This window comes from Mesorhizobium sp. M0159 (assembly GCF_040322295.1).
GTDB lineage: Bacteria > Pseudomonadota > Alphaproteobacteria > Rhizobiales > Rhizobiaceae > Mesorhizobium.
The window spans coordinates 1-54639 of record NZ_JAMYTF010000002.1 but is presented as its reverse complement, the minus strand read 5'-3'; the positions used below and the strand labels follow the sequence as shown (position 1 = coordinate 54639).

Genomic DNA, 54639 nt, shown 5'->3' with positions numbered 1-54639 from the left:
TCGGCCAAGGTGTCGATTCCTCGGGCATCTGGCGATCGGGTGTGCTGGAAGCCAGCTGGCGGATCGGTGGCAGCAGCAGCGCCGAGCTGGCAGCAATGGAGGCCATGACGCGTGACCCCGACGTGCAGATTGTGCATGTCTCCGCGGTCAAGCAGTTCGGCAACACCGCGCAGCTGCCGCTGAATGCAGAAATCCACTTCGACGGAGAGGACCCCGAGGAGGGCCAAATCACGCGTTACACCGTCGTCACCCGGGCGATCCGAGGGCCGATCGGGAAGCCGGCCGATCGTCATTTTAGGTCGAAGTGAAACACGCCTTTGGCAGGGAACATCCGCGAATGGCCCGAGTTTGTTTCAGGCAGCCAGCCAGTCAGAAACCGGAGGAAAAAATGATCGAGATGATTTCCGCTCCCCAGAACGTAGCCGCCTTTCGTGTCACCGGCACCGTGACGGCGGACGACTACGACAGAGTCATCCCGGCAATCGAAGCGAAACTGAGCGACCACAAGGACATCGGCGTCCTGACCGATCTTGCCGATTTCGAGGACATGACGGCTGGCGCCTTGCGGCGCGACCTGCAGTATGGGCTGAGCAAACTTGGCGAGCTCCACCGCTTCAAACGTGCCGCGGTGATTTCCGACAAGCAGTAGATCAAGGCCGCCACGGAAATGACGGACGCGCTGTTTCCGCAAATCGAGGCGCGGGTGTTCCCGGAGGACGAAAAGGCCCAGGCCCTGAAATGGGTGGCGGGCGTGCAATAGCGGCGTTGCCTGCAGGAGTGGTTACGGAAATGGCCATGCCAACCGTTTACGACAAACGACAGGATCCGGAAGGCCTCTGGGAGGTCTATGACAGCGAGAGCGACGAAGCCGTCGTGGTCGATGGATTGCCGCTTTCCGGTCTCGACAAAAGCGAAGCCGATGAAGCGATTGAAAAGCTCAATCGGGGCGATCTGACGTCGGACAACATCCCCGAGACGGTTCGGTCAGGGTGGCCTCCGACCAAGGACGGTTTGTGATGACAGCCTGACGGACGTCACCGAGGCGATCGGTCGCGGATCTACGACGAGGCCTTGACCCCGAGCTTGCGGGCCTTGTCCTCGAAGTCGTCACGAATGTCCTCGATCGTCGGCAGATGCAGTCGGCGCAGCTGGGCGTGCAACTTTTTGGCAGCGTCGGAATTCAGGTCGCGCTTGAAATTGGTCGCGACCTCCTCGGCCGAGCCGTAACGGCGATAGCGCTCAATCTCGGTCTTCGTGGCCTGCTGGACATGTTCGAGCGTCTTGCGCTCGGCATCGGATTTTCCGTCCGGTTTGGCCCGCATGACCGGGTTGAAGGCTTTGCTGATAACGAATTCGACCAGTTCCTGCTGGGCGTGAGCCATGATTGTTCTCCCTCGAAGGAGGCCTGTCCGGGCCTAGAACGGTTCGTCGTTTCCCGGAAACGCTGAACCGCTCTATTTTTTCGTTTTGACGCAATTCCGAACGGAAAACCGTTCCACACTTTTACTGGAATTGCTCTAACCGCGGCGACAATTGAAGGTTCCTTGGCGGATTTCGTTACCGCTGCAGGTCAAGCGCAGTTCCTCGAAGTCACAGCCGAGCCTTGGTGGTGCGTGGCGTTGCCAGGAGCAGGCTTGTTTCGCTGCCGGTAATTCCGGGGATCAGGCGGATACGTCTCAGCACCGCATCGAACTCGCTCAGGGTCTGGGTTCCGAGTTCTATCACCAGATCCCAGCGGCCATTGGTGGTGTGGATGGTCGAGACCTCGGAGAAGCCGCCCAGCGCCCGAATGACGCGATCGGCGGCGTGGCCTTCGATCTCGATCATCATGATGCCACGCACGCGCTGATCGACCGCGTCGGCGCGCAGAATGACGGTGTAGCCGACGATGACGCCGTCCCTTTCAAGTCGCTCGATCCGGGACCTTACCGTTGCCCGGGAGACACCCAGGCTGACGGCAAGATCGGAAATGCTGCGCCGGGCGTCGTGCCGCAAAGAGGTGATGATCTGCTCGTCGAGCTGGTCCATGATTGCTCACAACGGAAGTAGATGATGCCACAATGGTAAGGCACTTCGACAAATTTGCCAATTTGACATGTTCATTCTGCCAGCGATGCCCGCTTCAATAAAGGCATCGTAATTCGGTGGGGTATGACAAATGCATTGCACAATCGTTGGGGCACCGATCCAGGCCGGCTCGGGTAGGATGGGCTGCGAGATGGGGCCGAGTGCGCTGCGCACGGCCGGCCTGGCCGGCGCGCTGACCGAGCTTGGCCATACGCTGACCGACCTCGGAACGATTGTCCCTGCCGATATGCGCCCTGTCGTACACGGCAATGCGGCGGTGAAGGCGCTGCCGGAAATCGCCGCCTGGACGGCGGCAATCAGCGAAACCGCCTATGCCGCGAGCGCCGATGCGATGCCGATCTTTCTCGGCGGCGACCACAGCATTTCGGCCGGCACGCTCGCCGGCATTGCCCGCCGGGCGGCGAATGCCGGCCGGCCGCTCTTCGTGCTGTGGCTCGATGCGCACCCCGATTTTCATACGCTCGACACGACGACCAGCGGCAATTTGCATGGTGTGCCGCTGGCTTATGCCAGCGGGCAGCCCGGCTTCGAGGGCTATTTCCCCCGCCTTGCAGCGCAGGTGGAGCCGGCTCGCATATGCGCGCTGGGGATCCGCAGCGTGGACCTGGCGGAAAGGGATGCATTGCGCAGAGCCGGCGTGACGGTCCACGACATGCGTTCGATCGACGAGCACGGCATCGCGCAACTGCTTCGCGCCTTTCTCGAACGGGTGAGCGCCGCCAACGGCATGCTCCACGTCAGCCTCGACGTCGATTTTCTCGACCCGTCGATCGCCCCGGCGGTCGGCACCACCGTCCCAGGCGGCGCCACCTTCCGCGAGGCGCATCTGGCGATGGAAATGCTGCATGACAGCGGCCTCGTCACCAGTCTCGATCTGGTCGAGCTCAACCCTTTTCTCGACGAACGCGGCCGCACCGCCACGCTTTTGGTCGACCTGACCGCAAGCTTGATGGGCCGGCGGATCATGGATCGCCCAACGAGGGGGTTCTGAGCCATGACGGTCAATTTGAACATCGTTCCCTTCGTCAGCGTCGACCGCATGATGAAGCTGGTGCTTGCCATCGGCATCGAGCGCTTTCTGGTCGAGCTTGCCGCCTATATCGAAGAGGATTTCACGCGTTGGGAGCTGTTCGACAAGACGCCGCGCGTCGCCTCGCACAGCATTGACGGCGTCATCGAGCTGATGCCGACCAGCGACGGGCAGCTTTACGGCTTCAAATACGTCAACGGGCATCCGAAGAACACGCGTGACGGCCGCCAGACCGTGACCGCTTTCGGCGTGCTTGCCGATGTCGGCAACGGCTATCCGATGCTGCTTTCGGAAATGACCATCCTGACGGCGCTCAGAACCGCCGCAAGCTCGGCCGTCGCGGCGAAATACCTCGCTCCCGAGGCCGCCCGGTGCATGGCGATCATCGGCAATGGCGCGCAATCGGAATTCCAGGCGATTGCGTTCAAGGCGCTGCTTGGCGTCGACAGGCTGCGCCTCTACGATATCGACCCGGCGGCCTCGACCAAATGCATGAAGAACCTTGCCGGCATGGGTTTCGACATCAAGCTCTGCGCGTCGGCGCAGGAGGCCGTCGAAGGTGCAGAGATCATCACCACGGTGACCGCCGACAAGCGGTCGGCAACAATCCTGACCGACAACATGGTCGGGTCCGGCGTGCACATCAACGCGGTCGGCGGCGACTGCCCGGGCAAGACCGAGCTGCATCGCGACATTCTGCTGCGCTCGAATATTTTCGTCGAGTATCCGCCGCAGACGCGCATCGAAGGCGAGAGCCAGCAGCTCGATGCGGACCATCCGATCACCGAATTGTGGCAGGTGATGACAGGAAAGGCAGCAGGCCGGACGGACGCCGGACAGATCACGCTGTTTGATTCCGTCGGCTTTGCGATCGAGGATTTTTCCGCGCTGCGCTACGTCCGCGATCAGCTTCAGCGGACCGGCCTTTACGAGGAACTAGACCTTCTGGCCGATCCCGATGAACCGCGTGACCTGTTCGGCATGCTGCTGCGCGCCGAAAAAGTGGCCGGGCTGGCGGTTGCCGGCAGCTGAGCTGCGATCCTGTCGGTCAGTCCTTCTTTTCCTGGTACAGGCGCTCGGTGGCGCGGTCGCTTTCCCTGCGCTCCGCCGGGCCGCGACGGCGCTGCGTGAGCAGGGCGTAGGCGATCAGGATTGCCAGCAGCAGTGGACCGCCTGCAACAACGAGCAACCACAAACTAGTCTCAAACATCGAACCGTCTCCTTTCCTTCACAACCGGGAAGGACCAGAACCGTTCCTCCGTCTTATCGGAGGTCGCCCGCACGGCGTGGCGCGATTCAGGATTTAATGCTTCGAGCGGGGCGTTCCACGCCTTGTCTGCACTCAGGATGCCCTTATCTAGAGTCTTATCATTCGGTCACAGGCACTCTCTGCAAAGTGAAGGGAACCACAAGGGCTTTCCGACATTTGGTTGTTCAAGAGACAAACGTGCAGCCACACCGGCTCCGGGGCTAGGAATACCATGCGTGAGAATCAATCCGACGTCTTCGATCTGTTTTCCGAGGTTTACAAGAATGCGGCGCAGGAGGAGATAAGCCTCCAGCAATATCTGCTTGCCTGCCGCGAGGACAAGTCGATGTACGCCTCGGCGCCCGAGCGGATGGTCGAGGCGATTGGCGAGCCGACCTTTGTCGATACCAGCAAGGACGAGCGGCTTGGCCGTATTTTTTCGAACCGGACGATCAAGATCTATCCGACCTTCGCCGACTTTTACGGCATGGAGGATACGATCGAGCGTATCGCCGGTTATTTCCGCTATGCCTCGCAAGGGCTCGAGGAACGCAAGCAGATACTCTATCTCCTCGGCCCGGTCGGCGGCGGCAAGTCCTCGCTTGCGGAGCAGCTGAAAAGGCTGATGGAGCAGCGTCCGATCTATACGCTGAAGGTCGGCGGCCAGGTCAGCCCGGTGTTCGAATCGCCGCTCGGGCTGTTCGACCCCGACCGCATGGGCGACCTTTTGGAGGACAAATACGGCATCGCCCGGCGGCGGCTGAACGGCCTGATCTCGCCCTGGGCGGCCAAGCGCCTCGACGAATTGTCCGGCGACATCTCCAAATTCAGCGTCGTCAAGCTGATGCCGTCCAGGCTTCGCCAGATCGGCATCGCCAAGACCGAGCCGGGCGATGAGAACAACCAGGACGTTTCGGCCCTGGTCGGCAAGGTCGACATCAGGCAGCTGGAAAACTTCAGCCAGTCGGATCCGGATGCCTATTCCTATAGCGGCGGCCTGAACCGGACCACGCAAGGACTGCTCGAATTCGTCGAGATGTTCAAGGCGCCGATCAAGGTGCTGCATCCGCTGCTGACCGCGACCCAGGAAGGCAGCTACAACGGCACCGAGAATTTCGGCGCTTTCCCCTATCAGGGCATCATCGTTGCCCATTCCAACGAATCGGAATGGCTGCAGTTCAAGAACAACAAGAACAACGAGGCGTTCCTCGACCGTATCCTGGTGGTCAAGGTGCCGTATTGCCTGCGGGTCACCGAAGAGCGGCAGATCTACGAGAAGCTGTTGCGCGAAAGCGAATTGGCCTCCAGCCCCTGCGCTCCGGAAGTGCTCGATATCCTCAGCCGGTTCACCGTTTCGACCCGCCTGGCCGAACACGATAATTCGCCGCTCTACACCAAGATGCGCGTCTATGACGGCGAGAACCTCAAGGAAACCGATCCCAAGGCGAAGTCGGTCCAGGAGTACCGAAACGCGGCCGGTGTCGATGAAGGCATGACCGGCGTCAGCACCCGCTTCGCCTTCAAGATCCTGTCGCAGACCTTCAACTACGACACCGAAGAGGTGGCCGCCGATCCGGTGCATCTGATGTACATCCTGGAAGAGGCGATCAAGCGCGAGCAGTTCCCGAAGGAAACAGAGGCGGACTATCTCGATTTCATAAAGTCGGAGCTGGCGACCCGTTATGCCGAGTTCATCGGCCACGAGATCCAGAAGGCTTATCTGGAATCCTATAGCGAATACGGCCAGAACCTGTTCGACCGCTACATCGCCTATGCCGATGCCTGGATCGAGGATCAGGACTACAAGGATACCGATACCGGCCAGATCCTCAATCGCGAGGTTCTGGACAACGAACTGTCGCAGGTCGAAAAGCCGGCCGGCATCGCCAATCCCAAGGACTTCCGCAACGAAGTGGTGAAGTTCACGCTGCGCGCGCGGGCCAGAAACCATGGCCGCAACCCATCATGGACAAGCTACGAAAAGCTGCGCGAAGTCATCGAGAAGCGGATGTTCGGGCAGGTCGAAGATCTGCTGCCGGTGATCAGCTTCGGCTCCAAGCAGGACAGCGTGACGGAGAAGCGGCATACCGAATTCGTGCAGCGGATGATCCAGCGCGGCTACACCGAGCGCCAGGTCCGCCGGCTGGTGGACTGGTACATGCGGGTGAACAAGGCGGGTTGAAGCCAGCCCGGGGTAACATATGCCGATCTTCATCGATCGCCGACTGAACCCGAAGGACAAAAGCCTCGGCAACCGGCAGCGTTTCCTGCGGCGGGCGCGCGAAGAGTTGAAGCGCACCATCCGCGATCAGATCCGCACCGGCAAGATCGCCGACGTGGACGCCGAGCATGCCGTTTCGATGCCGGCGCGAGGCACCGGCGAGCCGAGCTTCAAGGATGCCCGGAACAGCGGCAGCCGCCAGCACGTCCTGCCCGGCAACAAGCATTTTGCCCGAGGCGACCGGCTGCCTAAACCCGGCCAGGGCGGCGGCATGGGATCCGCCCCGGGGAGAACCGAATCGGAGGACGATTTCCGTTTCGTGCTGTCGCGCGAGGAGGTGCTCGACCTCTTTTTCGAAGACCTCGAACTGCCTGATATGGTCAAGCTCAACCTCAAGGAGATCCTCGCCTTCAAGCCGCGCCGGGCCGGCTTCGCCGCGACCGGCTCGCCGACCAACATCAATGTCGGGCGCACGATGCGCAACAGCCATGGCCGCCGCATAGCGCTCAGGCGCCCCAAGCAGGAGGCGGTCGACGCTGTCGCGCAGGAGATCGCGACGCTGGAGACGAAGCCGCAAAACGCCGAGATGCGGCAGCGCATCGTGGCGCTGCAGGAAGAGCTTGAGCGGCTGGAGCGCCGCCGCAAGCGGATCGCCTTTGTCGATCCGGTCGATATCCGCTTCAACCGCTTCGACGCCCAGCCGGTGCCGAACGCCAATGCGGTGATGTTCTGCCTGATGGACGTGTCCGGTTCGATGGGCGAACGCGAGAAAGATCTGGCCAAGCGCTTCTTCGTGCTGCTGCACCTGTTCCTGAAACGGCGCTATGACCGCACCGAGGTCGTCTTCATTCGCCACACGCACGAGGCGCAGGAGGTGGACGAGGAAACCTTCTTCTACAACACTCAGAGCGGCGGCACGGTGGTTTCCACGGCGCTCGAGGAGATGCACCGCATCGTCGAGCAACGCTATCCCAGCCGCGAATGGAACATCTATGTCGCCCAGGCCTCGGACGGCGACAATTTCGTCACCGATTCCGAGCGCTGCATCGCCTTGCTCGACGAACAGATCATGCGGCTTTGCCAGTATTTCGCCTATGTCGAGATCCTCGACGAGCGTGAGAGCCACATCTTCGGCGCCACCGACAACGGCACGTCGCTGTGGCGTGCCTACAGTGCGGTCAAGCTGAGGTGGTCGAACTTCCAGATGAGCCGCATCGCCACGGCGGCCGACATCTACCCGGTTTTCCGCCAGCTCTTCGCCAGACAGCCGGGTTATCAAAAGAGCGCTGAAAGAGGGGGCTGATGGCGAGCAAATCCGGGTTGCTGTTTTCCGGTTCCGACTGGGATTTCAGGACGCTGTCGCGTGCCTACGAGACCATCGAGGCGGTCGCCACGGAAGAGCTCCACCTCGACGTCTATCCGGTGCAGATGGAGATCATCTCCTCAGAACAGATGCTCGACGCCTATTCCTCTGTCGGCATGCCGCTGATGTACCGCCACTGGTCGTTCGGCAAGCACTACCTCTACCAGGAATTGCTCTACCGCAAAGGCGGACGGGGGCTCGCCTATGAACTCGTCATCAATTCCAATCCCTGCATCGTCTATCTGATGGAAGAAAACACCATGGCCCTGCAGGCCCTGGTGACGGCGCACGCGGCACTCGGCCATAACCATTTCTTCAAGAATAATTATCTGTTCCAGCAGTGGACTGACGCCAGCGCCATCCTCAGTTATCTGGACTTCGCCAAGGGCTACATTGCCCGCTGTGAGGAGCGGCATGGCGTCGATGCGGTGGAAGAGATCCTCGATGCCGCACATGCGCTGATGGAACAGGGCGTGTTCAGATATCACCGGCCGCCGAAACTGTCGTCGGAAAAGCAGCGCGAGGGCGTTCGCGAGCGCCTGGAATACGAGGAGCGTTCCTACAATGACCTATGGCGCACGCTGCCGCCTTCGAAGGACGGCACCAAGCCCCGCGAGACGGATACAATGGCGGAGCGCAGGAAATCGCTCAAGCTGCCCGAGGAAAACCTGCTTTATTTCCTGGAGAAGAACAGCCTGATCCTGGAACCCTGGCAGCGTGAGGTCATCCGGATTGTCCGCGTCATCGCGCAGTATTTCTATCCGCAGCGCCAAACGCAGGTGATGAACGAGGGCTGCGCCACCTTCGTGCATTACACGCTGATGAACCTTTTGTTCGACCGCGGCCTGATCGGCGAAGGCGCCATGCTGGAAGTGCTGCGCAACCATTCGAACGTGATCTTCCAGCCGGGCTTCGACGATCCGCGCTTTTCCGGCATCAACCCTTACGCGCTGGGCCTCGACATGATGCAGGACATCCAGCGCATCTCGACCGCGCCGACCGCCGAGGACCGCGACTGGTTTCCCGATATCGCCGGCAATGGCGACTGGCGCCAGACCCTGCTGGACGCCTGGGCCAACCATCGCGACGAGTCCTTCATCCGCCAGTATCTGAGCCCTACCCTGATCCGGAAATGGCGGTTCTTTGTGCTTGCCGATGCGGCCAACGATCCGCACTACGAAGTCGCCTCGATACACAATGAGCGCGGCTACGAGAGCATCCGCGCCGCACTCGCCCACAGCTACGACATCGGCGCCAGCCGGCCGGACATCCAGGTGGTGGACGTGGACCTGCTCGGCGATCGGCATCTGCGCCTGCAGCATAAGGTCAAGGACGGCATAGTGCTGGAAGGCGGCAGCCGCGACGCCACGCTGCGCCATATCCGCAAGCTCTGGGGCTACGAGGTCAGCATGGCTGCGGTCGACGCACAGACCGGCGCCACAGTCCACGAACGGTCGACCAGCCAGATCGGGGAATGACCGAACCGGACTTGCCGGCGAAGTCGGGTGTCGTTGCCTTTACCGGATCACCAACCACCCTAAGTACGCGCGCGCCACGAGGGCATCATTCAGGGAGCAGGAACATGCGCGCATTGATGATCGCCACCGTCCTTCTGGTCGCTGTCACGATGGCGCTCTCACTTGCGCACGCACTGGAATTGCCCGGCAAGTTGCGCCTCAAGGAGGCCACCTACAGATCAGTGCAGGCGATCTATTATCCCGGCTTCACGATCGGCGGCTTTGCCGAGATCGGCGGCATCATTGCCCTCGCCATCATGCTCTACCTGACGCCTTATCCAAGCGCTCGATTCTGGTGGACCTTGGCGGCGCTCGCCTTCCTGCTGGCGGAACATGCGACCTATTGGTTGATCACGCATCCCGTCAATAATTTCTGGGTGCAAGACGTTGCCATGCCGCAATCAGCCGCGACCTTTTTTTCAATGTTCTCTCGAAAGCAGACCGGCGACTGGAGAGACTTGCACAACGTCTGGGAGGCTTCGCATGTCGCCAGGGCAGGCCTGGCGATGCTGAGCCTCGTCTCAATTGCTGTCGCCGCGACATTTTTTGCTGAATAGCGCCAGGGATCAAGACGGCCCTCGTCCGCCAACTTGCCGCCACGAACGCTGCATCCGTCAGATCAGGGAACGGAACCGGCGTACTATCTTAACGTCAAGCGATCCTGCCGTTTCAGCGGTCGGTGCGATGCTTGTTGTGGGCGCTTTCCTGGTGCTCGCCGCGGATGATGTTGCGGTCGTCGGGATCGGCAATGTCCTTCGGGTCCGATCTGAGCTCGGCACCGCGCCGGAACGCCTCGCGCTCTTGCCTGGTCTTTTTCAAATCCGCTTCCGCGTCGAAATCCTTGCCGGCGTTTTTCGTGTTCTCGCGCTCTTCGATGACGCGCAATTGCTGCTCATGAGTCTTTTTTCCGGCCATCGGTGACCTCCTTCTTTTGATTTTCCACTTTCCCAGGGTCCAAATTCGCTACAGCCCGAAAGGATAGGTCTCGGGAAGGCCTGTCCCCGCATGTTCCGGCCCAAGCGGCGTCACGGCACTGGTTTCATCGAACCAGACGAAAGCATCGAACTGGCGGGCGAGCGAGGCGTCCGCATAATGGCTGTGGAGCTCGGTTTCGGGCCGGTAGATGACGCCGATAAAGCGTTCCAGCCGGCGCTCCAGAAGCCGTTCGCGCAGCGTGTCGTCGCGATCGAAATCGAGCAGGAAAGGCGAGACGCCGCTGTCGTGGCAAAGCCGCTCATAGCTGTCGTTGTGGGAAGGCCGAACCGGTTTCACTTCCATGTCGCCGTCCCAGTCGGTGGCGGCGGCCACCGTCCCGGAATGCGTACTGAGCCCGATCAAGGCAACCTCGTCGCCAAAACGCTGGCGGCAGAGCTGGCCGATATTCAGTTCGTCCCTGACGATCCCCATTTCGGTATAGCGGGCATCGCCGATATGGGAATTATGTGCCCACACCACCGCCTTGGCGTTCGGGCCGCGGGCCTGCAGCAGGTGCTCCAGCGTTTCGAACATATGGGTGTCGCGCAGGTTCCAGGATTGCGCGCCGCCGTAATACATGGTGCGGTAATAGCGCTCGGCGGAGGCGACCAGACGGGCATTCTGGCTCGCGTCGAGGAAATCGATGCCGTCCTGCTGCGCGTAGTCGAGCTCTCTGGAAAGCAGTTCCCGGCATTGCTCGAGCACGGCCTTCTCGCATTTCTGGTAACCGGAGGTGAGTGCGACACGGCCATAGGTGGCCGGGTCGTTCTGCCACGGCGTCAGGCAGCCATAGCGTTCGCGCGCGATCCTCGCCGCCTGCGGATCGACCCGGTCGAGATATTGCAGGACCGCCGCAATCGATCCACCCATATTGTAGATGTCGAGGCCATAGAACCCGGCCCGCCGGGAGGATAGCCTGATCCGCTCATTATGCTGTCGCATCCAGTCGACGAACTCGGCGACGTCGGTGTTGCGCCACATCCAGGTGGGAAAGCGCTGGAACGGCGGATCTGCGCCAGGCCGCGGCGGCCGATGGCGGACGTAGCGGTCGATCGCCGCGGCATCGGGCCAGTCGGCCTCGACCGCGACGATGGTGAAGCCATGCTTCTCGATCAGCCTGCGAGTGATCGCGGCGCGCGCACGGTAGAACTCCGACGTGCCGTGGCTGGCTTCGCCGAGCAAGACGACGCGGCGGTCGGCAAACCGGTCGAACAGCGCACCGAAGGCCGGATCGTCGAAATCCGGAAGCGGTTCGGCGGCGGCCGCGATCATCTGCGGCAGGCTGCTCCTGCGCTGATGCCGGTGCGGAAGATCGGCCGCTATCTGGCTGTCGCTGCCTGGCTCGCCCCAGCCTTGCTCGCCGATCAGCGGAACAAACCGCACGCCGCCGAAATCCTCCTCAGTGTAGGTTGCGGCGCCGGTACGGGTGACCTTGAGCAGGCGCTGCGAGTCGAATTCATCGCCGACCGGGATGACAAGCCGGCCAGCGACGTCGAGCTGTTCCTGCAGAGCGAGCGGTGCGCCGGGTCCGGCGGCCGCAACCAGGATCGCATCGAAGGGTGCCGCCTCGGGCCAGCCTTTGGTGCCGTCGCCGGTGCGGACTTCGATATTGTCGTAGCCAAGCTTTTTGAACCGCTGCCTTGCCGTTTCAGCCAACGCGGCGTGGCGCTCGATCGTGTAGACGCGTTCGACGATCCGGCTCATTACGGCAGCCGCATAGCCCGAGCCGGTGCCAACCTCGAGGACGTGGTCGCCGGCTCCGACCTCGGCCATTTCGATCATGAACGCAACGATGTAGGGCTGCGATATCGTCTGACCTTCGGCGATCGGCAGCGGCCCGTCCTCATAGGCGAATTCTTCAAAGCCAGGATCGACGAAAGCCTCGCGCGGGACCTCGCGCATCGCCTGAAGGACATTGCGGTCGCGAATGCCACGGCGGCTCAAGTGGATGTCGACCATTTGGTTGCGGGCATGGGAGAGATCGAGCATCTTTTTGCTCCTCCTATGGGCCTCCGCTACAATCGCCCAAGCTGCTCAACGCCACCTCGGCCGGCTCGTATCTCAGGGCCTCGGCAGTCCCTTTGGATCCAAGCAATGCGGTGCATCTCCCTAACCGTTGGCAAGCCCCGAGGTTCCCCAAAAGACCGACCCGCTTTTGTCCGGCGAGGCGGGTTGCAGGATCGGCAATCGCTAGCCACGCCGCCCAAACTTATTTCAAGGCAAATCCTTTCTCCGACGCGACGCCACTCCAGATAACGACGGACGAGGGTATTCCGGAGGCATTTACATGAACGACGAGGTCCGCACCGCTGCGCACACGACCGGCCTTGACCAGATCGATCTGATGGACCGCTACTGGCGCGCCGCGAACTACATCTCGGTTGGCCAGATCTACCTGCTCGACAATCCGCTCTTGCGCGAGCCCTTGCGGCCCGAGCACATCAAGCCGCGGCTGCTCGGCCATTGGGGCACGACGCCCGGCCTCAATTTCATCTATGTGCATTTAAACCGGATTATCCGTGAACGTGGTCTCGATGTCCTGTTCATCTGCGGCCCGGGTCACGGCGGCCCGGCAATGGTCGCGAACAGCTGGCTCGAGGGCACCTACAGCGAAATCTATCCCGAGGTCGGCGGGGACGAAGACGGCCTGCGAAAGCTGTTCCGGCGGTTCTCGTTTCCCGGCGGAGTGCCGAGCCACGCGGCTCCGGAGACACCCGGCTCGATCCACGAAGGCGGAGAGCTCGGCTATGCGCTGGTCCATGCCTTCGGCGCCGCCTTCGACAATCCGAACCTTGTGGTTGCCTGCGTCGTCGGCGACGGCGAAGCCGAGACCGGCCCGCTCGCCGCGGCCTGGCATTCCAACAAGTTCCTGAACCCTGCATCCGACGGTGCCGTCCTGCCGATCCTGCATCTCAACGGCTACAAGATCGCCAGCCCGACGATCCTCGGCCGCATGGAAGACGAGGCGTTGCGCAGCCTGTTCCTCGGCTATGGCTACGAAACCTTTTTCGTGGAAGGCCATGAGCCTGCCCCGATGCATCGGGAGATGGCCCGCACGCTCGATACCGTGCTCGGCCGGATCCACTCCATCCAGGAGCCCGCACGAGCCGCGGGCTGGAAGGGAGAGCGGCTGCTGTGGCCGTTGATCGTGCTGCGCAGCCCAAAGGGCTGGACTGGGCCGAAAGAGGTCGACGGCAAGAAGGTCGAGGATTTCTGGCGTTCGCACCAGGTGCCGGTGTCGAATGCACGCGGCGATGCGGCGCACCGGCAGATCCTCGAAGACTGGATGCGCAGTTACGAGCCGGAGATGCTGTTCGACGAAGGCGGCCATCTACTGGCGGAGCTTGCGGCGCTGGCGCCAACAGGACCAAGACGAATGGGCGCTATCCCCTACGCCAATGGCGGCCTGCTGAAACAAGACCTGGTGCTTCCCGACTGGAAAGGCCTGGCGCTCGACGTACCGCGTCCGGGCGGCACTGTCGGGGAGGCGACGCGGACCGTCGGCAGCTATCTTCGCGATGTGATCCGCTTGAACGCCGAGGCCAGGAATTTCCGGCTGATGGGACCCGACGAGACGTCCTCCAACCGCCTCGACGACGTGTTCGAGGTTACGGATCGGGTCTGGATGGAGCGGATCGAGCCTTACGACGTCCATCTTTCCCGTGACGGCCGCGTCATGGAAGTGCTCAGCGAGCATCTTTGCCAAGGCTGGCTGGAGGGCTATCTGCTGACCGGCCGCCACGGCCTGTTCTCGTGCTACGAGGCGTTCGTCCACATCATCGATTCCATGGTCAACCAGCACGCCAAATGGCTGAAGACCTCCGGCGAACTTGCCTGGCGCAAGCCGATCGCCTCGCTCAACTACCTGCTGACCTCGCATGTCTGGCGACAGGATCACAACGGCTTCAGCCATCAGGACCCAGGCTTTGCCGATTTCGTCGCCAACAAGAAGGCCGACACGGTCAGGCTCTATTTCCCGCCCGACGCCAACACGCTGCTGTGGATCACCGACCATTGCCTGAAAACCTACAACCGCATCAACGTCATCGTCGCCGGCAAGCAGCCGGCGCCGCAATGGCTGTCCGCCGAAGACGCGGAAGCACACTGCAAGGCCGGCGCCGGCATCTGGGAATGGGCCGGGACGGTTGCCAAGGGCGAAGATCCGGATGTGGTCCTGGCCTGCGCCGGCGACGTGCCGACGCTGGAGACGCTGGCTGCAGCCGATATCCTGCGCTCGGGCATTCCGGACCTGAATATCCGCGTCGTCAATGTCGTCGACCTGATGATTTTGCAGTCGAATTCCGAGCATCCGCATGGCTTTGCCGATGACAGGTTCGACGCACTGTTCACCAGGGCCAAGCCGGTCATCTTCGCCTATCACGGCTATCCCTATCTCATTCACCGTCTGACTTACCGGCGCGCCAACCACGACAACATGCATGTGCACGGCTTTCGCGAGGAAGGCACGACGACGACGCCGTTCGATATGGTGGTGCTCAACCAGCTCGACCGCTATCATCTGGCGCTCGCCGCGATCGCGCGTGTGCCGGGGCTGGCCGAGCGGGCGAAGGATCTTGCCGCGGCGTTGCACGGGAAATTGGCTGAGCACACGGCCTATGTCCGCGAACATGGCGAGGACATGCCCGAGATCCAGAAATGGTCTTGGCCGCAGGACGGCGCGACGAGGGCCGGCGATTGATGCGACGATCGATCCTTGCGTTGAATGCCGGCTCGTCGAGCATCAAGTTCGGGCTTTACGATCTTGGAGTGTCCGCTGAGCTGGATCTTGCCTCGCGCGGTTCGCTGGATTTGGGCGATGCGCCAAGGCTGACCGCAAAAGCCGCCGATGGGGCGGTGCAGTGCGATCGGCCACTTGCAGCAGACGCATCGCCCGATTTAGGCATCGGCCAGATGCTGCAATGGATCGAGAACGAACTTGGCGGAAGGAAACTCATCACCGCCGGCCATCGCATCGTCCATGGCGGCCGCGACTTCGTCGAACCTGTCCGCCTGACGCCGACAATTATCGAGGCTCTCGACAGGCTGACCCCGCTTGCGCCACTGCACCAGCCGCGCAGCCTCGCGCCGATCCGGGCGCTTGCCGCGTTGCGGCCCGACCTGCCGCAGGTCGGATGCTTCGACACCGCCTTCCATCGGACCATCGAGCCTCTGGTCAGCCGTTTCGCGCTGCCGCGCCGCTATGAGGCAGACGGCATCCACCGCTACGGCTTTCACGGGCTTTCCTACGAATATGTTGCCGGCCGACTCGAGCAGATATCGCCCGATCTGGCGGCAAAAAGAACCATCGTCGCCCATCTCGGCAATGGGGCGAGCCTGTGCGCCATGCGCGACGGGCGCAGCGTCGATACGACGATGGGCTTTTCGGCGCTTGACGGCCTGGTCATGGGCACACGCTGCGGCGCCATCGATCCGGGCGTGCTTTTGTACCTGCTGCTGGAAAGAGGCGTTTCAGGAGAGGCGCTGCAAGACATGCTCTACGAGGAATCCGGCCTGCTCGGCGTGTCCGGTATTTCCGGCGACATGCGCTCGCTGGAGGCCAGCGACGACCGCCGGGCTCGCGAAGCGGTGGAGCTTTTCGCCTTCCGCGCCGCCAGGGAAGTTGCCGCCCTCGCCAACACGCTGGGCGGGCTGGAATGCCTGGTGTTCACCGCCGGCATCGGCGAGCACTCGGCCACGGCCCGCAAGGCAATCTGCGACAGGCTTGGCTGGCTTGGCGTGGCGATCGACGAGGCCGCCAACCGCTCTCATGCCGCGCTGATGAGCCAGGCGGAGAGCAAGGTGGAAGTCCGCGTCGTGGCGACCGACGAAGAAGGTGTCATCGCCCGCCACACGCGCAAGGTGATGGAGGGGCCCGGCTGAGGCGGATGGCCTCGAATGGCGGCGCTTGCTCGACCGGCTACGTCGCGAGGGCGGCCGATCTGTTGAACACGATGGTCACCCGCGTTCCTTTGCCGGGGGCAGAATCCACCTCGAACCGGGCTTTGGCATTTTCGGTCAGCGATTGAGCGATCAGTGCTCCGAGCTTGCCGGGTTTCGGCCAGGTCTCGCCTTCGCTCGGTTTTTTCGGCTTCGGCGGACATTCCAAGCTTTCGATGTTTTGGGTGGGACCATGATCAATATCAGGTCGCTCGCCAACTGCGAAGTCCGCTCATTGCCACCACGCGGCCAGGCATGGCGGAGAGCCGAGATCGTGGTTGAGAAGCGGCTGAAGGCTCACCTCGAATGGCTCTGCTCGACCAGATGGTATTTGTACCGGTCGCGAATATGCTCGTTGAAGAACCGGCCCTTTGACGAGGCTTTGCGGAATGCCGCGTGGACCTGCGGCGGCACGTCCTCGTAATCATAGCGGTTTCCGCTCGGGACGAACCATACGGAGAGGATCCTCGTCGCCGGTTGGTAATCGATGCTTCTGATCGCAGTTGAAGGCATCCTCGACAGGTCCAATCCACGCCGTCGTGTGAATAACCCTGCACTGAGAGCGAGGTTCCTTGCTGCCGAAGCCAGCCTTGCCGCTACGGGCCGGCTTCACCAAATACGGTTGATGCCATCGCCCAAGACATCGGCTGCAGCCCGCCAGGGCGATCTCTTTGCCGCCGCCGACGACCTGCCGGAAGGATTCCGCTACCGGCCCGAACTGATCACGCCGGACGAAGAAGCAGCGTTCGCGAGCCAGCTCGCAACCCTGCCTTTTCAGGCCTTCGACTTTCACGGCCATCTGGCAAATCGGCGGGTGGTCGGCTTCGGGCTGCGTTATGACTACGACCGGCGCGAAGTCGTCGAGGCACCGCCGATACCCGGCTTTCTGCTGCCGCTCAGGGAAAAGGTTGCAGCCTTCGCCCGCCTGCCCGCCGAGACCTTCGTGCAGGTGCTGATCAACGAGTACCGGCCGGGCGCCGGTATCGGCTGGCACCGCGACAAGCCTCATTCCGAGGCCGTCGCCGGTGTTTCCCTGCTGGCCGCCTGCAGCTTTCGCCTGCGGCGGAAAAACGGCACGCGATGGGACCGCAAGACGGTCACCGTCGAGCCAAGATCGGCCTATCTGATGACGGGTGCTGCGCGCAACGAATGGGAGCACAGCATTCCGCCGGTTGCGGAGCACCGCTATTCGATCACGTTGCGCACGCTGCGGCCGCAACGCGCTTAAAGCAGAGCGGTGAGGAAGCCCGAGCACTGCCCTAAGAACTGGGCTGAAACAAATTCATCCGTCGCCATGCCGGCCGGCAAACTCCGCCAGCATGGCGCGCTGGCCTTTCAGGATCTTGAGGTTGGCTTCAGGCAGGGAGAACCAGCCCGCTTTGTCGACTTCGGCAAATTCCTTCATCGAGCCGGACCTTGGCGGCCATTCCATGACGAAGGTGTTGCTGCTGATGGCGTCGCTGTCGAAATCCGTCTCGACGCACCATGCGATGACGAGCTTGCCGCCCGGCTGCCTGTAGCTGCCAAGGCTTTCGAAATCCCCGTCGATGGCAAGACCGAGTTCCTCTTCGGCCTCGCGTTTTGCTGCCGCCAGCTCGTCCTCGTTCTCGTCGACCAAGCCCTTCGGGATCGACCATGCGCCGTCGTCCTTCTTCGCCCAGAATGGGCCGCCCGGATGCACCAGCAAGACCTGGAGATGTCCTTCCCTTCGGCGAAAGATGAGCAATCCTGCGCTGCGTTGGGCCATTCCGCTATTCCCCTGACGAAAATGAAACGAACGTCCGGGCCGGCATATGGAACAGCCTGCCATGGCGGAACGATTTCCGCGCGCAGCCGTTCCGTCCGTTCGACAAATGAGTGATCGACATGGCGACGCCGCGAGCTGCCTGGAAGGGCTTTATGAAAGTCGGATCGGTTTCCTGTGGCGTCAAGATCATCGGTGCCGTCAGCGAGGCCGAGAAAGTGCATTTCAGGATCCTGAACCGCAAGGACGGTCTCCCGGTCAAGAGCGCCTATCTAGACGAGGAGACCGGCGATACGGTCGAGGCGGCGGAGCAGGTAAAAGGCTATGAGGTCGAAAAGGGTGAGTTCATCCATATAGAGCCGGACGAAATCAAGAAACTGAAGATGGTATCGCAGCATACGCTCGAGATCGGCGAGTTCGTGCCTGCCGCCGAAATCGACGCACGCTACCTCGAAAAACCCTACTATCTCGTTCCGGCCGACGCGCCCTCCACGGAGGCTTTCGCGGTGATCCGGGACGCCATGGCCAGGAAAAAGGTGGCAGCCCGCTCCTGCGTCGTGCTGTACCAGCGAGGCCGAGAGGTGCTGATCCAGCCGCTGGGCAAGGGCATGCTGATGACGGAATTACGCAACCACAATGAAGTGGTCGCGGCGGACGCGGTGTTCGAAGGGCTGAAGGCTCGCAAGGTCGATCCCGAGATGCTGGAAATCGCGCAATTGCTGATCGACAAGAAGCCGGCCAAATTCGACCCGTCGAAGTTCGACGATACTTATGAAAAGGCGCTGGTTGCAATGATCGAGGCCAAGCGCAAGGGCAAGAAGCCGCCCAAGCCGGCACCTGAGCCCAAGACGAACGTCATCAATCTCGCCGATGTTCTGCGCAAAAGCCTGGCGCAGGAAGGCGGCAAGGCTCCCAGCAAAAAGCCGAGAACGGCCCCGAAACGCAAATCAGCCTGAATGTCCGAAAGCGGATCGAACGGAACCGAAAACGCTCGCGCGCATTTAGATGACGTAGCAATCCGTCGGCAAGCCAAGCGGAGCGGGGGACTGGTGGACGTCGTTGAACTAAGGACTGGCGGGATCCCGCAAGTTTCCTCCGCCGATCTGATGCAGGCGTTGCCTGTGGCCGTCTACACCACCGACAAACAAGGCTACATCACCTTCTTCAACGAAGCCGCTGCCGATCTCTGGGGATATCGTCCGGTTATCGGCCAGGATCGCTGGTGCGGGTCATGGAAGCTTCGCCACCTCGACGGGCGACCGATGGCGCATGACGAGTGTCCAATGGCCGTTGCCTTGCTCGAGGAGCGGGACGTTCGTGGGGGCCGAGCCATCGCCGAGCGGCCGGACGGCCAACTCATCCCGTTCAGTGCGCATCCGGTCCTGCTTCGCAATGAAGCCGGCGAGGTTGTCGGCGCCATCAACACCCTGCTCGACCTGCGCGTGCAGACGCTGGCCGACGACGCCGGCATAAGGCTCGCCGCCATCGTCGAATCCTCGATGGACGCCATCGTGTCCAAAGACCTGAACGGCATTATCACCAGCTGGAACGACGCGGCACAACGCCTGTTCGGCTATACGCCCGCCGAGGCGATCGGGCGCCCGGTGACGATCCTCATCCCGCCCGACCATCTGGACGAGGAAGCCATGATCATCAGCCGCATTCGCGCCGGCGAACGGATTCCTTCATACGAGACTATCCGGCAGCGCAAGGACGGCACCCTGGTTCCGGTTTCGCTCACCATCTCGCCGATACGCGACGGCATCGGGCGTATCATCGGCGCCTCCAAGATCGCGCGCGACATCAGCCCCCACAAGGAAAGCGAACGGCGCATCCGCACACTCATGCGCGAAGTCAACCATCGCGTTAAAAACCAGTATTCGGTGATCGTCTCGATGATCCGCGAGACCAGCAAGCTGGCGGGTACGCCAGAGGCCTTCCTTTCACGGGTCCGGGAACGCATCATGGCCCTTTCGGAATCGCACGACCTCCTGGTCGATGCGGAATGGCGTGGCGCGACCATCGGCGAATTGATCCATGCACAGACCAAGGCCTTCGCGACACAGGCCCGTCTGTCGATGAGCGGGCCGACGATCATGCTGCAGCCGAACGCGGTGCAATATCTCGGCATTGCCTTTCACGAGCTGGCCACCAATTCGGTAAAACACGGAGCGCTGTCGCACCATGACGGACGGGTCGAGGTCGAATGGACCGTGACCCCAGCCGCCGATGGCAGCGACGGCTTCCGCCTTGTCTGGCGGGAACTGGACGGACCATTGGTGGATGAAAACACGCGACGCGGTTTCGGAACGGTTGTGCTCAAACGCGTCACGCCGCAGGCGCTCAGCGGCACCGGCCGCCTGGAATTCGCCAGGCACGGCATCACCTGGACGCTGGAAGCGCCGCTGCGCTTCGTTCAGATGTCGATGGCTGGCATCGCGGCTGATTGAAGGCCGCTACACCGGCCGCGGCTTGGCGGCCGTGTGGCAACGCAATCCCTTTGGTAGCAATCAGGAGGAGCAGCGATGAGTTGGCTGGGCACCTGGCGGAATCAGTACGGGTCGGTGGTCGAACTGACCACCGAAGAGGGCGGACGGATCAGCGGAACCTTCAGGACGGCGCTAGAGGACAGCGCCTTCTTCGGCATGACCGTGCCGCTGTTCGGAGCCTGCCATGGAGACGTCATCGGATTCACCTGCGCGGCCGAAGGGCGGGTCGGAGCCGCGGCGGTGAGCTATACCGGCATCCTCAGGAACGGGAAGCTGGAGATGCTGTGGCACACCGTTGCGGATGCTGCTTTGTCGGCGGAACAGGAAGGTGCCCCGGCCCGTGCCAGGAAACTCCCCGCCTGGCGCGCGTTTGGAACCAGCCTCGACAGTTTTGAACGCGTCTCCTGACTATCGCGCCCGCCGCCGCGGCATTCAGCTCGCAAGTGAGGCAGCAGGGTTCCCGCGGTGCATCGGAACTCGCGCTGACGATGGCGCGTTAGCCAGGACATGCGCTGTTCGTTACGGGGTCGACCCAATGAGCGTGCTTTATCGCGCAGCGAAAATCGCCGAACAGGCTCATGCCGGGCAGACGGACAAGACAGGGCGGCCTTATATCGAACATTGCCGCCGGGTCGTCGATGCCGTCGAAACGCTCGACCAGAAAGCCATCGCCTATCTTCACGACGTCATCGAAAAAGGCGACGGCTGGAACCGCGACCGGCTTGAGGCGGCCGGGTTCGGGCCATCCATCGTATCGGCCGTCGATGCCATGACGCGGCGGCCGAACGAGGGCGATGCCGCGTTCGTTCGCAGGGCTGCGGCCAGCCCGCTGGCATTGCCGGTCAAGCGCGCCGATCTCGCCGACAATCTATGGCAGGCACGGCAGATCGGTGCCTCGACAGCGAAATACGAAGACGGCCTGCGCATTCTCAGGGAAGAGTTCGCGAGCTGACGGACAGCTGGCGGCTGTCGCCGATGTGGGTCTACTCGGTGACGTGCGGCGTGTGCCGCTTGTCTTCCGCGGGATCGGCGTCGATCCGCGCCCTGCCGGGATCGAACGCACCATGGCGGGCGATCGCCAATGCCGGGGTGTCGGGCGTCTCGTAGGCCCACATGAAGTCTTCTGCCGACGAACCGACCGCATGAACACGCCAATAGCTTGCCGTGCCCTTCAGCGGGCCGTGGCTCGTCGTGTTCGTCTTCTCCAAGAGGTCGAAATAGATGTCCTCGAAGGGTATGTAGAAAACAGGATCATGGCCGTCTTCATAGAGCACCTTTGCCCGCTCGCTCGACGCAATAATGGCATCGGAGAACCGGATGGTCACGGTTCCATCAAACGGGACAATCCTGAGCGGGCCTGGGCGGGGGGCGGAATCTGCGGCTAAGGACTGCATTCGACTTCTCCGTTGACTGCGCTGCCTTCCCGAAACGTACTATCGCCGGTCAGGGTTCCAGTTCTACGCTTCTCCTCTTCCGAAACTGTCGAGGAACCTGGCAAGGTGATCGGCAACGCGCTCGGGTGCTTCGCGCGTCGGAAAGTGGCCGATGCCAGCCAGAAGCTGGCGCTCGTAATGGGCCGTGAAGTATCGTTCCTTGCCTTCGGACGATTGCGGCAGCACAACGCGGTCGGCATCGCCGTGGATCGTCAGAGTAGGCGCGGGAATGGACTTGGCGGAAATCTGGCGCCGGGCAAGATCGGCGTAGCGCGGATCGGGATCGGCTTCGCCCCAGCGAACCCTGTAGGAGTGCAACGTCACGTCGGCCCAATCGGGATTTTCGAAGGAAGCGGAAACGCTGTCAAAAAGCTCTTCCTCGAACCAGCCGGGCGGGCTCCAGCTTTCCCATTGAAAATGCGCGAACGCCTTGCCTTGTTGGCGAACGATCTCGGCGCCGCGATCCGTTGCCATGAACCATTGGTACCAGAATGCCCTGACCTGGCCCAGCGGCGGCGTTGCGAGTTCGCCCGGCTGCCAGCCAAGCGACAATGCCGAGCAGCACCGTATCCGTTCGGGAAATACCGAGGCGAGCAGGTAAGCGATCCGAGCGCCCCAATCGTGGCCGACGACCGCAAAACGGCCGAGGCCAAGTGCGTCGGCGAAATCGATCACGTCCTGAGCCATGGCGGCAATTTCACCGGATCGCATGGTCTCGTCCGACAGGAAGGTGGTTTTGCCGAACCCACGCAGCCACGGCGCAAAGGTGCGGAAGCCAGCACGATGCAGGACAGGCGCAATGCGCGTGAAGGTGGTTGCGTCGTCCGGCCAGCCGTGGAGAAGCAGGACGGGCGCGCCGGCTCCAGGGCCACCGGCGATGTACGCGATGCGCAGCAACGGCGTGGTGCAGAAGGCGGGTGTTTCCATGATCCGGCCATCCCGTTTCGATCACGCCGCATGGCGTCAGATCGTTTTCGGCGCAAGTTTGCTGAACCGCGCGTGGCTGCGATTGTTCCATGACAGAGGCAGACTTCCAGTGAAACCTCACCGCTGCTCGCGGTGGAAGAAGACCGACGGGAACGGTTCTGCAAGGTCGTCGTTGTTTCAGACCTCCGCACGCGCCATAATCGCAATGGCCGCCACTCGCCGACTCAACAGCAAATGGACCACATGCTGGATCGATCGCCTACCCTCCCAAGGTCGCTTGGCGCTGCGCTGCGAAGGGAAGTGCCGCGGTTTGCGGCACCCGGCAATGAAATTTCATGCACTACGGTCGCATCCTACAATGTGCATAAATGCGTCGGCACCGACGGCAGGTTCGATCCGGAGCGGGTCGCGGCCGTGGTCAAGGAACTCGACGCCGATATCATTGCTTTGCAGGAGGCCGACGAAAGAACCGGAAGCAGGCAGGGATTGCTGGATCTCGCAGCACTCGAGCGCGACAGCGACCTCGTCCCCACACACATCCCGGAAAACCGCCGCAGCCATGGCTGGCATGGAAATCTGATCCTGGCACGCCGCGGCGTGGTCGAAAGCGTGAACCAGATCCGGCTGCCCGGCCTGGAGCCGCGCGGCGCGGTCATCGCGGACCTGGAGCTGAAGGGCGTCTCGCTCAGGATTATAGCCGCGCATTTCGGCTTGCTGCGGCGCTCGCGCTCGCAGCAAGCCAACGCACTTGTCGAAGCCACGCACCCGGTTCTGCGGCCAACAATCCTGCTCGGCGACCTCAACGAATGGCGGGTCCGCAACAGGTCTTCGCTGCTGGCCCTGCTGCCGCATTTCGGTCCGATCGATGCGGTTCTGCCGAGCTTTCCGTCGCGCTTTCCGCTGTTTGCGCTCGACCGCATTCTGGCCAGGCCGCCGCACCTGATTTCCAGCATCGAGGTGCACAAGACGCCGCTGGCGCAGCGCGCCTCCGACCATCTGCCCATCAAGGCCCGCCTGAACCTTGACGCGATAAGGCAGCCGCGACTGCAACCAGAATGAACCTGGAGGGTTGTTAGTCAGATTCAGATCGTTTGCTTCGCTGATATTTGCCGGTGTATTTCATGGATACGGCCATTTCGCGGGTTGCCCGGGACAAGATCGCGGCCGGCGATAGCGGGCTGCTGCTGATCGCCGACAATTATGATGCATTTGCCGCACGAATCCTTGCCGCGCGCAGTGCCACCAGCAGCCTCGACCTGATGTACTATCTCTGGCACGACGACCATAGCGGCCGGCTGCTGATGCAAGAGGTCGTCAGGGCGGCGGAGCGCGGTGTCCGCGTCCGCATGCTGCTGGATGATATAAATCCGCGCAACAGCGACGCCGCTTACCTGGCGCTCAACAGCTACAAGAACATCGAGCTGAGGCTGTTCAACCCCAGCGGCATGAGGAACGGCAGCATCTTTCGCTCGCTGGAGATGGTCGCCCGGCTGTTTGCGATGACCCGCCGCATGCACAACAAGGCCTGGATCGTCGACGGGAGCCTGGCCATCGTCGGAGGAAGAAATATCGGCGATGCCTATTTCGACGCCGCGGAGACAAATTTCCGTGATCTCGACCTGTTGCTTCTCGGTCCTGCCGTAGGGCAGACGATGCAGATCTTCGAGGCGTTCTGGAATTGCGAGGCGGCAAAGCCGATCCAGCTGCTCAACCCGGCTGCGGTGGGCTCGCGCGCCGATTTCCTCGACAATCTCGATGCGACCGCGGACGGCCAGCTTTTGAACAGCCTCAGTGCCTGGCGCACGATCACGGAGTTCATTGCAGCGCACAGCGACGTCTGCTGGACGAAAGGCGTTCGCGTCATTTCCGATCCGCCGGAAAAGGTGCGCGGCAAGCGGCGCAGGAACTGGCTGACCAAAGAGCTGCTTCCCGCTATCGCGGCGACCAGGCAGCGCCTCGAAATTGTCTCGCCCTATTTCATCCCCGGCCGCACCGGGTTGGCCATCCTGTCGAAGCTGGTGGATCGTGGCGCCGAGGTTGCAATCCTCACCAACTCGCTCGCCGCGACGGACGTCGCCGCCGTGCACGGCGCCTATGCCAAATACCGCCGCAAGCTGCTTAAAAAAGGTGTCCAGCTTTTCGAATTGCAACCCTTCAACCGCCAGGCCAACATCTCCGTTTTCGGCTCAAAGGGAGCCAGCCTCCATACCAAGGCCTTTACGGTCGACGACACGCTGGGGTTTGTCGGTTCCTTCAATTTCGATCCGCGTTCGGTGTCGTTGAATGCGGAAATGGGCGTGCTTTTCCACGATGCCAATCTGGTGATGGAGTTGCGCCGGCTGTTCGAGCACGAAAAGTCACCGCAGACGAGCTATCAGCTGGTCCTGGACAAAGGCGCCGTGCGGTGGCTCGGCATCGCGGATGGCGAGATGCGGCAATGTTCGCGTGAACCGGAGGCCAGTCTCTATCGGCGTATCGTTGCAGCGTTGGTTGGCTGCCTGCCGATCGAATCGCAATTATAGAAGCGACGGATTTGTCGGAACGCAACTCTTTGTCGGAACGGAAATGCGGGACCACGAGTTGTAACCGTTGTCCGGAGCATGCCGATGAAGACCACGATATACAGTTTTCTTGCCGAGCTCTTGCCGTTCTGGATGGCGCATAAACGCAAAATGCGCGCCGACCGCGCCGCTGAGCGGCCGACACGACCGGCTGCTGCCGATGACGATGGTCGGCCGACAAGCGATCCGAATCGAGCAACACCGGCGCGTCGGCGCAACACGTCTTAGGGCGGGATGCTTTCAAATTAGATCCCGCTCCAACTGTCTGGTTAGACGCAATTCCGCGACGCCAAGTGATTCCATTTGGCTGCAGAAGCTCCAGTTCCTAAGCGATCACGCTATCGTCAAGTATCGCTACCCGAAATCCGGCGTTGCCAAGCATCCATTTTGCAACACGTACGTTAATGTGCACTACAGGGTTGCCGCTATAGGTGAGCGCCATGAGCGACAGTGCGATAGAATTCTTGCAGGACTGGATCCACGAAAACGTTCATGTGCCGCCGCCTCCGATCAAGCTTGAAAGGGAGGCGGAAATCCTCGCCAGGGAATGCAAGGAAGAGGCGGCCGACGCCGGCGTACCCATCGAAGACATCGAGGAAGAGGTTGGCGACCTCAAGGATCTGCTCGTCGCCAAGCTCGAAGACGCAGCCGAGGACGAGGCCAGGCAACTCAACGGCCATGGCCAAAAGATTTCTACGTCGGCGGCCGAGCAAATGCCGGCCCTGTAAGGCCGGTCCGAGCGCAGGCAAGGCATCACGAGGTGCGCCGCTTCGGCCTATTGTCCGATCAGCGTCAGCCCGAACAGGATCATCAGCCAAAACCCGGCAGCAGCGACCGCAAGACGCGGCAGGACGCCGTCGCTGGCCAGATGCATGAACAGGATGGCGATGACGGCGGTCTTGGCCGCGGCGATCACCAGATTGAGTGCCGAATTGAAGCCGCCGAGCGCGAGGAAGGACGAGCCGACGGTCAGGGCCAGCAAGGCTAAAAGCCCTATATAAGCAAGCGTGAGTTTGCGGAACTCGCTCATCTGTTGATCAGATAGAGGACGGGGAACAGGAAGACCCAGACGATATCGACGAAATGCCAATAGAGGCCGATTGCCTGCACGCGCCGGAACCGGCTGGCCTCGATCGTGCGTGGCCACAGCGCGAGGATGCCGCCGATGACGATTACGCCGCAAATCAGATGCAAGGCGTGCAGTGACGTCATCGCGAAATAGAGGCCGAAGAAGAATTCGGCATGAACAGTATCCGGGCCCTTATAGATGAAAGGTGCGCCGAGCACCGGCGCCAGCCCTTCGCTGAATTCCCTGGCGTACTCCGTCGCCTTGATCGCCAGGAAGACGACGCCGAGCAGCGCCGTCGCAGCCAATGCCCAGCCAGCGGCGCGCCATCGCCGCGCGGCCGTGTACATATGGGCGAGCGCCATAGCGAAACTGCTGGTGATCAGGACGACGGTGTTGGCCGTGCCCAACGGCAGCGACAGATGCTTCGCCGCGCCGGCGAAGGCGTCGCCATAACTCAACCGGGCAAACATGAAGACGAGCAGGATGGCGCCGAACAGCATCACCTCGGAGCCGATGAACACCCACATGGCGAAGCTGTCGGCTGCCGTTTCGCGAGCCGGCCGGTCGAAGGCGATGCTTGTCGTTGGTGACTTCAAACCAGATCCTCCACCGGGTCCGACCGTTTCTCGGTCAGGCCTTTCATCGGATAGTCGTAGGCTGGTCTGGTGACGGTCGGCATGCGATCGAAATTATGCGCTGGCGGCGGCGAGCTTGTTTGCCATTCCAACCCGGTCGCTCGCCACGGATTGGCCGGCGCCTGCGCGCCTCGAAACAGCGACCATGCCAAGTAGAGGAGCGGCATCAGATAGCCAATCGCCAGCACCACGGCGCCAGCCGACGACAGGATGTGCCAGAAAGCGAATTCCGGCGGATAGGTATGGTAGCGCCGCGGCATGCCCAGAAAGCCGAGCACATATTGCGGAAAAAAGGTCAGGTTGAAGCCGATGAAGGTCACAGCCGCGGCTATACGGCCCCAAACCTCCGAATACATTCGGCCGGTGAGTTTCGGCCACCAGAAATGCAGCCCTGCCATGTAGGCGGTCACCATGCCGCCTACCATGATGTAGTGGAAATGGGCGACGACGAAATAGGTGTCGTGAACGTGGACGTCGATGGCGAGCGCGGCAAGGAAAAGGCCGGCCAGCCCGCCGAAGGTGAACAATGCCAGGAAGAACAGCGCATAAAGCATCGGCGTCTCGAAGCTGATTTCGCCCTTGCGCAGCGTCAGGCTCCAGTTGAAGACCTTTATCGCCGATGGGATCGCGACGCAGAAGGACAGGAACGAAAACACCACGCCGGCATAGGCCGACTGCCCGCTGACGAACATGTGGTGGCCCCAGACGAGAAAGCCGAAGACGGCGATCGCCATCGAAGCCAGGGCGACGGCCTTGTAGCCGAACAGCGGCCGGCGGCTAAAGCAAGGCAGCACTTCCGAGACCACTCCCATGCCTGGCAGGATCATGATGTAGACGGCGGGGTGCGAGTAGAACCAGAACAGATGCTGGAACAGCAGCGGATCGCCGCCGAGGTCGGGATTGAAGATGCCGATGCCGAAGACGCGCTCCAGCACGATGAGGATCAGCGATGCTGCAAGCACCGGCGTCGCCAGCACCATCACCAGGCTGGTGGCGTACAGCGTCCAGACGAAGATCGGCAGCCGGAACCAGGTGAGGCCAGGCGCTCGCAAGGTGTGGACGGTGACGATGAAATTGATGCCGGTCATGATCGTCGAAAAGCCGACGATGAAAACGCCGAATGCCGCGGTCGAGACAAACCCGTTGGCATAGAGCGTCGACAGCGGCGTGTAGAAGGTCCAGCCGGTGTCGACGCCGCCCAAAACCACCGAGGCGAGCGCGAACAGGCTGCCGAACATGAAGACGTACCAGCTTGCCAGGTTGAGCCGGGGAAAGGCGAGGTCGCGCGCGCCGATCATCAGCGGCAGCAGGAAATTGCCGAGCGTTGCCGGGATCGACGGCACCAGGAAGAACCACACCATGATGATGCCGTGCAGCGAAAACAGCCGGTTGTAGACATCGTCGGAGACCAGGTCGCCGGCCGGCGTCGCAAGCTCGATGCGCATCAGCACGGCAAAGGTTCCGCCGAGGAAGAAGAAGGCCGTCAGCGAGACGAAATAGAGCCACGCCACCCGTTTGTGGTCTGTTGTCAGCAGCCAGGAGCGCGGCCCGGCACCTTCTGCGAGATAGCTTGCCGACGCCAAATCGCTGCTCATTGCGGCGCCTCGTTTTTTGCCGCCGGGAACGAGGGAGATTGGAGCGATAGGGATTTGAGATAGGCCATCAGCATCTGCAGTTCGGCTTCGTCAACGAGACCGTCGAAGCTCGGCATCACCGGCTGGTAGCCGGCGGCGATTTCCTTGTTCGGGACAAGGATCGAATCGCGCAGATAGCGTTCGTCGGCGATGACCGTCTGCCGGTTGGCCAACGCCACCGGCTGGCGGAAAACCCCATCGAGGCCGGGCGCCCGCACTTTGCTGGAATTGCCGTGACAGCCGGAGCAGCCGAGCGCGCGGAACAGTTTCCCGCCGCTCGTGGCAAGGCTTTCGCCTTCACCTTGACTGCCGAGCCATGATGCATATTGCTCCGGCGCCAGCACCGTCACCCAGCCGCCCATCTCGGAATGCTGCGTGCCGCAATATTCGGCGCAGAACAGGTGATAACGCCCCGGCTGCGTGGCGATGAACCAGACATTGGCCGTGCGTCCGGGAACGGCATCCTGCTTGACCCGAAAGGCTGGCACGTAGAAGGAGTGGATGACGTCCTGTGATGCCAGCGACACCACCACCGCCTTGCCGACCGGCACGTGCAGCTCGTTGATCTCGCGCTGGCCGCCGGGATGGCGGAATTCCCACATCCATTGCTTGCCGAGGCCGGCGATCTCGACGGCGTCCGGTGGCGGACGGTCGCGCCGGACAAAAAGGACTGCGCCCCAGCCGAAGAAGATGAAGGCCATCACCAGGCTGGCAATGGTCCACGCCATCTCCAGCGGCAGGCTGCGGGCACGCGCCCCGGTACGGTCGGCTGCGGAGCCGATACGATATTTGACGGCGTAGCCGACAACGAGAACGGTCAGGAACAGGCCGAGCGCGACTGCGAAAGCCAGCAATGTGTAGAACAAGGCATCGACGCTGCCTGCGATGGACGAGGCTTCCTGCGGGAAAAACCGGATGCCGAAGCTCACGCCCGCCTCCCGCGCGCCAGCAGTATGGCCGTCGCCAACCCCACCACCATCACGATGCTGGCGAGCTTCAACGCAGCCCAGATCGCCGGCGTATATCGCCCCTTGGACGCATCGAAGCCGGCGCAGAGCAGGAAGACATGATCGGCGATCGAGCCGAGCCTGCCGGAAGATGCCTCGACAAGGGCAAGCTCAAGATCGCGCGGCGTGAAGCTCAGCGCCGGCAGCACCTGCGCTATCCGGCCTTTTGGCGTCAGCGCGATGACCGCGATCGGATGGGCGAATTGGTCGATCCGGGCGCGGGTGTCGAAACTGATGCCGGCTTCCGCGGCAAGGGCGCCGCCGGCGCCGTCGGCACTGGTCAGGAACCGCCACGCCGACAGGTTCCTCGCGTCGGCCGCCGCGGCGACCGTGGCTTGCGCATCGCCCGCATCTTCGGGCGTGTCGGCGGCATCGATCGAGACGAACAAAGCGCGATAGGTGTCGGGGTCGAGCGAGGTCTTTTTCAAATCCGAGGCGACCGCCTGTTGGGTCACACCACAAAGGTTCGGGCATTTGTCGTAGCCGAAAATCAGCAGCGCCGGCCGGCCGGCAAGCATTTGGCCGATCGTGCGCTGCTCGCCGGACGCATCGCGAAACACCCGGTTGAGGCTGAGCTGCGCGCCGATCTCGGGATCGAAGGCCGGGCGTGCGAAGGCCATGGCCGGCAGTGCCGCGAGAAGGGAAAAAGCGGTTAGCCAGGCCTTCACGGCCGGCCTCCCTGGGCTGGCGCGGTCCGGCAGCGAGCGGCCTGTGGCGCGCGTGGTATCTCGGCCTCGACCAATCGGCAGTCGGCGCCGGCGGCCGGCGCCGGCTGCCCCCAGTTCGGCAAACCATGGCTGACGATCGCCCACATGGCGTCCTCGATCGGAATGCGGGCAATGCCGGCGGTGCGGTCGACCCAGCCGACCTTGTTCAGCTCCTGCTCCTCCGCCTTGCGGAAGGCAGCGAGGTCGTCTTCTGGAAAGCGCTGCAAGGCTGGACTGGCCCGGTTGCCGACCGATGATGGCCCCGGCAGCGGCCCGAACGGCCTGGTGTCGAAGACGAGCCCGAGGACGATGACTGTTGCGGCCAGGAGCAGCAGCAGGCCGGCCGCGAAGGCAAGCAGCGCGCCCGGCCAGACGTCGCGCGTTTCGGGATGGCGGGCTGCCCTAGCCATGGACCGGCCTCCGGCACCAGAGGGCGATCCGGTCCGGCCGGCCAAGCACGAAAAGCAGCAGCGCAAGCCAGAGGCCGCCAGCTCCTGCCAGCGCGGCAAGATCGTACCAGAATGCGATCACATTGCCGTCCGCCAACGGCGGTCTGATCCGCCAAAGGACATCGACGTAGTGGCCAGCCAGCACGATGCCGCAGATCGACAGCAGGCCGGCATGGCTGCGCTTCAGATCCCGGCTGAGCAGCCCGGCAAAGGGGACCGCGAATTGCAGCGCAATCAGCAGCCAGAGCAGATACTGCCAGCCATTGCTGCTGCGGATGAGGTACCAACGGATCTCGTTTGGCAGGTCGCCGCCCCAGGTCACCAGCCATTGCATGAACGACAGGTAGGTCCACAGCAGCACGAAGCCGAACAGCATGTTGGCCAAATCCTCGCTGAGCGCGACATCCTCCTCGCCGCCCGCCATGACCTCGATCGAGCGGTTAACACACAGTACCGTCATCGCCAGGGCGTAAGCGCCGACGACTTCGGCCGACGCTTCCAGCAACGCATAGATGGTCGAGGAGAACTCCGGCTCCAGCGAGAGCATCCAGTCGATGGCAAAAATCGTCACAGCCAGCCCATGCGCAATCAATCCAGCGGCATAGGCCTTGCCGCGGCCGGCGCTGCCACGACCGCTATCGGTCGTTGTCCAGTCAAGCACGCGCCACGCCAGCACCAGCCAGATCGCGGCGCAGGCGGCAAAGCGCAGCAAAAAGAACGGAACGTTCAGATAAGAGAATTTCTGGCGCACCGTCTCGGGCAATGCAGCCGCGTCGGCACTCGCCCAGGGAAAGACCAGGTCGAGCCTGAGCAGAACCGGCAGCAGCAGAAGCAGCGCCAGCGGCAGCGTCGCGACGAGAGCGCGCAGCGGCTGGCGGATTGCCTCGCCCCAGCGGCCGCCGGTCAGCCCATGCACCATCAGGATGGTCAGCGCGCCGAGCGGCAGGCCGAGCAGGAAGAGCGCCGCAGGCAGCCAGCCGGCCAACATGGCTCTGAAGTCGAAGGCCAATCCCGTGGCGCAAAGCACAAGTCCGACGGCGACCACGGCAAGCGCCGGCAAAATCAAACGTTCGGTGGCAAGCCGCATCATCGCCCGCATCATCGATCCGGCTCCGCATTGAGCTCGGCACGGAGGCTTTCCGGCAGCTCGGCAATTGGTGCATCGCGCGAATATTGCAGGGCGCGGATATAGGCGACGATCGCCCAGCGGTCGGCAGGCGGGACACGCGCCGCGTAGGAATACATGGCGCCATAGCCGTTGCTGATGACGTCGTAGAAATGCCTGTCGCTCGCCTTGCGCAACGCGTGCTGGTGATAGGTCGGCGGCGCCGGAAAGCCCCGCTCGACGATCATGCCGTGGCCGTCGCCGGCGCGGCCGTGGCAAGGCGAACAGAAGATGTCGAAGCGTTGCTGGCCTCGCCGCAGCAGCATCATCGTGACCGGATAGGGAAAAGTGTCGGGTACCGGCGAAAGATCGGCATCGCGTGCGACCGTGTCCTCGACCGGCGCCCGCGCCGACATGCCGTCGGCGAACTGGTTGCTGCTTTCGAGCGGATCGTAGCGCGGCTGGTCCTCCATGTCCTGCCGGCAGCCGGCGCCCAGCAAGGCTGCCGACAGCAGGATCGTGCGCATGTTCACGCCTCCACCTCCTCGACGGTTTCGGCGCCGAGCCGTGTCAGCTGGCCCTTGGTCACGCCCTTGCGGAACTTCGGATCGGCGGCCTCGACGAGCAGATAGAACTTGCCGCCGCGCGCATAGGTGAAGCTCGTGGCGTTGAAGACCGGGTGGTAATATTCGGGCAGGCGATTGGCGGCCAGCATGCCGAAGAATGCGGCCAGCGCAGCGCCAAGTATCGCGGCCTCGAAGGCGATGACGAGAAAGGCCGGCCAGGAATGCAGCGGCCGGCCGCCGACATTGAGCGGAAAATCGATCTCGACCGAATAGAGGATCAGGCCATAGACAAACACCGCGCCGACGATGGCGCCGCCAAGGATGGTCCATGGCAAGCGCGTCTTGCGCATGCCGAGCATGTCGGCCAGCCCATGCACATGGAACGGCGAGAACGCGTCCATGCGCCGGTAGCCGCGCGCCCGCATGGTGCGGACCGCCTCGGTCAGCGCTTCGGGATCGGCGAAAGCCGCAATGACGCCGTAAAGGCTCATCTTGCGCCGCCCCTCTCCCCGGCCAGCTCCTCGACCTCGAAAATGGTGATGGCCGGCAGGACGCGGATGAACAGGAAGACCAATGCGAAGAAGGTGCCGATCGAGCCGAACAGGATGCCGAAGTCGAGCCATCTCAGTGATTGTTCGCCCCAGGACGACGGCAGGTAATCGCGGCTTGGCCCGGTGACGACGATGACGTAGCGCTCGATCCACATGCCGACATTGATGATCAGGGCAATGGCGAACAGCACTGGCATGTTGAGGCGCACCCGCCGGAACCAGAGCAATTGCAAAACAGCGCCGTTGCAGGCGAGCATGGTCCAGAACAGCGGCGCATAGGGTCCGAAGGCGCGCTGCCACATCATCGTGCGCTCATAGGTTTCGCCCGAATACCAGGCGAAGAAAGCCTCGGAGGCATAGCCGTAGATGACGATCATGCCGGCGGCGATCATCAGCTTGGCGGCATTGTCCATGTGCCGCAGCGTGATCAGATCCTGGACCGAAAACGCCCAGCGCAGCGGGATGGCGATGGTAAGCACCATGGCGAAGCCGGACAGCAGCGCGCCGGCAACGAAATAGGGAGGAAAGATAGTCGAATGGAAGCCCGGCGTGATGGCGAAGGTGAAGTCGAGCGAGACGATCGAATGCACCGAGACGACCAGCGGCGTGGCCAGTGCCGCCATCAGGAAATAGACCGTCTGGTAGCGCGCCCAATGAAAGGCCGAACCGCGCCAGCCGAGCGCCAGTATCCCGTAGAACAGCTGCGCCGGGCGCGATTTCGCCCGGTCGCGCAGGACGGCGAGATCGGGCAGCAGGCCCATATACCAGAACATCAGCGAAACGCTGGCATAGGTGGCGATCGCCGCGAAATCCCAGACCAGTGGGCTGCGCCATTGCGGCCAATGCATATGCGTGTTGGGTAGCGGCAGCAGCCAGTAGAAGAACCACGGGCGGCCGAGATGCAGGATCGGGAAAAGCCCCGCCATTGCCACGGCAAACAGCGTCATCGCCTCGGCAAAGCGGTTGATCGAGGCGCGCCATGGTTGGCGCAGAAGCAGAAGCACCGCCGAGATCAGCGTGCCGGCATGGCCGATGCCAATCCACCAGACGAAATTGCCAATCATCGTGCCCCAGACAACCGGAATGTTGACGCCATAGGCGCCAACGCCGACCGAGATCAGATAGGTAATCGAATAGAGAAAGATGAGGACGAAGACGAAGCAGGCGAAAAACGCGGTCCAGAAATAGCGCGGCAGCCTGCCGTCGAGGACGATCGCACTGATACGGCCGCTGATCTCCGGAAGGTCGTGCCGGCCGCGCAGAACGGGCAGTGCGCCCGGTTTTCCAGCAATAGCCTCAGCCATCGGCTTTCCCGCCTGGCGAGAGACGGCCGTTGATATTCCTGATCTTGCCGAGATAGGTGGTGCGGGGTCGCGTGTTGAGGTCCTCGAGCAAGGCGTAGTGTTGCGGCGCTGCTTTTTCCTGCACGACAGCGGCGCCCTTGCTGTTGAGGTCCCCGAAAACGATCGCCTGTGTCGGGCAGGCCTGCTGACAGGCGGTCACCACTTCGCCGTCGGCGATGTGGCGGTTTTCGATCTGCGCCTTGATGCGTTTTTCGGAAATGCGCTGGACGCAGTAGGTGCATTTTTCCATCACACCGCGCGAACGGACGCTGACGTCTGGATTGTGCGCGGCCTGTTCCGGTCCGGCCGCATCCTTGTCGAATTCCTGGAAGTCCAGGAAGTTGAAGCGCCGCACCTTGTAGGGGCAGTTCTGCGAGCAGTAGCGCGTGCCGATGCAGCGGTTGTAGACCTGCGCGTTCAGCCCGTCATGGGTGTGGGTGGTGGCGTTGACCGGACAGACGACCTCGCACGGCGCCTTCTCGCAATGCATGCAAGGCACCGGCTGGAAAAAGACGTCGGGATCGTCGAGCGGGCCGGAGTAGTAGCGGTCGATCCGCAGCCAATGCATCTCATGGCCGAGTGCCGACTCGTCCGGCCCGACGGTGGCGATGTTGTTTTCCGCCTGGCAGGCAGAAACGCAAGCCATGCAGCCGATGCATGCCGACTGGTCGATCGACATGCCCCAGGCTTCCTGGCTGTATTGCCAGTCGGGATAGAGCGATCCGGTTGGCGCGGGCGGGGCGCCGTCGCGCACGAAGTGTGGATTTTTGCGGAAGGCCTCGAGCGAAGCATGGCGAACGATCGCCCTGCCCTCCATCGCCTGATGGTGTTGCGTGGTGATGACCCGCGCACTGCCGTCCCGCGGCGCGACCGTGGCGCCATAGACGATCCAGGGAGCCTCGAGGCTTCGCAGCCTGTACGCGTCGTGGCCGTCGGCGAGTGCTGCCACCGAACCGAGCTTCCGGCCGAAGCCCAGAGCAAGTGTCACGGTCTCGTCGGGATGGCCAGGCATGATCCAGACCGGCGCATCGATGTCCGTGCCGTTCGAGGCGATATTGACGACCCGGGCGTTTTCCACCTGAAGCCGCCCCGCCGTCGCTGGCGATATCAGCGCTGCATTGCCCCAGACGATCTTGCTCAGTGGCCGCGGCAATTCCTGCAGCCAGGACGAGTTGGCATTGCGTCCGTCGCGCAGCCAGGGATCGGCGACGAAACGGATTTCGACGCCTTTGGCCGCTTCGACGCGCGGGTTCAGGCCGCGCAAATCCGCCGGCATCGCAACATCGACTGGAGTGCTGGCACTTCCGGATACAAAGCCGTCGCGAAGCGCCTTTCGCCACGCGGGATCGTCCAGTGCTTGCGCCCAAGTCGTTTGTGCCCATGTCCGGCGGACGAGCGGCAGCGCAGAAACAGCGAATTCACCGCCAAGCACGGCCAGGATTTCATGCACCGCCCGCCCCTGGTAAAGCGGCCTGATCAGCGGCTGCACGATCGACGCGGTTCCGTCATGGGCGCGCAGGTCACTCCAGCTTTCGAGATCATGCGCAGCAGGGACATGCCAGTGTGCGGCGAAGGCGGTTTCGTCGCGGTAGAGACCCCAGTGGACAAGAAGCTTCAGCTGCGAAAACACGTCGCGGACATCGAACCCCGCAGGTGCGGTGTGGAGAGGATTGGCGCCGAGTATGACAACGGTGTCGATATCTCGCGCGGCGATCGCCTGGCAAAGTGCAGCGAGGTCGCCCTCGATGGGCATCGCGTCGGGCGGCTCGATCAGTTCCACGGTGTTGCCAAGCGCACCAAGCCGCGCATTCATGGCAAGAGCCGCGGCATGGACGAACGGTGTTTGATGGACGCCCGGCACGATCAGCGCCGAGCGGCCGGCCGCCTTCAGATCGTCCGCAGTGGCAGCCAGCCAGGCCGGGTCCAGTGCCAAGGCGCTTGGCGCCGCTTCGCCGCCAAGCACCGCGCTCAGCGCCGCGGCGACGGCTTCGACCTCGCTCGGCCGCACCGGCCTGCGGTGATCGGCGGCAGCGCCGGTGATCGTCGGCGTCGATTCCACCGCATAGACCCGGCTCATCGTATCGTCCGCCCGGCGCACGCGACGCCGCGCGGCAAAGTCACGGGCGTAAGCGAGACGGCCGGGGCCCTCGCCCAGGAAATCCGCGTCGAGACTGACAATCGCGTCGGCGCGATCGAACCGGTAGACCGGTGCAAGCGCCCTGCCGAAAAGGGTCTGCGTGGCTTCGGCGCCGGACGGCGTTGCCAGGGGATCGTGCTGGAACAGCCTCAGCCTGGGGTAGCGCGCGCGCAGCGCCTCGAGCTGCGCCTTCATGGTGGGCGAGGTCGTCGCCTCGATCAGCAGCGCCGCGCCGGCACCGCCTGAGCCGGCCAGCCGCGAGGTGAGCTCGGCCATGTCGGCAAGGAAGTCGCCATAGGCCGCCGGTTCGCCGTGTTTCAGCGGCATGCGCGAGCGATCGGGGTCGAAAAGCGACAGCACCGCCGCCTGCATGATGGCGTCCGTCGCACCGCGCGAGGCCGGATGGTCGGGATTGCCTTCCACCTTGGTCGGCCGGCCCTCATGGCTTTCGACCACCGCACCGATACCGTAGCCATCGCTCGAAAGCGTGGTCGCGTAATAAAGCGGCTTGCCGGGAACGATGTTTTCCGGCTGGCGGATATAAGGCAGGATGTCTTCGGCCCGGCTGTAGGCGGCAAGCCCGGCCAGCGTCAGCGATGCACCCATCAGCTTCAGCAGCGTGCGCCGGTCGAGCCGCGGGATGCGCTCGGCGATCGAGGGAAATTCGGCATCGACGAAGCGGCGGAATTCCGGCGTATCGGCGAGCTCGTCGAGGCTTCGCCACAGCTCCGGGCCGGGCGAAAGCCGTTCGCGCAGGCCGGCCATGTCTGGAGCCGCGATCGGTTTGTCAGCGGTGGCAGACATAACAGTCGGTCATGGTCTCGGGGTGGATATCGAGAAGGCTGATGAGTGACCGGCGGATTTCGGCGATGCCGGCCGGTGGCTTCCAGTGCATCAGGAACACGTCCTCCGGCGGACGCAAATTAGGCTCGGGATCGCGATGGCATGCCAGGCACCATTCCATCGATAGTGCGTGCGCCCGCCGCATCAGCGGCATGTCGTCGACCTCGCCATGGCACGTCTCGCAGGCGACGCCTTTAGCGATATGGATCGAATGATTGAAATAGACGAAGTCGGGGACACTGTTCACCCGCTGCCACTGCAATGGCTGCCCGGAAGCAAGGCTTGCCCGTATCGGCGCCAGCATGTCCACGTTGGTGAACAGCTGCGAATGGCAGGTCATGCACACCTCGGTCGCCGGCAGACCCGCCGATGACGAAGTCTCGGCGCCGCTATGGCAATAACGGCAATCGAGGCCGAGCTCGCCGACATGGTGCCTGTGGCTGAACGGCACTGGTTGCGCCAACGGCCGGCCAACGCCGGTGACGAAGTCCGAACGCAAGACGGCGGTACCGCCGAGAGCCGCAAAGATCGCCATGAAACACGCGCCCCACAGAGCGAAGCGTGAAATGCCGTTGGCACTCCTTGAAAAGACCTGCGGCATCCACTCGCCGATTTCGCATCCAGCAAACCGTATTCACCCCCCAAAGTGCCTAACTAAGGCTGCGTGGGTAAGTTCCGGCTGGAGCAGCGGAGATCACAGAATGGTTACCCCGCCCTGGCCCATCAGGTCGGGGTGACCGGAAACCATCGAACCCTCCATACGTTCGGATGAGGTCACGTTCTGTTTCACCCGGATAAGCATCATGACCATCCCCCACCCCATCCCATTCGCCGCCGGTCCGGCGTTGCCTTCTGGTGGACGATGTTCGTCGGCGCGCTGCTGACGATCCTCGGCCTGCCGATCGGAGGGGGCGGTGCCTGGCTGATCGCGCTGGGCGGATCCTGGTACTATCTGCCCGCCGGGATCGCCCTGCTGGCCGCCGGCAGCCTGCTGCTTGCCGGCAATGCCGCCGGTGTATGGCTTTATGTCCTGACCTGGCTGGCGACACTTGCACCCGGCGGACACCATTTCATGGAGACCAGGATCGGCGACGACGTCATTGCCGACGTCATTGCCTACGCATTGCCTAAAAGCTGACGCCAGACGATGACGGCTTCGCGGGACGCTTCCATCCTGATCGTCGGCGCCGGCCCGACCGGGCTGACGGCGGCAGTCGAACTGGCAAGGCGCGGCATTGCACCTCGCATCATCGACCGCAAGGAAGGCCCGACGCCGCTCGCCAAGGCGGTCGGCATCAGTTCGCACAGCCTCGACATCCTTGAACCGTCCAAAGTCGCTGCCCGATTGCTCGCCGAAGGATTGAAAATTCGCCGAGCCCGTTTCTACTTCGAAGGACGAGCGCTCGGCGAGATCGATTTCTCGATCCTGCCGCACCGCCATAATTTTCTGCTGTCGCTGCCGCAGCGCGACACCGAATCGCTGATGACCGATACGCTCAAGGGATTTGGCATCGACGTCGAATGGCGAAGCACATTTGTCGGCATGGCCGAGCACAAAGGTCGGGCCGAGGTGCGGATCGAGGCGCCAGACGGCCGTGACGAGGCAAGTTTCGACCTTATCTTCGGAGCCGACGGTGCGCAAAGCACGGTGCGTGATGCCATGAGCATCGGCTTCGATGGCTACACGCATCGGCGGCAATGGAGCATTGCCGACGCCGACATCGACGATTGGCCCTATGAGCCGATGGCCGCCCACGCATTTCTTCACAGGAACGGCGACGTCGGTTTCATCATCCCGATCGGCGAGAAGCGCTATCGCGCGGTCTCCAACACCGAGGATGCGCTGGCCCGCATCCCCGGCAATTACCGGATCACGCGGTTGTTGGGGACCGACCGCTTCCATATTCCGGTACGACAGGCGCCGCGTTATCAAACCGCATGCGTCTTCCTGGGAGGCGATGCCGCGCATGTGAATTCGCCGTTGGGCGCGCGCGGCATGAATCTCGGCATCGAGGACGCCGCGTCATTCGCCAGGCGTTTCGTCGACGGCACGCTTGCCGGCTACACAAGCGAACGCCACCCGGTGGGGCAACGGTGGATCACGCTCAGCGAGCGCATCCTCTCGCTGGCCCAATCGGACAACGGCATCATGCAAGGCGTCAGGAACGCGGCCTTCAGCGTCGTCGGCCATCTGCCGCTGCTGCAACGGCCGCTGCTGGAGCGTGTCGCCGGGCTCAAGGAATGACGTGGTCGCATCAACCTTTTCGCTGGACATGCGTTGTTGGGTTTCAAGCCAGGGAGATGACCATGCAGATAAAATCGGAAATCGCCGGCGAGGCCGCCAAGCAGCGGCATATCCAGCGCCGTATCGACGAGAAGGACAAGTCCAAATCCAATGGCAAGCAAAAAGGCGCCATGCAGGCCGGCGCCCGCAAATATCCGGAGCCGCCCTTCCCCGAGCAGCACCAGCCGAAGCCGGGCCATGAATGGGCGATCGAGCCGGCGCCGCTTTACGATGCGCCATTTTATATCGGATCGAAAAAGCTCGACGGCAAAGTGGCCGTCATTACCGGCGGCGATTCAGGCATCGGCCGTGCGGTGGCCGTGCTCTATGCGCGTGAAGGCGCCGATGTGGCGATCGTCTATCTCTCGGAGGATAGGGACGCCAAAGATACCAAAAGGGCCGTCGAAGCGGAAGGCCGGCGCTGCATCCTGATCAAGGCCGACGTCAGCGAACGCAACCACTGCCACAACGCGGTGGCTGAGATCGTGCAGGAGTTTGGGCGGATCGACGTGCTGGTCAACAACGCCGCTTTCCAGATCCACTCCAGCGATTTCAGCGAGCTGACCGAGGAGCATTTCGACACGACGCTGAAGACCAACCTCTACGGCTATTTCCACATGGCGCAGGAGGCCGTGCCGCACATGAAACCCGGTTCGGCGATCATCAATACCGGTTCAGTGACCGGCATCGAGGGCTCGAAGCAACTGGTCGATTACTCCATGACCAAGGGCGGCATTCATGCCTTCACCCGCGCGCTCTCAGGCAACCTTGTCGACAAGGGCATAAGGGTCAACGCCGTGGCGCCAGGCCCGGTTTGGACGCCGCTCAACCCCTCGGACAAGGAAGCCGGCGATGTTTCGAAATTTGGCGCCGATACGCCGATGAAACGGCCGGCCCAGCCGGAGGAGATCGCGCCGGCCTACGTGTTCCTCGCCTCGCCACACTGCTCGAGCTACATCACCGGCGAGATATTGCCGATCGTGGGCGGCTACTGACGGCATGTATTTCATTGCCCTGGCCACTGACTATGACGGCACGCTGGCGCATGAAGGGGTCGTTGCCGAGAAGACGCTTGCGGCGCTTGAACGCTTCAAGAAGAGCGGCCGCAAACTCATTCTCGTCACCGGGCGCGAGCTGCCCGACCTGAAACGCGTCTTTCCCGAAGTCGCGATCTTCGACAAGGTGGTCGCGGAAAACGGGGCGCTGATCTACACGCCGGCCAGCGAGGAGGAGCGGACGATATCCCCGCCGCCCGCCCCCGAGTTCATCGCCAAACTCAGGAAACGCGGTGTCAAACCGCTTTCGGTCGGACGCTCGATCGTCGCAACCTGGGAACCGCATCAGGCTACCGCGCTCGAGGTCATCAAGAAATTGGGGCTGGAGCTGGAAATCATCTTCAACAAGGGCGCGGTGATGATCCTGCCCAGTGGCATCAACAAGGCGACCGGGCTGACAGCCGCGCTTCAGGACCTCAGATTGTCGCCGCACAACGTCGTCGGTGTCGGCGACGCCGAAAACGACCACGCCTTCCTGCGCGCCTGCGGCTTCAGCGTGGCCGTCGACAACGCACTGCCGGCAGTCAAGGATACGGCGGATCTCGTGACACGCGGCGCGCGCGGAAAAGGCGTCGAGGAACTGATCGCCAAGGTGGTCGAGCGCGATCGCGAGCTTGTGCCGAACCGCGACGGCATTCTGCTTGGCTCGGAGGATGGCAAGGAGGTGTATCTGTCGCCAACCGATACGGTGCTGATCGCCGGCAGCTCCGGCATCGGCAAATCGACCCTGGCGACTGCACTGACGGAGCGCTTCGTCGAGAGAAAGTTCCAGTTCTGCATCTTCGATCCGGAAGGCGACTATGACGGTCTCGAAGGCGCCGTCCGGCTGGGCGACGGCTCGAACGCGCCGACGAAGACGCAGTTGCTCGATCTCCTGGAGAAGCCGGACAACAATCTGGTCGTCAATGGCCTGGCGCTGCGCGTTAACGAGCGGCCGGACTTCTTTGCCGACCTGCTGCCGGGCCTTGGCGGTGTTCGCTTCCGCACGGCACGACCACACTGGCTGATCATCGACGAGGCGCATCACCTCTTGCCGAAGCGGCGCGACGACACGCCAATGGTGCTGGCCATGGAATTGCCGGGCACGATCCTGATCACGGTTCATCCGGACGCGATCTCAACCGAGGCATTGCGGCTGGTCACCGCCGTCATCGCACTCGGCCCCAAGGCGAAAAAGGTCATCAAGACGTTCTGTCACGAGACCGGCACCGAACCGCCAAAGGACAAGGACCTGAACTCTCCAAAAGACGAGCGCGTGCTGTTCTGGCGGCCGCAGGCGCGCAAGAAACCTGCCATGGTCGAGCCGATCGAACCGCGACAGTCGCTCAAGCGGCACAGCCGCAAATATGCCGAGGGCCAGCTGGACGAGAAGGGCAGCTTCTATTTCCGCGGCCCCGACAATGCGATGAACCTCCGCGCCCATAATCTGATGATTTTCGCCCAGATCGCCGAGGGCATCGACGACAGGACCTGGGAACATCATTTGCGCGCCGGCGACTATTCCGAATGGTTTCGCCACCAGATCAGGGACAAGGAACTGGCGCGCGAAACCGCCGAAGCGGAGAAAGACGGCACACTTTCGGCGCAGGAGAGCCGCAAGCACGTCCTGGACGCGGTGCGCCGCCGCTATACCGCGCCCGCGACCGCGCCGAAGGAATAGATGCAAACGGCGCCCAGCCGGTCCCAAGCCGGCTGGGTTGGAGAGATCAGACGATCAGATGATCGATCCTGACCGGCAGGTCGCGGATGCGCTTGCCGGTGGCGTGATAGACCGCGCTCGCGACCGCGGCTGCTGTCCCGACATTGCCGAGTTCGCCCAGTCCTTTGACGCCGGCCGGGTTCACCTCGTGATCGATCTCCGGCACGAGGATCACCTCGAGTTGCTTCACATCGGCGTTGACCGGCACCAGATAGTCCTGCAGGTCGCGATTGACGTAGCGCGCGTAACGCTTGTCGATTTCCGTCGCTTCGTGCAAGGCCTGGCCGATGCCCCAGATCATGCCGCCCATCAGCTGGCTGCGCGCGGTGCGCGTGTTCATGATGCGCCCGGCGGCAAAGGCGCCGACGATGCGTGGCACGCGGATCTCGCACGTATAGTTGTTGATGCGCACTTCGACGAATTCCGCGCCAAAGGCGTATTTCACCGAATCTTTGTCCTGGTCGCCGCCATGGAATTCCGACTGCCCGGCATAGAGCTTCTTCAGGGCCTCAGGTGACGACCCCTTTGGCGCGAACTCGGCATATTCCTCGATCGCGCCGATCTGCATCATCTTGAAGACGTCCGACAGCTTGGCCGACTTGCCGTTGTCCGCGACGATTTTCTCTTTCTCCATTTCGAGCTTGGCGTTGCCGGACCCGGCCAGCGGCCCGTCCTCGGCGACGGCCGCGGCGAAGAGCTTTGCGCGGACGGCATCGCAGGCTTTCAGCACCGCCGAGCAGACGCTTGCCGTCGAAATCGACCCGCCGGACACCGGCGCCGGCGGCAGGGCGCTGTCGCCCATTTCGACGCTGACCTTGTCAATTTCTATCCCGAGCCGTTCGGCTGCCATCTGGCCCGCCACGGTGCGCACGCCGGTGCCGATCTCATGCGAGCCGCATTGGACGCGAACCTCGCCGTCGGTGGTCAGGCGGACACGGGCGGCGCATGGCGCCGCCGCCGTCGGATAGATGGCCGTGGCGCAGCCCATGCCGACCAGCCAGTCGCCGTCACGCATCGAGCCGACCGCGGCCTCGCGCTTCGACCAGCCGAAGGCCTTGGCGGCCTGGTCGTAGCATTTCAGCAGCGAGCGGCTGGAGAACGGCTTGCCGCCGATCGGCTCCTTTTGCGGCTCGTTGATGCGGCGGAACTCGATCGGGTCCATGCCGAGCGCCACCGCCATCTCATCCATGGCATTTTCCAGCGCATAGACATAGGGCGTCTCGGGCGGCGAGCGCATGTAGCCAGGCGTGTTGCGGTCGGCATGGACCAGCGAGACCTGCGTCAGCACCGAGCCGTAATTGTACATGCGGCCGGTGGCGGAGGTGCCGCCGACGACATAGGGATCGGGCCGCGAGGTCACTTCCCAGCCTTCGTGCGCAAAGGCGGTGATCCGGCCGTCCTTGTTGGCGCCGATGCGGATGCGGTGTCGGGTCTCCGCCCTGTAGGTCTGCGTGCCGTACGCCTGCATGCGGCTGACGACGCAGCGCACCGGCCGGCCGATCCGGCGGGCTGCCTCCGCCACTATCGCCGTGCGGGCCGTCATCGGCCCCTTGGAGCCGAAGGCGCCGCCGACATAGGGACTGACGATCCGCACATTGGCCGGGTCGATCTTCAACTGCCGGGCGAGCTCGGCCTTCCAGCCGGTGACGTTCTGGCTCGGCTCGTAGACCGTGAGTTGGTCGCCCTGCCAGACCGCCGTCGTCGAGAACAGCTCGATCGGATTGTGGTGCTGGGTCGGCGTCGAATATTTCTCGTCAATCTTCACGGCGGCTGCGGCATAGGCGGCGTCGAAGTCGCCGGCTTTGACGTCCTCCTTGAGCATCGGGCTCTTGCCGGCAGCCGGTTCCATTTCCGTTCCATTGGAATCGAAGCCGGCGCTGGGCGTCTCTTCGGCATAATCGGCGCGGATCAGGGCTGCTGCTTCCTCGGCCGCCTCGAATGTTTCGGCTACCACCAGCGCGATGATCTGGCCGTCGTGAAAAATGGTCTTGTCATGCAGCGGAGCGATCGAACTTGCGCCGGTGTTGCCGAATTTCGGCCTGTCGATGCCATCCATGTCGCCGACGCTGACGATATCGAGAACGCCGGGCACCTTACGCGCCCTTTCGAGCCGGATGGCGGTGATGCTGCCCTTGGCGATGTTGCTGGTGGCGAGCGCGCCATAGGCGGTATTGGCGGTTGGAAGGTCGGCCGAATAGCCGGCCTGTCCGGTGACCTTCAGGCGGGCATCGATCCGGGGAACGGGATTTCCCATGTTCTCTTTCGGCGCGGGAGCAGCTTGGTTCATCGGTCAGACCTTCATATCGCGCGTTTCGAGCAGTGCCCGCACAAGCGTGCGCTTGCCGAGCGGTATCTTGAACGCATTGTGTTGGCGCGGTTTCGCCTCGGCGAACGCGGCTTCGGCGGCAGCTTCGGCCGCATCGTCGTCGAGTACCTTGCCGCTCAGCGCTGCTTCGGCCGCCCTGGCCCGCCATGGCACGGTCGCCACGCCGCCAAGCGCGATGCGCGCTTGGCTGACCGTGTCGCCGTCCATGTCCAGAGCCACGGCCGCCGAGGCCAGCGCGAACGCGTAGGATTCGCGATCACGGATTTTCAGGTAGCGCGAGCGGCGGCTCCAGGCGCCGAGGGGCACCTCGATTGCCGTGATCACCTCGTCGGGGGCGAGATCGGTCTCGAAATTGGGCGTATCTCCCGGCAGGCGATGCAACTTCGAAAACGCTATCTTGCGCATACCGCGCCTTGCCTCGACCTCGACCGTCGCGCCGAGCGCGATCAGCGCCTGAGCGAAGTCGCCGTGATAGGTGGCGATGCAGGCGTCGCTGCTGCCGAGGACCGCGTGTTGCCGGTTGAAGCCTTCCATGGCCGCGCAGCCGGAGCCCGGCTCGCGCTTGTTGCACGGCCAGGAGGTCTCGCGAAAATACTCGCACCGCGTCCGTTGCAGCACATTGCCGGCCAGGCTCGCCATGTTGCGGATCTGACCGCTAGCGGCGAATTTCAGGCTTTCGGCAAGGACCGGGCAACGGCGCTTGATCTCGCCTGTGTCTGCTGCCTCGCCCATGCGGACCAGCGCGCCGAAACGGATACTGTCCTCGCCGACCTCGATCTGCCGCAGGGCTCGATCACCGAGACCGTTGAGATCGACCAGCCGCTCGGGCTGTGCCACGCCAAGCTTCATGTAGTCGGCCAGATTGGTGCCGCCGGCGATGAATTGCGTATCGGCCTCGGTCGGCGGAACACTCTCGGCGGAGAAACGGGAAGCAATGGCGGCCGCCGCGGACACGCTGGCCGGTCTCTCGTAAACGAAGGGGCGCATCTCAGGCTTTCCTTGTTTCGTCCCGGGCCTGCACGACGGCCGCGACAATGTTGGGGTAGGCAGCACAGCGGCACAGATTGCCGCTCATATATTCGCGGATGTCGTCCTCGGAGCCGGCATGGCCTTCGTTGATGCAACCGATGGCGGACATGATCTGGCCGGGCGTGCAGTACCCGCATTGGAAGGCGTCATTGTCGATGAAAGCCTGCTGCATCGGATGCAAATTGCCGTCGGCGGAGGCGAGCCCTTCGACGGTGGTGATCTCGTGGCCCTGGTTCATGACGGCGAAGCTCAGGCACGACAGCACCCGCTTGCCGTCGACGAGAACGGTGCAGGCCCCGCACTGGCCGTGATCGCAGCCTTTCTTGGTGCCGGTCAGGCCGACGTGGTCGCGCAGCGCGTCGAGCAGGCTGGTGCGATTGTCGAGGGCGAGATTGTAAGGCTGCTTGTTGATGCGCAGTGAGATCGCCGACAGATCGCGCGGCTCGGCCGAAGCGGCAGCTTGCGGCGCGGCGGCTTTTACCGACGTGGCCATGAGCGGCCCTGCCGCAGCCGCCGAAACGGATCCGGTCATGAAACTGCGTCGGCTCAGGCTGGCAAGGTTGGTTTCGGACATGGCTGGCTCCCGGCTGGCTGGGTCTCAAGCCGGCCGAACCAGTCATGGATAGCAAGGTTCCCCTGCCTCACGCGTCTGTGATCCTATGTTCATCCGAACCGTGCCGAGGAACTCTCGAGCCGGCTTGCCGTTCAAGCTGATCGGGCAGAAACCGACTTGGCGTCTGGAGCGAAATCATGAAATCACAGCTTGTTGCCGAAAGCGCCGGACAGAGAACGTTCGTCGTTGTGCTTGATCCCGGCGACGAGGCGTTTGCGCAGCTGACCGCGTTTGCGGTCGACCACGGCGTTGGCAGTGCGTCGCTGACCGCGCTCGGTGCTTTCGAAACGGCGACTGTCGGCTGGTTCGACCCCGGGGAAAAGACCTATCGGAAAATCCCCGTCCGGGAACAGTGCGAAGTGCTGAGCGCGATCGGCGATGTTGCTATCGGCGACGACGGCAAGCCCAGCCTGCACGTCCACGCAGTCCTTGGATTGAGTGACGGCACCACGAGGGGCGGTCATCTGCTGGACGGCATCGTGCGGCCGACGCTCGAGGTCACATTGGTGGAGACGCCTGGCCATCTTCGCCGCAGGCACCGTCCCGAACTCGGCGTCGCCCTGATCGACTTGGAGGCTTGATCCGAGCCGATCACTTCGTTGATTTGACTGCGGCCGTTTCGGGTACGACCTCCCAACCGAAGACGCTGCGGCCGCCGAGCAGATGCGATTGCTCGAACTCCCCGGCGACGATTTCCTTCAGGCTTGGGCCGGTGACATAGCGCTCGACCTGCCTCGACTGGTCGTCCAGCCGCCGCAACGCGCCGATCTCTTCGTCACGGCCGAGCCTGGCCTTCTGGACAGCCGACTTCAGCACGCCGATCGTCTCGTCGTAGACCTTCAGCGGCACTGGAAACGGGTGCCTGTCCTTGCCGCCATGCGCCAGCGAGAAACGGCCTGGATCGGAAAAACGGCACGGCGCGCCATGCACGACTTCGGCGACCAGCGCCAGCGCCCGCACCGTGCGCGCGCCGACATTGGGCACCAGGAGAAGCCCGGCGAAATCTGTCGGGCCGCGCTCGGCCGCCGCCGCGATATTGCCGTGCAGGCGGCGCATGACGACGTCGCTTTCGCGCACATCGTGGTGCGCCGGCATCACCAGATGCGGCAGCAGCTTTTGTGCCGGCTCCGGCGCTGGCGCCGAACCCCGCTCCAAAGCGGCAAGCTCCCTCACGATGCGATCCGGTCCAAGGTCGTGCAGAAGGTCCAGTTGTCCCTGGCGCGACGCTTCAGCGCGCCGGTCGGTCAGGTTGACGATCTCGCCCTGGTTGGCGCCCTCGATGGCAGCATGCGGCTGGTCGACAAAGCTCTTCAGGCCTTCGGACAGCCAGTGATAGCGGCGCGCCACCTTGCTGTCGCCGTTCATGCCCTGCTGCACCACCACCCACTTGCCGTCGTCGGTGACGATAAAGCCGTGCAGATAGAGATCGAAACCGTCCTGGACCGCGGCGCTGTCCACCTTGGCGACAAGCCGGCTGGCAGTCGCGAGGCCTTGCCCGTCGAGGCCGACACGCTCGCCGATCAGGGCAAGCTCGTGCGGGGTCTTGCGCGAATGCGCGCCGCGGCCGCCGCAAACGTGGATGCCGAGTTCGCCGGAAAGCGGCGACAGACCGCGCTTCAACGCTCCGACGACGCTGGTGGTGATGCCGGAAGAGTGCCAGTCCATCCCCATCACGGCGCCAAAGGACTGGAACCAGAACGGATGCGCCAGCCGGCGCAGCAATTCATCGCGGCCGTAATGGTGGATGATCGCCTCGCACATGACCGCGCCAAGCCGCGTCATGCGGTCGCCGAGCCATTTCGGTACGCGCCCGCCGTGAAGTGGGAGATCAGCACTTCCCGATCGCTGTGCCACGGTCTTTTGCTTGCTCCTTGAGTCCTGCCTCCACAGATAGGTATCGAAAGCGCCGCGAAGAAGCGATGGCCTGATTCCAGGCCGCGATCGTTGCGAGCCGCTAGAGCAATTCCAGGAAAAGTGTGAAACGGTTTTCCGTCCGGGATTGCGCAGAAACAAAGAGATAGAGCGTTTCGGCGTTTCCGTGAAACGATGAACCGCTCTAGCGGGCAGGCTCGCTGAGGAGATCAAACTTTTGAATCTCGCAATGCTCGCCCACCGATGCCAGCAGATCCATTGGCGGTGCGCCAGTGTCGGGCCGCCTCCAACTGATCTCGAACGAGAACACAGGGTCCTTGAGATCTGGGCGCCTCTCTATTGCGACGAGGCGTGCCTGGTAGCCAAGCGGCCCGATGAGCGCATCGATCTCCTGTCGAGCCGCGGCCTTCCACGTCAGTGCCAACTGGGCATGGTGTTCGCGCGACATTCGAAGGTCCACCCATTTCAGGACCAGCAAGGTGGCCAGCGTCAGCGCCGTGCCGGCAGCGCCCAAGCCGTATTGGCCACCACCGAAAGCCAATCCGATCGCCGTCATCACCCACAATGTGGCCGCCGTGGTGACGCCGCTGACAAGATTGCCGCGGCGAAGAATGGCGCCACCGCCGATAAAGCCGACGCCGGTCAACACGCCCAGCGGAAAGCGCAAGACGTCCATCGATGCAAACGAATCCGGGTGCTTGCCAACGGTCTCGAGCAGAATACTGGCCTGGATCATTGTGATGGCGGCGGCCAATCCGACCAGCACGGTGGTGCGTAGCCCCGCCGCGTGCCCGCGCGCCTCGCGGTTGAGGCCTATCAACAGGCCGGCGAGCGCGGTCAGAAGCAGTCGTGCCGCGATGTCCTGCCAGACCGGAACAACGAGGAGCATCGCGGTCACCCGTCAGGCCAAGCGCTGCTGGCCAGGAATAGCGCCAGGGTCAAAGCGAACAAGGGCAAGAGCGTCTTCATCGCAAATTCTTTTCGTCGATAAGCAACAAACGATGCGCTTGGATTTTGGTTGCGCCGCCGACGATTCGCCCCGGCGATGGCCGCGGCGGAACAAAACCTTCGGCCTGCGGGTTGGTGGGTTCACGCCAACGAAGGATTTGCAGTCATGGTCCGCTTGCTGCTTGCCGGAGCCGTCGCTTATCTGGCCTATCGCATCACCAAGGAGATCGGTGGGTCCGACGAGGTCGATCCGCGGTCGCCTTCACCCGACCAAACCGGCCGCAAGGTGCCGAGGCGGGAAAGCGGGGCGCAGGGGAATGGCCGACGGCGGTAGCGAATGCCTCAGCGGCGGCGCGGACCAGCCATGACCGCATTTCCGTTGCCGCTCGACCTTCGTCCGATGGAAGCCAAAGCCGCCGACGCAATTCCTGGCGGCGACGGGCTTTGGCAGTACGAACCGAAATGGGACGGGTTTCGCTGCCTCGTGTTCAAGGGCGACGATGCCGTCGATCTGCGTGCAAAATCGGGCAAGCCGCTTGGCCGCTATTTTCCCGAACTGGTCGCGGTGCTGCGCGATTTGAGGTCGCGACAGTTTGTGGTCGACGGCGAGATCATCATCGAGGTCGACGGATCGACTTCATTCGAGGCCCTGCAAATGCGCCTCCATCCCGCCGAAAGCAGGATCCGCAAATTGAGCCTCGAGACGCCCGCCATGCTTGTCCTGTTCGATGTGCTGGCCGAACCCGGCGGCAAGGTCATCATCGAACAACCGCTCAGCGCCAGGAGACGGGCGATCGAGGCCTTTGTCGCGTCGGCGGCACGGCCCGAACTGCGCCTGTCCAAATGCACGCACGATGCCGCTGCCGCCGAGCGCTGGCTGCAGGGCTCCGGCCATGGCTCGACCGACGGTGTCGTTGCAAAACTGATCGCCGGGCCATACCGGCCCGGCGAGCGCGCCATGGTCAAGGTCAAGCGGCTGCGCACTGCGGATTGTGTGGTCGGCGGCTTTCGCTATCTCGCCGGCAGCAACGAAGTCGGATCCCTGCTGCTCGGCCTCTACAACAACGAAGGCAGGCTGGACCATGTCGGGTTCACCTCGACCATCGGCAAGGACGACCGGGCGGCGCTGACCAGGCGGCTGGAAAAACAGCGGGCCAAACCGGGTTTCACCGGCAAGGCGCCGGGCGGGCCAAGCCGCTGGAGCACGGAGCGCAGCGGACAATGGGAGCCGATAAAGCCTGAACTGGTGGTCGAGGTTCGTTTCGACCATGTGACAGGCGACCGGTTCCGGCACGGAACCAAGCTGTTGCGCTGGCGGTCGGACAAAGAGCCCCGGCAATGCACGTTCGATCAGATCGAGTAAGCCCGCAGCGATGCACCGCTTCAAGGCTCTAGCTGCCCGCTCTACCGTTCATGACAGACCAATGCAGAATTCACCGGTTCACCGCGGCCAACCGAGCCTTGGCAACCATTTCCGAGGCTCGGTTGCGGTTTTGAAATCAAGCGGCTTCTTGCATTGCGCGTTCGTTGACACCGCTTTCGCCGAGCTTGGAAAGCGCTTCGTCGGTCGCGACCTCTTCCTTGAGAGTTGCCCTGAGCAGCTCGACAACGTCGCTCTTGCCGAGTTCTTCCGCCCACGCGATCAAAGTGCCGTAGCGAGCGATCTCGTAATGTTCGACGGCCTGCGCCGCGCCGACAAGCCCGGCGTCGAGCGCGGGAGCACCGTTATACTCCTCGAGCACTTCCGAGCCCTCTTCGATAATGCCGTCAATCGCCGGGCAGGTCTTGCCACGGGCCGGCTTGCCGAACTTCTCGAACACCTCCTCCAGGCGGTCGACATGTCCTTCGGTTTCCATGCGGTGTTTCTCGAAGGCGGCGGTCACTTCTTCCGACTCCGCGCCCTTGGCCATTTTAGGCAGCGCTTTCAGTATCTTCTTCTCGGCGTAGTAGAGGTCTTTGAGCCCGTCGAGGAACAGATCCTCAAGGCCCTTGCTTGCCGCCTTCGCGGCCTTTTTCGTGGTCGCCATGATCCTCTCCCGAATGGTTGGTGCCGCCTCGCAAAGTAGAGGCGTCCCATAACCCTCCGACGGGAAACAAGTTCCCTGACGGTCCGGGAGCTTTGAAAATTTTTCCGACCCGCCGTGTAGTGTCGCAAGGGGCCTCGACCTGCGGCAGCAATCGGCCAGGAAAGCGCCGTCAGCGCTCGCCGATATGCTCGACCAGGCGGGTATATTCGGCCTCGGCCAGGCCGTAGCCGCCATCCGCCAGTGCGACGAGACCATCGCGATCGCGAATGATAATTTCGCCGCGCCGGGACCGGATGAGCCCTCGCCCCTCGAGCAGCTGCAGCGCGACCGTGACACCCGGACGCCTTACGCCAAGCATGATCGACAGGAATTCGTGAGTGATCGTCAGCCGGCCGCCGTCCACCCGATCGTCACACATGAGCAGCCAGCGCGCCAGCCGGTCTTCAAGTTTCGATCGCGCGTTCACCAGCGCGGTATAGCCAGTCTGGACATGCAGATATTGCACGTAGCGCAGCAAGAACAGCCGCAGCGTCGGGCTTTGCGTCAGCGCCGCCTTGAACGGCTCGGCGTCGATCCTGGCGGCTTCTCCCGCCAGCTGCACATAGCAATCATGGACCGTACGGTCGTCGCCCATTATCAGGGCCGAGCCGGTCATACCTTCCAAGCCGACAAGGCCAACTTCCGCATCGCTGCCGTTCGGCATTTTCGCAACCACCGAACCGATGCCGTCCTCGAGGAAATAAATGGCCTCGATCGGCGATCCGGACACTTCGAGCGATTGCCGTAACTCCAGCGAACAGCGCTCGATGTGCGGCTCGAGAGATGCGAAATCGTCGGCGCTCATCCGGCGCAACAGCTTGTTTCTGTATAGATTTCTATTGAAAATTGCTGGATCAGACATAGCTGGCCCCAAAACAGGGCAAGAGCTTTTTTATCTCCCAGCCGTCCGCGCCCGGTATAACCTGCGGACGATAACGCTCATATAAGCACTCAAAGGTATGGAGCCTACTAAATAAAAAAATGAATCGATGCACGACAGTTTCTCCTGCCGCTTGCCTACGAAACCATCCGACTGAAAGTTAGAGTTGGAAACGTACCAAAGACGGTTTGGTACGAAAACGACAATTGAGGTCACCGGACGCGAAAGAGCCCGTCGCGAGGGATGCAACGGGCTCCATTCGGGCGTCGTGGGCTACGCCCAATGATCCAAATGAGGGGTGGGTTGGATCGCAGCAACAATGCAGGTGCAAGGCAGTCGTTCCCAAACTGTCTGTTTGGTAATTTCCGTACATTGAGTTTGGACGAGAGCGGCGCTAATTGAATTGGAGTCGTCCACACAGACATGGCGAGTGGACGCTTGAAAGACGCTTCGCGCTTTCGCCCTTTTTCAAGGGAGGATGGCATGTCGATGCAAGGTGCAGCAACTCCAGCCGAACTGAGCGTGCTGAAAAAAGCGCTCGACGACTGCTGCCGTGAGTTGGGTGTTGCGGACGACAGTCCTGTCCGCGAGCGGTTGGCCGCCCGTATCATGTCGCTGTTCAACGAGGGTGTGCTCAGCGCCGATCTGAAAGAAGCGCTGGCCGCCGATCGCCAACACTAAGCTGCTGCTATGGTGGTGTCCTCGGTGCCGAAAGGTTCGGGACCGGGTCGCCGTTTTTAGCCAAGGATCCTGGTTGGCCAAGGATCTTGGAAATCTCGTCTCTTCACGACAAAACGCCCGGCGCTTGTTGCCAAGCGGCAGGCGTTTTTGTCGTGAGCGGACACTAAGGCGCGTCGCGTTCGACCGGCCTCATGCGATGCGCTTTAGGTTCCTGTTTTATGCATGTCGCTATCACAAAACCGCTGCACACTTTTGCGCGACGTGCATCAAATGCGCCCAAGCAGGACCAGGATAATGACGATAAGCAGCACCAGGCCGAGGCCGCCACCACCGTAATAGCCGGTGCCATAGAACGGTCCGCCGCCCAAGCCGCTGAAGCCGCCAAGCAAGGCAAGGACCAAGATTATGATGAGAATGGTTCCAAGGCCCATGATGTCTGCTCTCCTTGTTTGCGCTGCCGCCATTCGCATCAGCGCGTCGCATTGTACAAAGGTATGAACTCGCAAGAAGCATTCCTGTTCCGGCGGAACGGTAAGGCGTACGCTCATGCGGCGAGCAAAATGCCGGGCTGTGCCGTTAGAAAAGTCCACAGATGCGTGCCCGCGGAGAATGGCATGGCGGCCACCTTGAACACCTGAGAACATGCTGAATTCATAGGAGATTTGTCGGAACCTTCGCTCGCCCGAACGGTTGTTTTCGTAGTCGCAACGCGACGACCCTCGTAAAAAGGAGAAGCATCATGCTCACGAAAATTCTCGCAGCTTCGGCGCTTACGATCGGTCTGGCTACGTCAGCGATGGCGCAGAACGTCGGCGACCCTTCCGGAGCCGCTGCCGACGGTAGCGGGCGGACGATCGTAGTCCCGGATAATGGCGGCCCTGACACCGGCACGGATTCGACCATCACCAATAGCATTCGCGATTTCTCAACGACGAATTCGAATGCCGACCGGAATTGCCCGCCGGGCCCGCAGGGGGCTCTGCCCGATGCGACCGGCAAGGCTCCGGGCACGATGGCGCCGACGGTGAACGACAACCACTGCGGCAAGTAAGCGCCCGGTCATCACAGCCTGACGAGGCCGCGGAGCTCAAGCTCCGCGGCCGGCTGGTTTTGCCGTAAAATCAGCCTAGCGGCCGCGGTGGTCGAAGCTGACCGCGATATCCCGACCGTCCAGCGCCCGAACGATGAAGCCAACCAGCTCCTCGTCGGTTTGCCGGAACCAGGGAAAGCGTTTGCGCAAATCGGCTATGACGACGGTGGTCGAGAGAATGTCACCGGCATGATAGTCGGCCATGATGGTATGAACGGCAGCGTCGGTGTCAATACCGATTCCTAGCGGCGACTTGATCTGCCCCACGGAAGCCTCCACCCATCTCTCCCAGCCAACGATAGCAAGACTGCCGCAAAGCGAAAGAGCTTGTACGATTCCGTACGATCTCGTGGCTTGCGTTGCACTTTGCAGGACGCAGCCGGCGTCGTTTGTTTTGCGTTTCCAAACCATTTTCTGGCGTGGGTGGGGCGGGGGGCCCCCCCCCCCCCGCAACCCGCCCCCAGCTTCGCCGAGTGCCCACACGCGGTGGTCAAACACCCCACGGGACACCCCCAA

Annotated in this window: 58 protein-coding genes and 1 pseudogene (1 of these 59 only partly in view); 28 read left to right on the top strand and 31 right to left on the bottom strand. The window is 62.7% G+C overall.

Annotated elements, in window-relative coordinates:
- The 3 genes from NKJ32_RS02150 to NKJ32_RS02140 all read left to right on the top strand — a co-directional run.
- On the top strand, positions 1-308 hold the 3' portion of the coding sequence (locus NKJ32_RS02150) for a DUF3182 family protein (protein ID WP_352682955.1). It extends 883 nt beyond the left edge of the window; the window shows 308 of its 1191 coding nt (coding positions 884-1191); its start codon lies off the left edge, out of view; the stop codon is at positions 306-308.
- Between the two features lie 80 nt (positions 309-388).
- Positions 389-649, top strand: a complete 261-nt coding sequence (locus tag NKJ32_RS02145; RefSeq protein WP_352682953.1) for a SpoIIAA family protein — start codon at positions 389-391, stop codon at positions 647-649.
- Between the two features lie 146 nt (positions 650-795).
- Positions 796-1017, top strand: coding sequence for a hypothetical protein (locus NKJ32_RS02140; RefSeq protein ID WP_352826715.1), 222 nt, complete (start codon positions 796-798; stop codon positions 1015-1017).
- Between the two features lie 41 nt (positions 1018-1058).
- Here the strand turns inward: NKJ32_RS02140 and NKJ32_RS02135 are convergent, their stop codons facing one another.
- Positions 1059-1382, bottom strand: coding sequence for a hypothetical protein (locus NKJ32_RS02135; RefSeq protein ID WP_352588770.1), 324 nt, complete (start codon positions 1380-1382; stop codon positions 1059-1061).
- A gap of 208 nt (positions 1383-1590) precedes the next feature.
- Complete coding sequence (locus tag NKJ32_RS02130; RefSeq protein ID WP_352588773.1) at positions 1591-2028, bottom strand: Lrp/AsnC family transcriptional regulator; 438 nt, start codon at positions 2026-2028, stop codon at positions 1591-1593.
- Between the two features lie 130 nt (positions 2029-2158).
- Here NKJ32_RS02130 and rocF point away from each other — a divergent pair, with 130 nt between their 5' ends.
- Together rocF and ocd are read left to right on the top strand one after the other, a co-directional pair.
- The gene (rocF, locus tag NKJ32_RS02125) at positions 2159-3079 is read left to right on the top strand and encodes an arginase (protein WP_352588776.1); all 921 of its coding nucleotides are present in this window, start codon (positions 2159-2161) and stop codon (positions 3077-3079) included.
- Positions 3080-3082: 3 nt separating this feature from the next.
- A complete protein-coding gene (ocd, locus tag NKJ32_RS02120; protein ID WP_023677057.1) occupies positions 3083-4150 on the top strand; it encodes an ornithine cyclodeaminase in 1068 nt (355 codons plus the stop codon).
- Positions 4151-4166: 16 nt separating this feature from the next.
- Here ocd and NKJ32_RS02115 read toward each other — a convergent pair whose 3' ends face one another.
- Positions 4167-4328, bottom strand: coding sequence for a hypothetical protein (locus NKJ32_RS02115; protein ID WP_023677058.1), 162 nt, complete (start codon positions 4326-4328; stop codon positions 4167-4169).
- A gap of 271 nt (positions 4329-4599) precedes the next feature.
- Between NKJ32_RS02115 and NKJ32_RS02110 the strand changes: the two genes are divergently transcribed.
- The 4 genes from NKJ32_RS02110 to NKJ32_RS02095 all read left to right on the top strand — a co-directional run bounded on the left by NKJ32_RS02110 (position 4600) and on the right by NKJ32_RS02095 (position 10025).
- Entirely contained in the window at positions 4600-6549 is a 1950-nt protein-coding gene (locus tag NKJ32_RS02110) for a PrkA family serine protein kinase (protein WP_023677059.1), read from the top strand.
- Positions 6550-6568: 19 nt separating this feature from the next.
- Entirely contained in the window at positions 6569-7891 is a 1323-nt protein-coding gene (locus NKJ32_RS02105; RefSeq protein WP_023677060.1) for a YeaH/YhbH family protein, read from the top strand.
- A complete protein-coding gene (locus tag NKJ32_RS02100; RefSeq protein WP_023677061.1) occupies positions 7891-9429 on the top strand; it encodes a SpoVR family protein in 1539 nt (512 codons plus the stop codon). Before NKJ32_RS02105 ends, NKJ32_RS02100 begins: the two co-directional genes overlap by 1 nt.
- 116 nt (positions 9430-9545) lie before the next feature.
- Positions 9546-10025, top strand: a complete 480-nt coding sequence (locus NKJ32_RS02095; RefSeq protein WP_245274717.1) for a DUF1772 domain-containing protein — start codon at positions 9546-9548, stop codon at positions 10023-10025.
- A 112-nt stretch (positions 10026-10137) separates the two neighbouring features.
- Here the strand turns inward: NKJ32_RS02095 and NKJ32_RS02090 are convergent, their stop codons facing one another.
- Both NKJ32_RS02090 and NKJ32_RS02085 read right to left on the bottom strand, forming a co-directional pair.
- Entirely contained in the window at positions 10138-10383 is a 246-nt protein-coding gene (locus tag NKJ32_RS02090) for a hypothetical protein (protein ID WP_023677063.1), read from the bottom strand.
- A 48-nt stretch (positions 10384-10431) separates the two neighbouring features.
- Positions 10432-12432, bottom strand: coding sequence for a protein-L-isoaspartate(D-aspartate) O-methyltransferase (locus tag NKJ32_RS02085; protein WP_023677064.1), 2001 nt, complete (start codon positions 12430-12432; stop codon positions 10432-10434).
- Positions 12433-12730: 298 nt separating this feature from the next.
- Here NKJ32_RS02085 and NKJ32_RS02080 point away from each other — a divergent pair, with 298 nt between their 5' ends.
- Both NKJ32_RS02080 and NKJ32_RS02075 read left to right on the top strand, forming a co-directional pair.
- Complete coding sequence (locus NKJ32_RS02080) at positions 12731-15142, top strand: phosphoketolase family protein (RefSeq protein WP_352577661.1); 2412 nt, start codon at positions 12731-12733, stop codon at positions 15140-15142.
- Positions 15142-16323: an acetate/propionate family kinase gene (locus NKJ32_RS02075; RefSeq protein ID WP_352577662.1), complete on the top strand. Its 1182-nt coding sequence runs from the start codon at positions 15142-15144 to the stop codon at positions 16321-16323. Before NKJ32_RS02080 ends, NKJ32_RS02075 begins: the two co-directional genes overlap by 1 nt.
- A gap of 37 nt (positions 16324-16360) precedes the next feature.
- On the opposite strand, the pseudogene NKJ32_RS02070 reads toward NKJ32_RS02075, so the two are convergent.
- Together NKJ32_RS02070 and NKJ32_RS02065 are read right to left on the bottom strand one after the other, a co-directional pair.
- Positions 16361-16516: pseudogene (locus NKJ32_RS02070) on the bottom strand (histidine kinase); the annotation flags it as partial.
- A gap of 161 nt (positions 16517-16677) precedes the next feature.
- On the bottom strand, positions 16678-16893 hold the full coding sequence (locus NKJ32_RS02065; protein ID WP_352577663.1) for a KTSC domain-containing protein: 216 nt from the start codon (positions 16891-16893) through the stop codon (positions 16678-16680).
- Between the two features lie 112 nt (positions 16894-17005).
- Here NKJ32_RS02065 and NKJ32_RS02060 point away from each other — a divergent pair, with 112 nt between their 5' ends.
- The gene (locus NKJ32_RS02060) at positions 17006-17608 is read left to right on the top strand and encodes an alpha-ketoglutarate-dependent dioxygenase AlkB (RefSeq protein WP_352577664.1); all 603 of its coding nucleotides are present in this window, start codon (positions 17006-17008) and stop codon (positions 17606-17608) included.
- A gap of 54 nt (positions 17609-17662) precedes the next feature.
- On the opposite strand, the gene NKJ32_RS02055 is transcribed toward NKJ32_RS02060, so the two are convergent.
- Positions 17663-18127 (bottom strand): NUDIX hydrolase, encoded by a 465-nt coding sequence (locus tag NKJ32_RS02055; protein WP_352577665.1) that lies wholly within the window; start codon positions 18125-18127, stop codon positions 17663-17665.
- A 119-nt stretch (positions 18128-18246) separates the two neighbouring features.
- Here NKJ32_RS02055 and ku point away from each other — a divergent pair, with 119 nt between their 5' ends.
- The 4 genes from ku to NKJ32_RS02035 all read left to right on the top strand — a co-directional run bounded on the left by ku (position 18247) and on the right by NKJ32_RS02035 (position 21565).
- Positions 18247-19080, top strand: a complete 834-nt coding sequence (gene ku, locus NKJ32_RS02050) for a non-homologous end joining protein Ku (protein ID WP_023677071.1) — start codon at positions 18247-18249, stop codon at positions 19078-19080.
- 93 nt (positions 19081-19173) lie between these two features.
- Positions 19174-20574 (top strand): PAS domain-containing HWE histidine kinase family protein, encoded by a 1401-nt coding sequence (locus tag NKJ32_RS02045; protein WP_352577666.1) that lies wholly within the window; start codon positions 19174-19176, stop codon positions 20572-20574.
- A gap of 75 nt (positions 20575-20649) precedes the next feature.
- Positions 20650-21021, top strand: coding sequence for an avidin/streptavidin family protein (locus NKJ32_RS02040; protein WP_352577667.1), 372 nt, complete (start codon positions 20650-20652; stop codon positions 21019-21021).
- Positions 21022-21148: 127 nt separating this feature from the next.
- Positions 21149-21565: an HD domain-containing protein gene (locus NKJ32_RS02035; protein ID WP_352577668.1), complete on the top strand. Its 417-nt coding sequence runs from the start codon at positions 21149-21151 to the stop codon at positions 21563-21565.
- A gap of 31 nt (positions 21566-21596) precedes the next feature.
- Here the strand turns inward: NKJ32_RS02035 and NKJ32_RS02030 are convergent, their stop codons facing one another.
- Together NKJ32_RS02030 and NKJ32_RS02025 are read right to left on the bottom strand one after the other, a co-directional pair.
- Entirely contained in the window at positions 21597-22007 is a 411-nt protein-coding gene (locus NKJ32_RS02030; protein WP_502898210.1) for a DUF427 domain-containing protein, read from the bottom strand.
- 63 nt (positions 22008-22070) lie between these two features.
- Entirely contained in the window at positions 22071-22973 is a 903-nt protein-coding gene (locus NKJ32_RS02025) for an alpha/beta fold hydrolase (RefSeq protein ID WP_352577670.1), read from the bottom strand.
- A 243-nt stretch (positions 22974-23216) separates the two neighbouring features.
- Here NKJ32_RS02025 and NKJ32_RS02020 point away from each other — a divergent pair, with 243 nt between their 5' ends.
- The 3 genes from NKJ32_RS02020 to NKJ32_RS02010 all read left to right on the top strand — a co-directional run bounded on the left by NKJ32_RS02020 (position 23217) and on the right by NKJ32_RS02010 (position 26262).
- Positions 23217-24032, top strand: coding sequence for an endonuclease/exonuclease/phosphatase family protein (locus NKJ32_RS02020; protein ID WP_023677076.1), 816 nt, complete (start codon positions 23217-23219; stop codon positions 24030-24032).
- 62 nt (positions 24033-24094) lie between these two features.
- Positions 24095-25495 carry a phospholipase D family protein gene (locus NKJ32_RS02015; protein ID WP_352577671.1) on the top strand — a complete coding sequence of 467 codons (1401 nt, stop codon included), beginning with the start codon at positions 24095-24097 and terminating at the stop codon, positions 25493-25495.
- Positions 25496-25974: 479 nt separating this feature from the next.
- Positions 25975-26262, top strand: coding sequence for a hypothetical protein (locus tag NKJ32_RS02010; RefSeq protein WP_352577673.1), 288 nt, complete (start codon positions 25975-25977; stop codon positions 26260-26262).
- Positions 26263-26309: 47 nt separating this feature from the next.
- Here NKJ32_RS02010 and NKJ32_RS02005 read toward each other — a convergent pair whose 3' ends face one another.
- From NKJ32_RS02005 to NKJ32_RS01950, 12 genes are read right to left on the bottom strand one after another with little or no spacing between them, the layout of a single operon-like run.
- Positions 26310-26564 carry a cytochrome C oxidase subunit IV family protein gene (locus NKJ32_RS02005; RefSeq protein WP_023677081.1) on the bottom strand — a complete coding sequence of 85 codons (255 nt, stop codon included), beginning with the start codon at positions 26562-26564 and terminating at the stop codon, positions 26310-26312.
- Complete coding sequence (locus tag NKJ32_RS02000) at positions 26561-27199, bottom strand: cytochrome c oxidase subunit 3 (protein WP_352577674.1); 639 nt, start codon at positions 27197-27199, stop codon at positions 26561-26563. The genes NKJ32_RS02005 and NKJ32_RS02000 overlap by 4 nt, the downstream gene beginning before the upstream one ends.
- On the bottom strand, positions 27196-28833 hold the full coding sequence (ctaD, locus tag NKJ32_RS01995) for a cytochrome c oxidase subunit I (RefSeq protein ID WP_023677083.1): 1638 nt from the start codon (positions 28831-28833) through the stop codon (positions 27196-27198). The genes NKJ32_RS02000 and ctaD overlap by 4 nt, the downstream gene beginning before the upstream one ends.
- Positions 28830-29801 carry a cytochrome c oxidase subunit II gene (gene coxB / locus NKJ32_RS01990; protein ID WP_352577675.1) on the bottom strand — a complete coding sequence of 324 codons (972 nt, stop codon included), beginning with the start codon at positions 29799-29801 and terminating at the stop codon, positions 28830-28832. Before coxB ends, ctaD begins: the two co-directional genes overlap by 4 nt.
- Entirely contained in the window at positions 29798-30547 is a 750-nt protein-coding gene (locus NKJ32_RS01985; RefSeq protein ID WP_352577676.1) for an SCO family protein, read from the bottom strand. The genes coxB and NKJ32_RS01985 overlap by 4 nt, the downstream gene beginning before the upstream one ends.
- Positions 30544-30996 (bottom strand): hypothetical protein, encoded by a 453-nt coding sequence (locus NKJ32_RS01980; RefSeq protein ID WP_352577677.1) that lies wholly within the window; start codon positions 30994-30996, stop codon positions 30544-30546. The genes NKJ32_RS01985 and NKJ32_RS01980 overlap by 4 nt, the downstream gene beginning before the upstream one ends.
- The gene (locus tag NKJ32_RS01975) at positions 30989-32137 is read right to left on the bottom strand and encodes a hypothetical protein (RefSeq protein ID WP_023677087.1); all 1149 of its coding nucleotides are present in this window, start codon (positions 32135-32137) and stop codon (positions 30989-30991) included. Before NKJ32_RS01975 ends, NKJ32_RS01980 begins: the two co-directional genes overlap by 8 nt.
- Positions 32134-32667 (bottom strand): c-type cytochrome, encoded by a 534-nt coding sequence (locus NKJ32_RS01970; protein WP_352826801.1) that lies wholly within the window; start codon positions 32665-32667, stop codon positions 32134-32136. The genes NKJ32_RS01975 and NKJ32_RS01970 overlap by 4 nt, the downstream gene beginning before the upstream one ends.
- Positions 32668-32669: 2 nt before the next feature.
- A complete protein-coding gene (locus NKJ32_RS01965) occupies positions 32670-33197 on the bottom strand; it encodes a DUF3341 domain-containing protein (protein ID WP_023677089.1) in 528 nt (175 codons plus the stop codon).
- Positions 33194-34561: an NrfD/PsrC family molybdoenzyme membrane anchor subunit gene (nrfD, locus tag NKJ32_RS01960; RefSeq protein WP_023677090.1), complete on the bottom strand. Its 1368-nt coding sequence runs from the start codon at positions 34559-34561 to the stop codon at positions 33194-33196. The genes NKJ32_RS01965 and nrfD overlap by 4 nt, the downstream gene beginning before the upstream one ends.
- A complete protein-coding gene (locus NKJ32_RS01955; protein WP_352826713.1) occupies positions 34554-37541 on the bottom strand; it encodes a TAT-variant-translocated molybdopterin oxidoreductase in 2988 nt (995 codons plus the stop codon). The genes nrfD and NKJ32_RS01955 overlap by 8 nt, the downstream gene beginning before the upstream one ends.
- On the bottom strand, positions 37525-38181 hold the full coding sequence (locus NKJ32_RS01950; RefSeq protein ID WP_502897371.1) for a cytochrome c3 family protein: 657 nt from the start codon (positions 38179-38181) through the stop codon (positions 37525-37527). The genes NKJ32_RS01955 and NKJ32_RS01950 overlap by 17 nt, the downstream gene beginning before the upstream one ends.
- A 261-nt stretch (positions 38182-38442) precedes the next feature.
- On the opposite strand from NKJ32_RS01950, the gene NKJ32_RS01945 reads away from it, so the two are divergent.
- From NKJ32_RS01945 to NKJ32_RS01930, 4 genes are all read left to right on the top strand, one after another.
- A complete protein-coding gene (locus NKJ32_RS01945) occupies positions 38443-38718 on the top strand; it encodes a hypothetical protein (protein WP_051406139.1) in 276 nt (91 codons plus the stop codon).
- 9 nt (positions 38719-38727) lie between these two features.
- Positions 38728-39825: an FAD-dependent oxidoreductase gene (locus NKJ32_RS01940; protein ID WP_023677095.1), complete on the top strand. Its 1098-nt coding sequence runs from the start codon at positions 38728-38730 to the stop codon at positions 39823-39825.
- Between the two features lie 62 nt (positions 39826-39887).
- Positions 39888-40859 (top strand): SDR family oxidoreductase, encoded by a 972-nt coding sequence (locus NKJ32_RS01935; protein WP_023677096.1) that lies wholly within the window; start codon positions 39888-39890, stop codon positions 40857-40859.
- A gap of 4 nt (positions 40860-40863) precedes the next feature.
- On the top strand, positions 40864-42579 hold the full coding sequence (locus NKJ32_RS01930; RefSeq protein WP_023677097.1) for an HAD family hydrolase: 1716 nt from the start codon (positions 40864-40866) through the stop codon (positions 42577-42579).
- Positions 42580-42625: 46 nt separating this feature from the next.
- Here the strand turns inward: NKJ32_RS01930 and NKJ32_RS01925 are convergent, their stop codons facing one another.
- From NKJ32_RS01925 to NKJ32_RS01915, 3 genes are read right to left on the bottom strand one after another with little or no spacing between them, the layout of a single operon-like run.
- Entirely contained in the window at positions 42626-44905 is a 2280-nt protein-coding gene (locus NKJ32_RS01925; RefSeq protein WP_352577681.1) for a xanthine dehydrogenase family protein molybdopterin-binding subunit, read from the bottom strand.
- A gap of 3 nt (positions 44906-44908) precedes the next feature.
- Positions 44909-45931 carry an FAD binding domain-containing protein gene (locus tag NKJ32_RS01920; protein WP_352577682.1) on the bottom strand — a complete coding sequence of 341 codons (1023 nt, stop codon included), beginning with the start codon at positions 45929-45931 and terminating at the stop codon, positions 44909-44911.
- Position 45932: 1 nt separating this feature from the next.
- On the bottom strand, positions 45933-46547 hold the full coding sequence (locus tag NKJ32_RS01915; RefSeq protein WP_352577683.1) for a (2Fe-2S)-binding protein: 615 nt from the start codon (positions 46545-46547) through the stop codon (positions 45933-45935).
- A gap of 176 nt (positions 46548-46723) precedes the next feature.
- Between NKJ32_RS01915 and NKJ32_RS01910 the strand changes: the two genes are divergently transcribed.
- A complete protein-coding gene (locus NKJ32_RS01910) occupies positions 46724-47167 on the top strand; it encodes a PPC domain-containing DNA-binding protein (protein ID WP_352577684.1) in 444 nt (147 codons plus the stop codon).
- Between the two features lie 10 nt (positions 47168-47177).
- On the opposite strand, the gene NKJ32_RS01905 is transcribed toward NKJ32_RS01910, so the two are convergent.
- Positions 47178-48440: a DUF763 domain-containing protein gene (locus NKJ32_RS01905; protein ID WP_352449581.1), complete on the bottom strand. Its 1263-nt coding sequence runs from the start codon at positions 48438-48440 to the stop codon at positions 47178-47180.
- A 202-nt stretch (positions 48441-48642) separates the two neighbouring features.
- Positions 48643-49347 carry an MgtC/SapB family protein gene (locus tag NKJ32_RS01900; protein WP_352577685.1) on the bottom strand — a complete coding sequence of 235 codons (705 nt, stop codon included), beginning with the start codon at positions 49345-49347 and terminating at the stop codon, positions 48643-48645.
- A gap of 225 nt (positions 49348-49572) precedes the next feature.
- Here NKJ32_RS01900 and NKJ32_RS01895 point away from each other — a divergent pair, with 225 nt between their 5' ends.
- Both NKJ32_RS01895 and NKJ32_RS01890 read left to right on the top strand, forming a co-directional pair.
- Positions 49573-49740: a hypothetical protein gene (locus NKJ32_RS01895; protein ID WP_023677102.1), complete on the top strand. Its 168-nt coding sequence runs from the start codon at positions 49573-49575 to the stop codon at positions 49738-49740.
- Between the two features lie 30 nt (positions 49741-49770).
- Entirely contained in the window at positions 49771-50769 is a 999-nt protein-coding gene (locus tag NKJ32_RS01890) for an ATP-dependent DNA ligase (protein WP_352788036.1), read from the top strand.
- Between the two features lie 136 nt (positions 50770-50905).
- Here NKJ32_RS01890 and NKJ32_RS01885 read toward each other — a convergent pair whose 3' ends face one another.
- On the bottom strand, positions 50906-51433 hold the full coding sequence (locus NKJ32_RS01885; RefSeq protein WP_023677104.1) for a YciE/YciF ferroxidase family protein: 528 nt from the start codon (positions 51431-51433) through the stop codon (positions 50906-50908).
- Between the two features lie 169 nt (positions 51434-51602).
- The gene (locus NKJ32_RS01880) at positions 51603-52277 is read right to left on the bottom strand and encodes a Crp/Fnr family transcriptional regulator (protein ID WP_352492201.1); all 675 of its coding nucleotides are present in this window, start codon (positions 52275-52277) and stop codon (positions 51603-51605) included.
- A 558-nt stretch (positions 52278-52835) separates the two neighbouring features.
- Between NKJ32_RS01880 and NKJ32_RS01875 the strand changes: the two genes are divergently transcribed.
- Positions 52836-53033, top strand: a complete 198-nt coding sequence (locus NKJ32_RS01875; protein WP_292655400.1) for a hypothetical protein — start codon at positions 52836-52838, stop codon at positions 53031-53033.
- 266 nt (positions 53034-53299) lie between these two features.
- On the opposite strand, the gene NKJ32_RS01870 is transcribed toward NKJ32_RS01875, so the two are convergent.
- Complete coding sequence (locus NKJ32_RS01870; protein WP_023677107.1) at positions 53300-53464, bottom strand: DUF3309 family protein; 165 nt, start codon at positions 53462-53464, stop codon at positions 53300-53302.
- A gap of 308 nt (positions 53465-53772) precedes the next feature.
- On the opposite strand from NKJ32_RS01870, the gene NKJ32_RS01865 reads away from it, so the two are divergent.
- The gene (locus tag NKJ32_RS01865) at positions 53773-54084 is read left to right on the top strand and encodes a hypothetical protein (RefSeq protein ID WP_023677109.1); all 312 of its coding nucleotides are present in this window, start codon (positions 53773-53775) and stop codon (positions 54082-54084) included.
- Between the two features lie 75 nt (positions 54085-54159).
- Here the strand turns inward: NKJ32_RS01865 and NKJ32_RS01860 are convergent, their stop codons facing one another.
- Complete coding sequence (locus tag NKJ32_RS01860; RefSeq protein ID WP_352825533.1) at positions 54160-54402, bottom strand: hypothetical protein; 243 nt, start codon at positions 54400-54402, stop codon at positions 54160-54162.
- Positions 54403-54639: the final 237 nt, after the last annotated feature.

Bases quoted from the DNA above. Each gene is read 5' to 3' on its own strand.
- NKJ32_RS02145 (WP_352682953.1), top strand. From the start codon at position 389: ATGATCGAGATGATTTCCGCTCCCCAGAACGTAGCCGCCTTTCGTGTC.
- NKJ32_RS02140 (WP_352826715.1), top strand. From the start codon at position 796: ATGCCAACCGTTTACGACAAACGACAGGATCCGGAAGGCCTCTGGGAG.
- NKJ32_RS02135 (WP_352588770.1), bottom strand. From the start codon at position 1,382: ATGGCTCACGCCCAGCAGGAACTGGTCGAATTCGTTATCAGCAAAGCC.
- NKJ32_RS02130 (WP_352588773.1), bottom strand. From the start codon at position 2,028: ATGGACCAGCTCGACGAGCAGATCATCACCTCTTTGCGGCACGACGCC.
- rocF (WP_352588776.1), top strand. From the start codon at position 2,159: ATGCATTGCACAATCGTTGGGGCACCGATCCAGGCCGGCTCGGGTAGG.
- ocd (WP_023677057.1), top strand. From the start codon at position 3,083: ATGACGGTCAATTTGAACATCGTTCCCTTCGTCAGCGTCGACCGCATG.
- NKJ32_RS02115 (WP_023677058.1), bottom strand. From the start codon at position 4,328: ATGTTTGAGACTAGTTTGTGGTTGCTCGTTGTTGCAGGCGGTCCACTG.
- NKJ32_RS02110 (WP_023677059.1), top strand. From the start codon at position 4,600: ATGCGTGAGAATCAATCCGACGTCTTCGATCTGTTTTCCGAGGTTTAC.
- NKJ32_RS02105 (WP_023677060.1), top strand. From the start codon at position 6,569: ATGCCGATCTTCATCGATCGCCGACTGAACCCGAAGGACAAAAGCCTC.
- NKJ32_RS02100 (WP_023677061.1), top strand. From the start codon at position 7,891: ATGGCGAGCAAATCCGGGTTGCTGTTTTCCGGTTCCGACTGGGATTTC.
- NKJ32_RS02095 (WP_245274717.1), top strand. From the start codon at position 9,546: ATGATCGCCACCGTCCTTCTGGTCGCTGTCACGATGGCGCTCTCACTT.
- NKJ32_RS02090 (WP_023677063.1), bottom strand. From the start codon at position 10,383: ATGGCCGGAAAAAAGACTCATGAGCAGCAATTGCGCGTCATCGAAGAG.
- NKJ32_RS02085 (WP_023677064.1), bottom strand. From the start codon at position 12,432: ATGCTCGATCTCTCCCATGCCCGCAACCAAATGGTCGACATCCACTTG.
- NKJ32_RS02080 (WP_352577661.1), top strand. From the start codon at position 12,731: ATGAACGACGAGGTCCGCACCGCTGCGCACACGACCGGCCTTGACCAG.
- NKJ32_RS02075 (WP_352577662.1), top strand. From the start codon at position 15,142: ATGCGACGATCGATCCTTGCGTTGAATGCCGGCTCGTCGAGCATCAAG.
- NKJ32_RS02065 (WP_352577663.1), bottom strand. From the start codon at position 16,893: ATGCCTTCAACTGCGATCAGAAGCATCGATTACCAACCGGCGACGAGG.
- NKJ32_RS02060 (WP_352577664.1), top strand. From the start codon at position 17,006: ATGCCATCGCCCAAGACATCGGCTGCAGCCCGCCAGGGCGATCTCTTT.
- NKJ32_RS02055 (WP_352577665.1), bottom strand. From the start codon at position 18,127: ATGGCCCAACGCAGCGCAGGATTGCTCATCTTTCGCCGAAGGGAAGGA.
- ku (WP_023677071.1), top strand. From the start codon at position 18,247: ATGGCGACGCCGCGAGCTGCCTGGAAGGGCTTTATGAAAGTCGGATCG.
- NKJ32_RS02040 (WP_352577667.1), top strand. From the start codon at position 20,650: ATGAGTTGGCTGGGCACCTGGCGGAATCAGTACGGGTCGGTGGTCGAA.
- NKJ32_RS02035 (WP_352577668.1), top strand. From the start codon at position 21,149: ATGAGCGTGCTTTATCGCGCAGCGAAAATCGCCGAACAGGCTCATGCC.
- NKJ32_RS02030 (WP_502898210.1), bottom strand. From the start codon at position 22,007: ATGCAGTCCTTAGCCGCAGATTCCGCCCCCCGCCCAGGCCCGCTCAGG.
- NKJ32_RS02025 (WP_352577670.1), bottom strand. From the start codon at position 22,973: ATGGAAACACCCGCCTTCTGCACCACGCCGTTGCTGCGCATCGCGTAC.
- NKJ32_RS02020 (WP_023677076.1), top strand. From the start codon at position 23,217: ATGCTGGATCGATCGCCTACCCTCCCAAGGTCGCTTGGCGCTGCGCTG.
- NKJ32_RS02015 (WP_352577671.1), top strand. From the start codon at position 24,095: ATGGATACGGCCATTTCGCGGGTTGCCCGGGACAAGATCGCGGCCGGC.
- NKJ32_RS02010 (WP_352577673.1), top strand. From the start codon at position 25,975: ATGAGCGACAGTGCGATAGAATTCTTGCAGGACTGGATCCACGAAAAC.
- NKJ32_RS02005 (WP_023677081.1), bottom strand. From the start codon at position 26,564: ATGAGCGAGTTCCGCAAACTCACGCTTGCTTATATAGGGCTTTTAGCC.
- ctaD (WP_023677083.1), bottom strand. From the start codon at position 28,833: ATGAGCAGCGATTTGGCGTCGGCAAGCTATCTCGCAGAAGGTGCCGGG.
- NKJ32_RS01980 (WP_352577677.1), bottom strand. From the start codon at position 30,996: ATGGCTAGGGCAGCCCGCCATCCCGAAACGCGCGACGTCTGGCCGGGC.
- NKJ32_RS01975 (WP_023677087.1), bottom strand. From the start codon at position 32,137: ATGATGCGGGCGATGATGCGGCTTGCCACCGAACGTTTGATTTTGCCG.
- NKJ32_RS01970 (WP_352826801.1), bottom strand. From the start codon at position 32,667: ATGCGCACGATCCTGCTGTCGGCAGCCTTGCTGGGCGCCGGCTGCCGG.
- NKJ32_RS01965 (WP_023677089.1), bottom strand. From the start codon at position 33,197: ATGAGCCTTTACGGCGTCATTGCGGCTTTCGCCGATCCCGAAGCGCTG.
- nrfD (WP_023677090.1), bottom strand. From the start codon at position 34,561: ATGGCTGAGGCTATTGCTGGAAAACCGGGCGCACTGCCCGTTCTGCGC.
- NKJ32_RS01955 (WP_352826713.1), bottom strand. From the start codon at position 37,541: ATGTCTGCCACCGCTGACAAACCGATCGCGGCTCCAGACATGGCCGGC.
- NKJ32_RS01950 (WP_502897371.1), bottom strand. From the start codon at position 38,181: ATGCCGCAGGTCTTTTCAAGGAGTGCCAACGGCATTTCACGCTTCGCT.
- NKJ32_RS01945 (WP_051406139.1), top strand. From the start codon at position 38,443: ATGTTCGTCGGCGCGCTGCTGACGATCCTCGGCCTGCCGATCGGAGGG.
- NKJ32_RS01940 (WP_023677095.1), top strand. From the start codon at position 38,728: ATGACGGCTTCGCGGGACGCTTCCATCCTGATCGTCGGCGCCGGCCCG.
- NKJ32_RS01935 (WP_023677096.1), top strand. From the start codon at position 39,888: ATGCAGATAAAATCGGAAATCGCCGGCGAGGCCGCCAAGCAGCGGCAT.
- NKJ32_RS01930 (WP_023677097.1), top strand. From the start codon at position 40,864: ATGTATTTCATTGCCCTGGCCACTGACTATGACGGCACGCTGGCGCAT.
- NKJ32_RS01925 (WP_352577681.1), bottom strand. From the start codon at position 44,905: ATGAACCAAGCTGCTCCCGCGCCGAAAGAGAACATGGGAAATCCCGTT.
- NKJ32_RS01920 (WP_352577682.1), bottom strand. From the start codon at position 45,931: ATGCGCCCCTTCGTTTACGAGAGACCGGCCAGCGTGTCCGCGGCGGCC.
- NKJ32_RS01915 (WP_352577683.1), bottom strand. From the start codon at position 46,547: ATGTCCGAAACCAACCTTGCCAGCCTGAGCCGACGCAGTTTCATGACC.
- NKJ32_RS01910 (WP_352577684.1), top strand. From the start codon at position 46,724: ATGAAATCACAGCTTGTTGCCGAAAGCGCCGGACAGAGAACGTTCGTC.
- NKJ32_RS01900 (WP_352577685.1), bottom strand. From the start codon at position 49,347: ATGCTCCTCGTTGTTCCGGTCTGGCAGGACATCGCGGCACGACTGCTT.
- NKJ32_RS01895 (WP_023677102.1), top strand. From the start codon at position 49,573: ATGGTCCGCTTGCTGCTTGCCGGAGCCGTCGCTTATCTGGCCTATCGC.
- NKJ32_RS01890 (WP_352788036.1), top strand. From the start codon at position 49,771: ATGACCGCATTTCCGTTGCCGCTCGACCTTCGTCCGATGGAAGCCAAA.
- NKJ32_RS01885 (WP_023677104.1), bottom strand. From the start codon at position 51,433: ATGGCGACCACGAAAAAGGCCGCGAAGGCGGCAAGCAAGGGCCTTGAG.
- NKJ32_RS01880 (WP_352492201.1), bottom strand. From the start codon at position 52,277: ATGAGCGCCGACGATTTCGCATCTCTCGAGCCGCACATCGAGCGCTGT.
- NKJ32_RS01875 (WP_292655400.1), top strand. From the start codon at position 52,836: ATGTCGATGCAAGGTGCAGCAACTCCAGCCGAACTGAGCGTGCTGAAA.
- NKJ32_RS01870 (WP_023677107.1), bottom strand. From the start codon at position 53,464: ATGGGCCTTGGAACCATTCTCATCATAATCTTGGTCCTTGCCTTGCTT.
- NKJ32_RS01865 (WP_023677109.1), top strand. From the start codon at position 53,773: ATGCTCACGAAAATTCTCGCAGCTTCGGCGCTTACGATCGGTCTGGCT.